This is a genomic window from Oleisolibacter albus, assembly GCF_003336875.1.
GTDB lineage: Bacteria > Pseudomonadota > Alphaproteobacteria > Azospirillales > Azospirillaceae > Niveispirillum > Niveispirillum album.
Genome location: NZ_QGNJ01000001.1, coordinates 563005 through 619447, shown reverse-complemented (window position 1 = coordinate 619447; position 56443 = coordinate 563005). Strand labels below are relative to the sequence as shown.

The 56443-nt window shown below is 68.0% G+C and carries 54 protein-coding genes and 1 pseudogene (2 of these 55 running past the window's edge); 29 read left to right on the top strand and 26 right to left on the bottom strand.

Features of this window, described 5'->3' with window-relative positions; genetic code table 11:
• On the top strand, positions 1-2692 hold the 3' portion of the coding sequence (locus tag DK368_RS02940; protein ID WP_114392031.1) for a tetratricopeptide repeat protein. It extends 629 nt beyond the left edge of the window; 2692 of the gene's 3321 nt are visible here — the last part of the coding sequence; its start codon lies off the left edge, out of view; the stop codon is at positions 2690-2692.
• Positions 2693-2771: 79 nt separating this feature from the next.
• On the opposite strand, the gene fliP is transcribed toward DK368_RS02940, so the two are convergent.
• The 4 genes from fliP to DK368_RS21895 are packed head-to-tail and all read right to left on the bottom strand — an operon-like array spanning position 2772 to position 4585.
• The gene (gene fliP / locus DK368_RS02935) at positions 2772-3584 is read right to left on the bottom strand and encodes a flagellar type III secretion system pore protein FliP (protein ID WP_114392030.1); all 813 of its coding nucleotides are present in this window, start codon (positions 3582-3584) and stop codon (positions 2772-2774) included.
• A complete protein-coding gene (locus DK368_RS02930; RefSeq protein WP_114392100.1) occupies positions 3581-3904 on the bottom strand; it encodes a flagellar biosynthetic protein FliO in 324 nt (107 codons plus the stop codon). Before DK368_RS02930 ends, fliP begins: the two co-directional genes overlap by 4 nt.
• A 49-nt stretch (positions 3905-3953) precedes the next feature.
• Complete coding sequence (locus DK368_RS02925; protein WP_114392029.1) at positions 3954-4331, bottom strand: hypothetical protein; 378 nt, start codon at positions 4329-4331, stop codon at positions 3954-3956.
• Positions 4328-4585, bottom strand: a complete 258-nt coding sequence (locus DK368_RS21895) for an EscU/YscU/HrcU family type III secretion system export apparatus switch protein (RefSeq protein ID WP_240002304.1) — start codon at positions 4583-4585, stop codon at positions 4328-4330. The genes DK368_RS02925 and DK368_RS21895 overlap by 4 nt, the downstream gene beginning before the upstream one ends.
• Before the next feature lie 379 nt (positions 4586-4964).
• Between DK368_RS21895 and flgB the strand changes: the two genes are divergently transcribed.
• The 7 genes from flgB to DK368_RS02885 all read left to right on the top strand — a co-directional run bounded on the left by flgB (position 4965) and on the right by DK368_RS02885 (position 10805).
• On the top strand, positions 4965-5372 hold the full coding sequence (gene flgB, locus DK368_RS02915) for a flagellar basal body rod protein FlgB (RefSeq protein ID WP_114392027.1): 408 nt from the start codon (positions 4965-4967) through the stop codon (positions 5370-5372).
• Between the two features lie 27 nt (positions 5373-5399).
• On the top strand, positions 5400-5810 hold the full coding sequence (gene flgC / locus DK368_RS02910; RefSeq protein ID WP_114392026.1) for a flagellar basal body rod protein FlgC: 411 nt from the start codon (positions 5400-5402) through the stop codon (positions 5808-5810).
• A gap of 27 nt (positions 5811-5837) precedes the next feature.
• On the top strand, positions 5838-6143 hold the full coding sequence (gene fliE, locus DK368_RS02905; protein ID WP_114392025.1) for a flagellar hook-basal body complex protein FliE: 306 nt from the start codon (positions 5838-5840) through the stop codon (positions 6141-6143).
• Between the two features lie 24 nt (positions 6144-6167).
• Positions 6168-6446 carry a flagellar biosynthesis protein FliQ gene (gene fliQ / locus DK368_RS02900; RefSeq protein WP_114392024.1) on the top strand — a complete coding sequence of 93 codons (279 nt, stop codon included), beginning with the start codon at positions 6168-6170 and terminating at the stop codon, positions 6444-6446.
• The gene (gene fliR, locus DK368_RS02895) at positions 6443-7210 is read left to right on the top strand and encodes a flagellar biosynthetic protein FliR (RefSeq protein WP_193552238.1); all 768 of its coding nucleotides are present in this window, start codon (positions 6443-6445) and stop codon (positions 7208-7210) included. Before fliQ ends, fliR begins: the two co-directional genes overlap by 4 nt.
• 13 nt (positions 7211-7223) lie before the next feature.
• Positions 7224-8303: a flagellar biosynthesis protein FlhB gene (gene flhB / locus DK368_RS02890; RefSeq protein ID WP_114392023.1), complete on the top strand. Its 1080-nt coding sequence runs from the start codon at positions 7224-7226 to the stop codon at positions 8301-8303.
• Between the two features lie 99 nt (positions 8304-8402).
• Complete coding sequence (locus DK368_RS02885; RefSeq protein WP_114392022.1) at positions 8403-10805, top strand: ATP-binding response regulator; 2403 nt, start codon at positions 8403-8405, stop codon at positions 10803-10805.
• A gap of 109 nt (positions 10806-10914) precedes the next feature.
• Here the strand turns inward: DK368_RS02885 and DK368_RS02880 are convergent, their stop codons facing one another.
• Entirely contained in the window at positions 10915-12630 is a 1716-nt protein-coding gene (locus tag DK368_RS02880) for a methyl-accepting chemotaxis protein (protein ID WP_114392021.1), read from the bottom strand.
• Positions 12631-13038: 408 nt separating this feature from the next.
• Positions 13039-14757, bottom strand: coding sequence for a methyl-accepting chemotaxis protein (locus DK368_RS02875; protein ID WP_114392020.1), 1719 nt, complete (start codon positions 14755-14757; stop codon positions 13039-13041).
• Between the two features lie 467 nt (positions 14758-15224).
• On the opposite strand from DK368_RS02875, the gene recA reads away from it, so the two are divergent.
• Positions 15225-16301, top strand: coding sequence for a recombinase RecA (gene recA / locus DK368_RS02870; protein ID WP_114392019.1), 1077 nt, complete (start codon positions 15225-15227; stop codon positions 16299-16301).
• A 327-nt stretch (positions 16302-16628) separates the two neighbouring features.
• A complete protein-coding gene (gene alaS, locus DK368_RS02865; protein WP_114392018.1) occupies positions 16629-19325 on the top strand; it encodes an alanine--tRNA ligase in 2697 nt (898 codons plus the stop codon).
• A gap of 55 nt (positions 19326-19380) precedes the next feature.
• Here alaS and DK368_RS02860 read toward each other — a convergent pair whose 3' ends face one another.
• A complete protein-coding gene (locus DK368_RS02860; RefSeq protein ID WP_114392017.1) occupies positions 19381-20346 on the bottom strand; it encodes a hypothetical protein in 966 nt (321 codons plus the stop codon).
• 250 nt (positions 20347-20596) lie between these two features.
• Between DK368_RS02860 and DK368_RS02855 the strand changes: the two genes are divergently transcribed.
• The 7 genes from DK368_RS02855 (at position 20597) to opgC (ending at position 28975) form a co-directional block, all read left to right on the top strand.
• Positions 20597-21442 (top strand): AAA family ATPase, encoded by an 846-nt coding sequence (locus DK368_RS02855; RefSeq protein WP_162305837.1) that lies wholly within the window; start codon positions 20597-20599, stop codon positions 21440-21442.
• A gap of 90 nt (positions 21443-21532) precedes the next feature.
• Positions 21533-22798, top strand: a complete 1266-nt coding sequence (gene egtB, locus DK368_RS02850) for an ergothioneine biosynthesis protein EgtB (protein WP_114392015.1) — start codon at positions 21533-21535, stop codon at positions 22796-22798.
• A 33-nt stretch (positions 22799-22831) separates the two neighbouring features.
• Positions 22832-23818: an L-histidine N(alpha)-methyltransferase gene (gene egtD / locus DK368_RS02845; RefSeq protein WP_114392014.1), complete on the top strand. Its 987-nt coding sequence runs from the start codon at positions 22832-22834 to the stop codon at positions 23816-23818.
• A gap of 79 nt (positions 23819-23897) precedes the next feature.
• Positions 23898-25277 carry an adenylate/guanylate cyclase domain-containing protein gene (locus tag DK368_RS02840; protein WP_114392013.1) on the top strand — a complete coding sequence of 460 codons (1380 nt, stop codon included), beginning with the start codon at positions 23898-23900 and terminating at the stop codon, positions 25275-25277.
• Positions 25278-25377: 100 nt separating this feature from the next.
• A complete protein-coding gene (locus DK368_RS02835; RefSeq protein WP_205028004.1) occupies positions 25378-26409 on the top strand; it encodes an alpha/beta hydrolase family protein in 1032 nt (343 codons plus the stop codon).
• A gap of 92 nt (positions 26410-26501) precedes the next feature.
• Positions 26502-27689, top strand: a complete 1188-nt coding sequence (locus DK368_RS02830; protein ID WP_114392012.1) for a vWA domain-containing protein — start codon at positions 26502-26504, stop codon at positions 27687-27689.
• A gap of 110 nt (positions 27690-27799) precedes the next feature.
• On the top strand, positions 27800-28975 hold the full coding sequence (gene opgC, locus DK368_RS02825) for an OpgC domain-containing protein (protein ID WP_114392011.1): 1176 nt from the start codon (positions 27800-27802) through the stop codon (positions 28973-28975).
• A 100-nt stretch (positions 28976-29075) separates the two neighbouring features.
• On the opposite strand, the gene DK368_RS02820 is transcribed toward opgC, so the two are convergent.
• Together DK368_RS02820 and DK368_RS02815 are read right to left on the bottom strand one after the other, a co-directional pair.
• Positions 29076-29870: an anti-sigma factor family protein gene (locus DK368_RS02820; protein ID WP_114392010.1), complete on the bottom strand. Its 795-nt coding sequence runs from the start codon at positions 29868-29870 to the stop codon at positions 29076-29078.
• Positions 29867-30382 (bottom strand): sigma-70 family RNA polymerase sigma factor, encoded by a 516-nt coding sequence (locus tag DK368_RS02815; RefSeq protein ID WP_114392009.1) that lies wholly within the window; start codon positions 30380-30382, stop codon positions 29867-29869. The genes DK368_RS02820 and DK368_RS02815 overlap by 4 nt, the downstream gene beginning before the upstream one ends.
• A 255-nt stretch (positions 30383-30637) precedes the next feature.
• On the opposite strand from DK368_RS02815, the gene DK368_RS02810 reads away from it, so the two are divergent.
• The 3 genes from DK368_RS02810 to DK368_RS02800 all read left to right on the top strand — a co-directional run bounded on the left by DK368_RS02810 (position 30638) and on the right by DK368_RS02800 (position 35258).
• The gene (locus DK368_RS02810; protein ID WP_114392008.1) at positions 30638-32095 is read left to right on the top strand and encodes an NADP-dependent isocitrate dehydrogenase; all 1458 of its coding nucleotides are present in this window, start codon (positions 30638-30640) and stop codon (positions 32093-32095) included.
• Positions 32096-32345: 250 nt separating this feature from the next.
• Complete coding sequence (locus DK368_RS02805; protein ID WP_114392007.1) at positions 32346-32720, top strand: GcrA family cell cycle regulator; 375 nt, start codon at positions 32346-32348, stop codon at positions 32718-32720.
• Positions 32721-33194: 474 nt separating this feature from the next.
• Complete coding sequence (locus DK368_RS02800; protein WP_162305833.1) at positions 33195-35258, top strand: methyl-accepting chemotaxis protein; 2064 nt, start codon at positions 33195-33197, stop codon at positions 35256-35258.
• A 141-nt stretch (positions 35259-35399) separates the two neighbouring features.
• Here DK368_RS02800 and DK368_RS02795 read toward each other — a convergent pair whose 3' ends face one another.
• The gene (locus tag DK368_RS02795) at positions 35400-36617 is read right to left on the bottom strand and encodes an NADP-dependent isocitrate dehydrogenase (protein WP_114392005.1); all 1218 of its coding nucleotides are present in this window, start codon (positions 36615-36617) and stop codon (positions 35400-35402) included.
• A gap of 149 nt (positions 36618-36766) precedes the next feature.
• The gene (locus DK368_RS02790; protein ID WP_114392004.1) at positions 36767-37366 is read right to left on the bottom strand and encodes an LOG family protein; all 600 of its coding nucleotides are present in this window, start codon (positions 37364-37366) and stop codon (positions 36767-36769) included.
• 168 nt (positions 37367-37534) lie between these two features.
• On the opposite strand from DK368_RS02790, the gene DK368_RS02785 reads away from it, so the two are divergent.
• From DK368_RS02785 to DK368_RS02775, 3 genes are all read left to right on the top strand, one after another.
• On the top strand, positions 37535-37984 hold the full coding sequence (locus DK368_RS02785) for a c-type cytochrome (protein ID WP_162305832.1): 450 nt from the start codon (positions 37535-37537) through the stop codon (positions 37982-37984).
• A gap of 15 nt (positions 37985-37999) precedes the next feature.
• Positions 38000-38665 (top strand): cytochrome b/b6 domain-containing protein, encoded by a 666-nt coding sequence (locus DK368_RS02780; protein WP_114392002.1) that lies wholly within the window; start codon positions 38000-38002, stop codon positions 38663-38665.
• A gap of 143 nt (positions 38666-38808) precedes the next feature.
• A complete protein-coding gene (locus tag DK368_RS02775; RefSeq protein WP_114392001.1) occupies positions 38809-39768 on the top strand; it encodes a LysM peptidoglycan-binding domain-containing protein in 960 nt (319 codons plus the stop codon).
• Between the two features lie 36 nt (positions 39769-39804).
• Here DK368_RS02775 and DK368_RS02770 read toward each other — a convergent pair whose 3' ends face one another.
• A complete protein-coding gene (locus DK368_RS02770; protein WP_114392000.1) occupies positions 39805-40272 on the bottom strand; it encodes a hypothetical protein in 468 nt (155 codons plus the stop codon).
• Between the two features lie 141 nt (positions 40273-40413).
• Between DK368_RS02770 and DK368_RS02765 the strand changes: the two genes are divergently transcribed.
• A complete protein-coding gene (locus DK368_RS02765) occupies positions 40414-40710 on the top strand; it encodes a hypothetical protein (RefSeq protein WP_114391999.1) in 297 nt (98 codons plus the stop codon).
• Positions 40711-40788: 78 nt separating this feature from the next.
• On the opposite strand, the gene DK368_RS02760 is transcribed toward DK368_RS02765, so the two are convergent.
• The 13 genes and pseudogenes from DK368_RS02760 to DK368_RS02730 all read right to left on the bottom strand — a co-directional run bounded on the left by DK368_RS02760 (position 40789) and on the right by DK368_RS02730 (position 50797).
• Positions 40789-41049: a hypothetical protein gene (locus DK368_RS02760; RefSeq protein ID WP_114391998.1), complete on the bottom strand. Its 261-nt coding sequence runs from the start codon at positions 41047-41049 to the stop codon at positions 40789-40791.
• 144 nt (positions 41050-41193) lie between these two features.
• Complete coding sequence (locus tag DK368_RS02755) at positions 41194-41448, bottom strand: hypothetical protein (RefSeq protein WP_114391997.1); 255 nt, start codon at positions 41446-41448, stop codon at positions 41194-41196.
• A 125-nt stretch (positions 41449-41573) separates the two neighbouring features.
• Positions 41574-41867 carry a translation initiation factor IF-1 gene (gene infA / locus DK368_RS02750; RefSeq protein ID WP_114391996.1) on the bottom strand — a complete coding sequence of 98 codons (294 nt, stop codon included), beginning with the start codon at positions 41865-41867 and terminating at the stop codon, positions 41574-41576.
• Between the two features lie 103 nt (positions 41868-41970).
• The gene (locus tag DK368_RS02745; RefSeq protein WP_114391995.1) at positions 41971-42180 is read right to left on the bottom strand and encodes a cold-shock protein; all 210 of its coding nucleotides are present in this window, start codon (positions 42178-42180) and stop codon (positions 41971-41973) included.
• Positions 42181-42406: 226 nt separating this feature from the next.
• Positions 42407-43801, bottom strand: coding sequence for an MBOAT family O-acyltransferase (locus DK368_RS02740; protein WP_114391994.1), 1395 nt, complete (start codon positions 43799-43801; stop codon positions 42407-42409).
• A 3-nt stretch (positions 43802-43804) separates the two neighbouring features.
• Positions 43805-44806, bottom strand: a complete 1002-nt coding sequence (locus DK368_RS02735; protein ID WP_155524450.1) for an SGNH/GDSL hydrolase family protein — start codon at positions 44804-44806, stop codon at positions 43805-43807.
• Positions 44807-44998: 192 nt separating this feature from the next.
• Complete coding sequence (locus tag DK368_RS21225; RefSeq protein ID WP_155524449.1) at positions 44999-45154, bottom strand: hypothetical protein; 156 nt, start codon at positions 45152-45154, stop codon at positions 44999-45001.
• A 316-nt stretch (positions 45155-45470) separates the two neighbouring features.
• The gene (locus DK368_RS22215; protein ID WP_275668461.1) at positions 45471-45605 is read right to left on the bottom strand and encodes a hypothetical protein; all 135 of its coding nucleotides are present in this window, start codon (positions 45603-45605) and stop codon (positions 45471-45473) included.
• A gap of 106 nt (positions 45606-45711) precedes the next feature.
• On the bottom strand, positions 45712-45867 hold the full coding sequence (locus DK368_RS21220) for a hypothetical protein (protein WP_155524448.1): 156 nt from the start codon (positions 45865-45867) through the stop codon (positions 45712-45714).
• A 316-nt stretch (positions 45868-46183) separates the two neighbouring features.
• Positions 46184-46318, bottom strand: a pseudogene (locus DK368_RS22210) (hypothetical protein); the annotation flags it as partial.
• Positions 46319-46425: 107 nt separating this feature from the next.
• A complete protein-coding gene (locus DK368_RS21215; protein ID WP_155524447.1) occupies positions 46426-46581 on the bottom strand; it encodes a hypothetical protein in 156 nt (51 codons plus the stop codon).
• Between the two features lie 159 nt (positions 46582-46740).
• Positions 46741-46896, bottom strand: a complete 156-nt coding sequence (locus tag DK368_RS21210; RefSeq protein WP_155524446.1) for a hypothetical protein — start codon at positions 46894-46896, stop codon at positions 46741-46743.
• Positions 46897-47011: 115 nt separating this feature from the next.
• Positions 47012-50797 (bottom strand): vitamin B12-dependent ribonucleotide reductase, encoded by a 3786-nt coding sequence (locus tag DK368_RS02730; RefSeq protein ID WP_114391992.1) that lies wholly within the window; start codon positions 50795-50797, stop codon positions 47012-47014.
• 450 nt (positions 50798-51247) lie between these two features.
• Here DK368_RS02730 and DK368_RS02725 point away from each other — a divergent pair, with 450 nt between their 5' ends.
• Positions 51248-52297, top strand: a complete 1050-nt coding sequence (locus DK368_RS02725) for a lysylphosphatidylglycerol synthase domain-containing protein (RefSeq protein WP_114391991.1) — start codon at positions 51248-51250, stop codon at positions 52295-52297.
• Between the two features lie 49 nt (positions 52298-52346).
• On the opposite strand, the gene DK368_RS21205 is transcribed toward DK368_RS02725, so the two are convergent.
• Positions 52347-53252 carry a hypothetical protein gene (locus DK368_RS21205; RefSeq protein ID WP_162305831.1) on the bottom strand — a complete coding sequence of 302 codons (906 nt, stop codon included), beginning with the start codon at positions 53250-53252 and terminating at the stop codon, positions 52347-52349.
• Between the two features lie 112 nt (positions 53253-53364).
• Here DK368_RS21205 and DK368_RS02715 point away from each other — a divergent pair, with 112 nt between their 5' ends.
• The 4 genes from DK368_RS02715 to DK368_RS02700 form a co-directional block, all read left to right on the top strand.
• A complete protein-coding gene (locus DK368_RS02715; protein ID WP_114391989.1) occupies positions 53365-54576 on the top strand; it encodes a hypothetical protein in 1212 nt (403 codons plus the stop codon).
• Positions 54577-54796: 220 nt separating this feature from the next.
• Positions 54797-55189, top strand: a complete 393-nt coding sequence (locus tag DK368_RS02710; RefSeq protein ID WP_114391988.1) for an NADH:ubiquinone oxidoreductase subunit NDUFA12 — start codon at positions 54797-54799, stop codon at positions 55187-55189.
• A gap of 170 nt (positions 55190-55359) precedes the next feature.
• On the top strand, positions 55360-55905 hold the full coding sequence (gene mlaD / locus DK368_RS02705) for an outer membrane lipid asymmetry maintenance protein MlaD (protein ID WP_114391987.1): 546 nt from the start codon (positions 55360-55362) through the stop codon (positions 55903-55905).
• Between the two features lies 1 nt (position 55906).
• A protein-coding gene (locus tag DK368_RS02700) for a class I SAM-dependent methyltransferase (protein WP_114392097.1) crosses the window boundary here: on the top strand, positions 55907-56443 show its 5' portion. The gene runs 249 nt beyond the window's last position; 537 of the gene's 786 nt are visible here — the first part of the coding sequence; the start codon lies at positions 55907-55909; the stop codon falls past the right edge of the window.

Genomic DNA, 56443 nt, shown 5'->3' with positions numbered 1-56443 from the left:
CACGGCGCCAGCAGGAGGGGCGCCGGCAGGGGGGGCACCAGCAGGGCCGGCCGCGGCGGGAGCGCCGACCCCTCTGGCGCCCGAGACCCAGGCTTCCGCCAATACGGCGCCGGCCAATGCGGCACCGGCCAATGCGCCGGCGAGGACTGCGGCGGGAAAGACGGCGCCGGGCAAGGAGGCGGCATCCAAGGTACCGCCGCCATCCGCCGTCCGTGTGGCCCCGCCCCCGGCGGCGACGCCGGCCCCCGCCGCCGCTGTCGAGGCGGCGCCGGTCGATCCGGGTCTGGCGCTGCCGTTCCAGCCGCCAGGGCCGGCCGCGGCCGCCGTGTTCGAGCGGGCGGGGTGGCTCTATGTCCTGTTCGACCAGCCGGTTCCCCCCGCGACCGCGCCGGCGGCCGGCTCGGTTCCTGGATTCAGCGGGACCATCGAGCCGGTGGCGGTGGAGGGCGGCGCGGGCTTCCGCTTGCTGATGCCGGCCATGCAGGCCGCCGGGGTGACGCGGACCGGCACGCTCTGGACCGTGACCCTGCGCCGCCCGGGGGATGCCCCCGGGCCGGCCGCTGGCGATCTGACGGTGACGCCGGACCCGGCTTTCGCCCTGGGCGCGCGCCTGGTGGTGCAGGCGGACGAGGCGGAAAAGGTCCTGACCTTCACCGATCCGGTGGTGGGGGACAGGCTGCGGGTGGTGCCGCTGCCGGTGGCGGGCCAGCGCATGGAATATCCGCGGCGTTATGCCGAGGCCCAGTTCCTGCCGACATTGCAGGGTGTCGTCGTCCGGCCCCTGGATGACGCGCTGCTGGTGCAGCCGGTGCGCGAGGGGGTGGAACTGACCGTTCCCGGCGGCCTCCACCTGTCGTCGGCGGCGGATGCGGCCATCGCCAATCCACCGCCCCCGGTGAACGCGCCCGACCGGCTGTGGGACTATGCCCGCTGGGGGCAGGTGCCGCCGGCGGATTACATGAAGACGCGGCAGGCGCGCTGGGATGCGCTGATCGCCCAGCCCGAGCAGGACCGCACCCGCGGCCGGCTGGAGGTGGCGCGCTTCTATCTGGCCAACGGGCTGGGGTACGAAGCCTTGGGCATGCTGTCGCTGGTGCAGGAGGCACAGCCCGACATGGACCGCCGGCCCGAGTTCCTGGCCGTGCGCGGTGCCGCCCGTGCGCTGACCGGCAATTATGTGGGCGCGCTGGGGGATCTGGGCACGCCATTGCTGGCGGCCGAGCCGGATACCGGTCTGTGGCAGGCCGTGGCCTCGGCTGCCCTGGGCGACTGGGACACGGCCGAGACGCTGTTCACCAAGTATAAGGATCTGCTGGCCCGCTATCCCGAGCCATTCTTCACCCGTTTCGCCCTGACCGCCGCCGAAACCGCCTTGCAGAAGGGCAAGAGCGAGGAAGCCGCGCTGCTGGTGGATGCCATGATGCGCCGCGGGGCCGCCGACGGGCCGCGGGCCGCGGCGGTGCAGTACATGCGTGGTCTGGTCTTCCGCAATCTGGGCGACGAGGCCAAGGCCGAGCAGGCCTTCACCGCCGCCATCGACAGCCGCGACCAGCTCTATTGGGCCAAGGCCAAATGGGCGCTGACCGACATGCAGCTGGCTGCGGGCAAGATCACGCCCAAGGACGCCGCGGCCACCATGGAAAGCCTGCGCTTCGCCTGGGCCAAGGACCGGCTGGAGTTGGCCATCAACCGCCGTATCGGCGAGGTGCATGCCCTGGCGGGCAACTATGTCCAGGCCTTCGAGACCATGAAGCGCACGGTCCGCCTGTTCCCGGACACGCCGGAGGCCAAGCAGATCAGCCAGGAGATGATCGACACCTTCGTCGATCTGTTCGCCAAGGACGGGGCGGCCAAGATGCCGGCCCTGGAGGCGCTGGCCCTGTATGAGCAATATCGCGAACTGACGCCGCCGGGACCGGATGGCGACCGCATCATCCGCAAGCTGGCCGAGCGGCTGGTGGAGATCGATCTGCTGGACCGGGCCGCGGCCCTGCTGGAGTATCAGGTGGACAACCGCCTGTCCGGCCTGGACAAGTCCCAGGTGGGGACGCGGCTGGCCGGCATCCGCCTGCTGGACAGCCGGCCGCAGGAGGCGCTGTCGGCCCTCGACCGGACCGAGGCGGCCGATCTGCCGCCCGCCCTGATGGCCGAGCGCCGGCTGCTGCGCGCCCGCGCCCTGTCCCAGACCGGGAAGGGGGGCGAGGCGCTGCAACTGCTGGCCAACGACACGTCACGGCCGGCCAATCTGCTGCGCATCGACATCGCCATGCGGGAGAAGCAATGGCCGGTGGCCGCCGCCGCCCTGGGCGATGTCATCGGTCCGCCGCCCGCCGCCGGGCAGGAACTGCCGGCGGAAACGGCGGGGCTGGTGCTGAACCGCACCGTGGCCCTGTCCTTGGCCCGCGACACCGCCGGCCTGGACAAGCTGCGCCAGACCTTCGGTCCGGCCATGGAGAAATCCCGCGACGCCACGGCCTTCCGCGTGCTGACCCGGCCCGAGGAGGCCGCCGGTCTGGCCGATGTCGCCACCATCCGCTCCCGTATGGCCGAGATCGACCTGTTCCGCAGTTTCCTCGACACCTACCGGACCAAGACGCCGGATGGGCCGGGCGCGCCTGGGGCGGCCACACCAGCGTCCACGCCGGCCGCGCCGGCGGCCAGCGGCCAGGCGGCCCAGGCCCAGCCGGGGTGAGCGGGGGCGGTGGCTGTCTGCAACGGGTGTCGGGGCCTGCTGGCGCTCACCCCGATACAGGATCCGATACAGGGACAGTCTAGCCGAAGCTCTGCACCAGACTGCCGACCACCAGATACCAGCCGTCGATCAGCACGAAGAAGATCAGCTTGAACGGCAGCGACACCATGGCCGGGGGCAGCATCATCATGCCCATGGCCATCAGCACGCTCGACACCACCATGTCGATGACGAGGAAGGGAATGAAGATCAGGAAGCCGATCTCGAACGAGCGCTTCAGCTCCGACAGCATGAAGGCCGGGATCAGCACCTGAAGGGGCACGTCCTTGGCCTCGGCCACCGGCGGGGTCTTGCTGATGTCCATGAACAGCTGCAGGTCGCGCTCGCGCACATGGGCCGACATGAAGCTGTGGAACGGCGCCGCAGTGCGCTGGAACGCCGCCATCTCGTCGATGTCCTCGTTCACCAGCGGGCGGATGCCCTGCTCATAGGCGGCCTGGAAGGTGGGGGCCATGATGAACAGGGTCAGGAACAGGGCCAAGCTGACCAGCACCTGGTTCGGCGGCACCTGGCCGGTGCCGATGGCGCTGCGCAGGAAGCTCAGCACGATGGTGATGCGCACGAAGCAGGTTGTCATGATCAGGATGCTGGGCGCCAGCGACAGCACCGTCAGCAGCGCCACCAGCTGGATGATGCGGCCGGTGTTGGTGCCGCCCTGGTCGCCCAGGTCCAGCGACAGGCTCTGGGCCGCCGCGGGTCCGGCCCAGCCCAGCAGGGTCAGGGCCAGCAGTGCCAGCACGGCCAGCGAGGCGGCCGGCAGCCGGCGGCGGGGCGCCCGCGGGAGGGAGAGGGCGGGGGGAGGGGCGGCGGGGAGGGGGGGGGCGGTGGTCATGGCTGCTCCTGCCGGGCCTCGGCCATGGCCTGATCGAAACCGGGGCTCGTATCGGCGATGATGCGGCTTTCCACCACCTGATCGCCGGTCTGCCCCAGCAGCAGCAGATGCTCCACCCCGTCGCGGCGCACCAGCACCAGCCGGCGGCGGGCATCCAGGGACAGCACCTCGACCACGCCGAGGCGCCGCTGCTGGCCGGGGCGGCGCAGGGCCAGCCCGGCGCCGGGGCCGAAGCGGCGCAGCAGCAGGCCGAAGATGCCGATCAGCCCCAGCACGAAGGCCAGGGCCAGGACGAAGCGGAGATAATCGGGTGTGGTCATCGCGGGCCGCAGCAACGGGAGAGGAGAGGGGACGGGGCGGACGCGGCGGTCATGGTTCCTCCCGGGGGCGGTAGGCGGCAGCGGCGCGCAGGCGGGCCGTCTGCGCGGCGGCCCCGTCGCGGACGGCCTGGGCCGCGCTCAGGGCGGCGGCCAGGGCATCCAGGGCGGTCAGCATGGAGTCCAGCGCCGGCAGCAGCCCCCGCGCCTGGGAACCGGGCAGGGCCAGCAGACTGTCCAGCACCTCCCGCGCTTCCTGCTCCAGCCCGGCGAGATCGACCATCTCCCCCTTGGCGACCAGGGCCGTGCTGCCGGCCAGCACCTGATGCAGGCTGTCCAGGGTGGCGGCGACGGTCCCGGCGTCGGGGCCGGGGGCATCCGTAGCGGGGCTGTCCGGGCCGCTGGCGGCAGGACGTCCAGGGCGCGTCATTGTCCCGCCTCCGTGGCGGCGCGCAGCCGGCCATTGGCCCGGTAGACATAGGCAAGAATTTCCGCCACGGCGGCGATGGCTTCCACCGGGATCTCGCTGTCGATCTCGATGGCGGCAAGAATTTCCGCCAGATCGGCATCCTCGCGGACCTTCACGCCATTGGCGAAGGCCAGTTCCAGGATCTGGTCGGCCACGGCGCCGCGCCCGCTGGCGACGATGCGCGGCAGCGCCCCGGACTGGTGGCTGATGGCCACGGCAACCGATTTCCTGGTTGCTGGGGATTGTTCCCCGAGGGCGGCAGTCTCTGGCTCGGTCACGCGCGAAGATCCTGGGTTCCTGGTTCGTACCGGCGACCCGCCGGTTCTACGCCGGTGCAGATTAACAAATCCCTCCCGCCGGCGCACCCCGGACGGGGTACGATTTTTCTGCGGGAGCAACCGGTTTTGCGGTAGGGTCAACCATGTTTTCGGTTGCCGTAGGGTTGCCGGGAGTTCGGTCGGGCCGGATGCCCGTCCGGTGGAGCTACCCTGTATGCGCCGTTCTGGCGCGGTTCTTGCTTGGGTTTTTGAGGGCTGCCGGTGGGATTTGGTTAAGGTTTGTGCGGCAGGCTGGTGGTAAGGAAAGGCGGGAGCCATGGATCTCAACAAGATCGGCCTGTTCCGGCTGATGTCGGACAAGATGGCCTGGCACAACCAGCGGCAGGAAGTGCTGTCGCAGAACGTGGCCAATGCCGATACGCCCGGCTATGCCGCCCGTGAGATCGCCGCCTTCGACTTCAAGAAGCAACTGCGCGCCAGCTCGCAGCTGATGCCGGTGGCCGACCGGTCCGGCCACCTGTCCGGCACCCTGTCCAAGGGCGGTACCTTCCAGGAGCAGCGCGAGCGCCAGCCCTATGAGACCGCGCCCGACGGCAACGATGTGGTGCTGGAGGAGCAGATGATGAAGGTCGGCCAGAACAGCATGGAGTACCAGACCGTCACCAACCTGTACCGCAAGCAGGTGGGCCTGCTGAAGACCGCGCTCGGCAGCGGCCGCCAGTAAGACACGGCAGGCAGGAGGACCCGACCCATGGATCTGATGAATTCCCTGGCCGTCTCGGCCGCCGGCATGAAGGTGCAGGGCACCCGCCTGCGCGTCATCGCCGAGAATCTGGCCAATGCCAATTCCACCGCCGCCAGCCCCGGCGACCTGCCCTATCGGCGCAAGGTCGTGCTGTTCGCCAACGAGCTGAACCGGGAGATGGGCGTCGCCAACGTCAAGGTGAAGAAGATCGACGTGGACCGCGGCGACTTCCAGCGCCGCTACGATCCCGGCCATCCCAGCGCCGACGCCGAGGGCTATGTGCTGCTGCCCAATGTCAACACCCTGGTCGAGACCATGGACATGCGCGAGGCCCAGCGCTCCTACGAGGCCAATCTCAATGCCATCGACGCCACGCGCCAGATGATCCTGCGCACCGTCGACCTGCTGCGCAGCTGACCGGCCCGATCCAGCGAGTAAGCCATCATGAGCATCCCCTTCGCCAACGCCGCCGCCGCCTATGCCAACACCGCCACCCAGGGGCTGAAGGCGGGCAAATCCGCCGAGACCGAGGGGCCGTCCTTCGGCGACATGCTGAAGGACGCGGCGGAGGGCGCCATCGGCACCCTGCACCAGGGCGAGCAGATGACGGCCAAGGGTGTGGTCGGCAAGGCCGATCTGGCCGATGTGGTCAATGCCGTCACCAATGCCGAGGTGACCTTGCAGGCCGTGGTCAATGTGCGCGACCGCGTCATCAGCGCCTATCAGGAAATCCTGCGCATGCCGATGTGAGGCCATGCCGGGGGAGCGCAAGCCATGACCGAAGCCGACGCCATCGATGTGGCGCGCGAGGCGCTGATGATCACGCTGGTGGTCAGCGGGCCATTGCTGCTGATCGGCATGGTGGTCGGCGTGGTGATCTCGCTGTTCCAGGCGCTGACGCAGTTGCAGGAACAGACGCTGACCTTCGTGCCGAAGATCGTGGCCATGTTCGCGGCCCTGATCTTCCTGCTGCCCTTCATGCTGGGGCATATGAAGACCTTCACGGAAACCCTGATGGACCGCATCGTCGCCGTCGGGACGGGCGACCCATGATCGCGCTGGACGCGCTGGTCGGCGGCTCGATCTTCGCGTTCCTGCTGGTGTTCGTGCGGCTGGGCAGCGCCTTCCTGATCATGCCGGTGTTCGGGGAGCAGTTCGTCTCCGCCCGCATCCGCCTGCTGTTCGCGCTGGCCACGGCCTTCGTGCTGATGCCGGTGCTGCGGCCCATGCTGCCGCTGCGGCCGGCGGTGCCGGCCGATCTGGCCGCCCTGGTCGTGGCCGAGGCGCTGGTGGGCCTGTTCCTCGGCACGCTGGCGCGGGTGCTGGTGTCGGCGCTGGAGGTGGCGGGCATGCTGATCGCCCACCAGCTCGGCCTGTCGGCGGCCCAGACCTTCAATCCCGCCCTGGCCAGCCCCAGCAACTCCATCAGCAGCCTGCTGGGCCTGCTGGCCCTGGTGCTGATCTTTGCGACCGATCTGCACCACATGCTGATCCTGGCCGTGGTGGACAGCTACACCCTGTTCGCGCCGGGCCAGTGGCTGCCGGTCAGCGACGCCGCCGATCACATGGCCCGCACGGTGGCGCAGAGTTTCCTCATCGGCATGCAGATGGCGGCGCCCTTCGTCGTCATCGGCCTGCTGTTCTTCCTGGGCATGGGGCTGGTGTCGCGGCTGGTGCCGCAGATCCAGGTGTTCTTTGTCAGCATGCCCATCCAGATCCTGTTCGGTGTGCTTCTGCTCGGCCTCAGCCTGTCGGCGCTCATGCTGTACTGGCTCGGTGCCTTCGAAGCACAGCTGATCGGCATCCTGCAACCCTGAGCCGGAGACGCCCGTGGCCGAGGACCAGGATCCGGACAGCAAAACCGAAGACCCGACCGGAAAACGGCTGGAGGATGCCCGCGGCAAGGGCCAGGTGCCCAAGACCCAGGAGCTGAACCACCTGTTCATCCTGGCCGCCGGCCTGATCCTGGTCACGGCGGTGCTGCCCTGGTCCTTCGCCATCATCAGCCGGTCGCTGCGGCCCTTCATCGAGCAGGCCCACGCCATGGACGTGGAGGGCAGCGGCCTGGGCCGGCTGCTGCTGGACCTGCTGGCCGCTGTGGGGCTGGCGCTCAGCGTGCCCTTCGCCATCCTGGTGGTGGCCGTGTTCGCCGCCTCCTATGTGCAGGTCGGCTGGATGTGGACGCCGGAGAATGCCTTCAAGTTCAGCTTCGAGCGGCTGAACCCCCTGTCGGCGCTACAGCACAAATTCTCCATGAAGAACCTCGTGGAGTTCCTGAAGGCGCTGGCCAAGCTGACCGTGGTCAGCGTGGTGGTGGCCTGGCTGCTGCGCCCGCTCTGGGGATCGGTGGACCATTTCATCGCCATGCCGCTGGTCGATGTGGTGCTGGAAACCAAGGCGCTGGCGGCGCGCCTGCTGTTCGGCGTGGTCGTGGTGCTGCTGCTGCTGGCCGGGGGCGATTATCTCTACCAGCGCTTCGCCTTCCTGAAGCAGATGCGCATGACCAAGCAGGAGGTGAAGGACGAGTTCAAGCAGCAGGAAGGCGACCCGCTGATCAAGGGCAAGATCCGGCAATTGCGCATGGAGCGGGCCAAGAACCGCATGATGCAGGCCGTGCCCACGGCGGATGTGGTGGTCACCAACCCGACCCACTATGCCGTGGCGCTGAAATATGACGGCTCGGCCATGTCGGCCCCGGTCGTGGTCGCCATGGGCGTGGACAATGTGGCCTTCCGCATCCGCGAGATCGCGGAGGAGAACGATGTGCCCATCGTCGAGAACCCGCCGCTGGCCCGCGCCCTGTACGCCACGGCCGAGATCAACGAGGAAATCCCCGCCGACCAGTACAAGGCGGTGGCGCAGGTGATTTCCTATGTGTTCAAGCTGAAGCGGAAGCCCTTCTCCTCCTGATGTCCTGTCCGCGGCCGGGGCTGGGCTGCTACAGTCGCCCCCTCCGCCGTTCCCAGGGGAAAGAGGACTGTGCCGTTCGTTTCCTTCCGACCAGATCCGTTGTCCGGGCCCGTCCGGCTGGCCAGTGTCGGCGTGACTGTGCTGACGCTGCTGGCGCTGGCCGGTCTTTTCGCCCTGGACCGGCTGGAATGGGTCGATTTCGGCCCGATGCTCGGACTGATGGCCTGCGGCATCATCCTGGGGGCGGTGATGCTGGTGCGCCTGATCCGCCGGACCGTGCGGCAGGTCGAGAATGGTCGCCGGCACCTGGCTCTGGTTCTCGACGGGCTGTCGACGCCGCTGCTGGTCACCGGAGCGGATGGCGCCCTGGTCCAGGCCAATCCGGCCTTCCGCACGCTGGCGCAGTACGGCACCGGCAATCCGCTGGAGGCGCTGGCCGCCGTCAGCCGTGGACGGGACACGCTGAAGCAGCTGCGGCGGCTCGACCGTCTGGCCCGCGACGGCGAGGAGGCGTCGGCCGAACTGGTGGTCGGCACGGCGACCTGGACCCTGCGCGTGGCGCTGCTGGCCGGCTGGCCGGATCATCTGGTCTGGCAGCTGGACCCCGCCATCGCCGGGCTGGGCGGGGGCGGGCGCGGGATCGTGCTGCAGGATGACCTGCCCGAGGGGTTGGTGCTGGTCGACCGCAGTGACCGGGTGGTGGCGATCAACGCCCCGTTGGCGCACTGGGCGGGGCGGCCTCCGGCCGAACTGCTGGACGGGCGCCAATCGCTGGACCAGCTGCTGCAGCCGGGACAGCCCTCCACCGGTCCCGGCCATCTGCTGGCGCGGGCCGGGGCCGATCCCCTGCCGGTGACGGCGCGGCCGGCGGCCAGCGATGCCGGCGGACGCTGGACCCTGCATCTGGTCCGCCGCCATGGCGGGCAGGAGGCGGCCCTGCGCGAGGCGCTGGAGCAGGCCGAACGCCGCTTCCAGCGTTTCTTCGAGTTCGCCCCCATCGGCATCGTGCTGCTGGATGCGGGCCTGCGGGTGGTGGAGTGCAACGCCACGGTGCTGTCTCTGGCCGCCGCCCCTCTGGCCGAGGTGCAGGGCCGCTCCTTCGGGCAGCTGGTGCAGCGCGACCACCGGGCCGGGCTGGTGTCCCGTCTGTCGGCCGTGCTGGACGGGGCCGACAGCGCCACCCCGATGGAGGTGCGCCTGCGCGGCGGCAATGCCCCGGTGGTGCATGTCTATGCCCGCAAGCTGGCCGCCGCGGATACGGCCGGGCAGGGCGGCGTCATCCTGCATCTGGTGGACATGACGGCGCAGAAGAGCCTGGAGGTGCAGTTCGTCCAGTCGCAGAAGATGCAGGCCATCGGCCAGCTGGCCGGCGGCGTCGCCCACGATTTCAACAATCTGCTGACGGCCATGATCGGCTTTTGCGATCTGCTGCTGCTGAAGCACAAGCCGGGGGACGCCAGCTTCACCGACATCATGCAGATCAAGCAGAATGCCAACCGGGCGGCTAATCTGGTGCGGCAGCTGCTGGCCTTTTCGCGGCAGCAGACCTTGCAGCCGCGGGTGCTCAGCGTGACCGATGTGCTGGCGGAGCTGTCGAACCTGCTGCGCCGGCTGATCGGCGAGAATATCGAGCTGCGCATGGTGCATGGCCGCGATCTGGGGCTGGTCAAGGGCGACCAGGGCCAGCTGGAGCAGGTCATCATCAATCTGGTGGTCAATGCCCGCGATGCCATGACGGGGGGCGGGCGGCTGACGGTGGTGACCTCGAACTTCTCCACGCCGCTGCCGGTGCGGCGTGACACCGAGGAGATGCCGGCCGGCGACTATGTGGTGATCGAGGTCATCGATACCGGCCACGGTATTCCCAAGGAAAACCTCCAGCGCATCTTCGAGCCGTTCTTCAGCACCAAGGAGGTCGGGTCCGGCACCGGGCTCGGCCTGTCGACGGTCTATGGCATCGTGCGCCAGACCGGCGGGTTCGTCTTCGTCGACAGTGCGCCGGGGGAGGGCGCTAAGTTCTCCATCTATCTGCCGCGCCTGCAGGAGGAGGCTGCCGCCGAGGCCGCCGCCGCCGAGCGGGTGGAGAAGGTGGCCGATCTCACCGGCATCGGCACCATCCTGCTGGTGGAGGATGAGGATGCGGTGCGCGTGTTCAGCGCCCGTGCCCTGCGCAACAAGGGCTATCAGGTGCTGGAGGCCAACAGTGGCGACGTTGCCCTGGAGATCCTGCGCAAGGAGGGCGGGCCGACGGTGGATCTGGTCATCACCGACGTGGTGATGCCGCAGATGGACGGGCCGACCATGATCCGGCAGGTGCAGGAATTCCGCCCCGATCTCAAGGTCATCTTCATTTCCGGCTATGCCGAGGAGCGCTTCCGTTCCCAGGTGGGTGGCGGCATGCGGGTGGAGTTCCTGCCCAAGCCCTTCAGCCTGAAGCAACTGGCCAGCAAGGTGAAGGAAGTCATGGCCAGCGGGGCTGTCACCGAACGGCCGGAGGGCTGACCCCCCCGTCTTTGGTCAGGGCCGGCGAACGTGTCACCGGCCCGTGCCGGCGGCTCGTTCCCGAGGGGAGGTGGCTCGAGCGTGCGGATGTGGGGGCGCCGGGCCGTGCTCAGGCGCGGCGCACGGTGTCGAGGAAGTTGCCGACCTCGCCGCGCAGGTTGCTGGCCTGTCTGGCCAGATTGCCGGCGGCGGACAGCATTTCTGCGGCGGCGGCGCCGGTCTCGCCGGCGGCCTGGGTGACGCCGGCGATGTTGCTGGACACCTCCTGGGTGCCGGCGGCGGCCTGCTGCACATTGCCGGAAATTTCCCGCGTGGCGGCGCTCTGCTGCTCCACCGCCGCGGCAACTGCAGTGGTGATGCCGTTGATGCGGGCCACGGTCGCTGCCACCTCCTGGATGGCCTTGGCGGCATCGCCGCTGGCGCCGCGGATCTCGGCCACCTTGATCTGGATCTCGTCGGTGGCGCGGGCGGTCTGGGTCGCCAGGGCCTTGACCTCGCTGGCGACCACGGCGAAGCCCTTGCCGGCCTCACCGGCGCGGGCCGCCTCGATGGTGGCGTTCAGCGCCAGCAGGTTGGTCTGACCGGCGATGGCGTTGATCAGGTCCACCACCTGGCCGATCTGCTGCGCCGCCGTCTGCAGCGACGCCATGATGCCGTTGGTCTTCTCCACATCGTCCATGGCCTGGCCGGCGATGTGGGTCGAGGTTTCAACCTGCCGGCTGATCTCCTGGATGGAGGCGGACAGTTCCTCTGTGGCTGCCGCCACCATGTTGACATTGCTGGACGCACGGTCCGAGGCGGCGGCCACGGCCGCGGCCTGCCGGTTGGATTCCTCGGCCGTGGCGCTCATGGCGGCGGCGGAGGTCTCGGTCTCGGTGGCGGCGGCGGAGACGGCGTTGACGATCTCGCCGACGCTGGTCTCGAAATTGTCGGCCAGCCGCAGCAGGGCCGCCCGCTGCTCGGCCTCGGCCTTCGCCTTGGCCTCGACCTGTTCACGCTCCAGCCGCTGGCGTTCCAGGGCGTTGGTCTTGAACACCTCCACCGCGCGGCCCATGCGGCCGATCTCGTCCGTGCGGCGGGCCGCCTCCACGGTCACCGACAGGTTGCCATCGGCCAGCCGGCCCATGGTGTGTTCCAGCCCGGACAAGGGCCGGGTGATGCTGCGCGCCATACGCCAGACCACAGCCAGGGCACCGAGGATGATGACGGCGATCAGGGTCCCGTCGGAGGCCAGCTTGGCCTGGAACGCGTCGTCGACATCGTCGACATAGACGCCGGTGCCGATGAAGATATCCCAGGGCTTGAAGGCGCGGACATAGACGATCTTCGGCACGGGCGTGGTTGATCCGGCGCGCGGATAGGCATAGGTGACGACGCCGGCCCCGTCCGTCCGGGCCGTCTGCAGCATCTCCCGGATGATGTATTTGCCGTTGGGATCCTGCAGCCCGGTCCGGTCCTGGCCCTCCAGTTTGCGATCCGGCAGGACCAGGGCGACCCCCTTCATGTCGTAGACGAACATGTAGTCGCTGCCGTTGTTGTAGCGCATGGTCCGCGCCTGATCGCGGAAACGGGTCAGTGCCTCGTCCCGGCTCAGGCTGCCGGCCTGGACCTGCTGCTCCAGCGCGGCGGCCAGACTTTCCGTCGTATCGACAAGGTTCACCAGGGCGTCGATGCGGCCCTGCATCAGGTCGCGGCGCATCTGATAGAGGGCACTGCCCCCGACCAGGGCGATCAGCAGCAGCAGGGCGCCGGTGACGGCATAGAGCTTGACCGAAATGGCATGCGCCGCGATGCGGGCGCGAAGGGAAGTCGGCACACTGGACATGGTCTGATCGGACCCTGCATTCGCGCCAGCCAGGCCGCCGGCGATTGATAAAGGCCGGGGCAGGGTGCCTCCTGGATATCACATCCGTCGAGTGTGAATATGGAAGCTTGCCATGATTTTGGATGGCTGATAAATATAAAAGTTTTTCTAAGTTTTTGGCATGGGCCGCGTATGCAGGCCTTGGGCCGGGGCGGACTTTGGTCGTGCAGCCTATGGGATCGCAGCCGATCCCGGTTCGGAGCCGTGCGGGCTCCAGTGGCCGAAGAGGTCAGTCGCGTTCCGCTGGTATGTCAAAGGGGCCGGCGGGCGGTTCCGGCCGCGTAATTCCAGGGCCGACGGCAAAATCCGTGGTCACGGGACCTTGCCGTCGGCAGGGATGCCGATGAAGCCTCTCCGGCCGGGTCGTGGTCAGCCCTCCTGGCGCACGGTGCCGAGGAAGTGTTCGACTTCGCCGCGCAGGTTGCTGGCTTGCCTGGCCAGATTGCCGGCGGCGGACAGCATCTGGGTGGCGGCGGCGCCGGTCTCGCCGGCGGCCTGGGTGACGCCGGCGATGTTGCTGGACACCTCCTGGGTGCCGGCGGCGGCCTGCTGCACATTGCCGGCGATCTCGCGGGTGGCGGCGCTCTGCTGCTCCACCGCGGCGGCAACTGCAGTGGTGATGCCGTTGATGCGGGTCACCGTCTCCGCCACCTCCTGGATGGCCTTGGTGGCATCGCCGGTGGCGCCGCGGATCTCGGCCACCTTGATCTGGATCTCGTCGGTGGCGCGGGCAGTCTGGGTCGCCAGGGCCTTGACCTCGCTGGCGACCACGGCGAAGCCCTTGCCAGCCTCGCCGGCGCGCGCCGCCTCGATGGTGGCGTTCAGGGCCAGCAGGTTGGTCTGGCCGGCGATGGAGTTGATCAGGTCCACCACCTGGCCGATCTGCTGAGCTGCCGTCTGCAGCGACACCATGATGCTGCCGGTCTTTTCCATATCAGCCATGGCCTGGCCGGCGATGTGGGTCGAGGTGGCGACCTGCCGGCTGATCTCCTGGATGGAGGCGGACAGTTCCTCGGTGGCGCCGGCCACCATGTTGACGTTGGCGGAGGCCTGGTCCGAGGCGGCGGCCACGGCCGCGGCCTGCCGGCTGGACTGCTCGGCCGTGGCGCTCATGGCGGCGGCGGAGGTCTCGGTCTCGGTGGCGGCGGCGGAGACGGCATTGACGATCTCGCCGACGCTGGCCTCGAAATTGTCGGCCAGCCGCAGCAGGGCCGCCCGCTGCTCGGCCTCTGCCTTCGCCTTGGCCTCGACCTGTTCGCGCTCCAGCCGCTGGCGGTCCAGGGCGTTGGTCTTGAACACCTCCACCGCGCGGCCCATGCGGCCGATCTCGTCCGTGCGCCGGGCCGCTTCCACTGTCACCGACAGGTCGCCATCGGCCAACCGGCCCATGGTGTGTTCCAGGGCGAACAGCGGCCGGGTGATGCTGCGGGCAACGCGCCAGACCACGGCCAGGGCACCAAGGATGATGATGGCGATCATCAGCCCGTACGATGCCAGCTTGGCCTGGAATGCGTCTTCGACATCGTCGACATAGACGCCGGTCCCCATGAGGATGCCCCAGGGTTTGAAGGCGCGGACATAGGTCACCTTGGGCACGGGTTTTGTCGTTCCGGCCCGCGGATAGGCATAGGTGACGACGCCGGCCCCTTCCGTTCGGGCGATCTGCAGCATGTCGCGCACAAAGTACTTGCCGTTGGGGTCCTGCAGGCCGGTCCGGTCCTGGCCCTCCAGCTTGCGATCCGGCAGGACAAGGCCGATGCCATTCATGTCGTAGACGAACATGTAGTCGCTGCCGTCATTGTAGCGCATGGCCCGCACCTGATCGCGGAAGCGGGTCAGCGCCTCGTCCCGGGTCAGGCTGCCGGCCTGGACCAGCTGGTTCAGGGTACTGGCCTGGCTTTCCAGCGTATCGACCATATCCTCGATGGCGTCGATGCGGCCCTGCATCAGGTCGCGGCGCATCTGATAGAGGGCATCGCCCCCGACCAGGGCGATCAGCAGCAGCAACGCGCCGGTGACAGCATAGAGTTTGACCGAAATGGCATGCGCCGCGATGCGGGCGCGAAGAGAGGTCGGCACACTGGACATGGTCTGATGGGTCCCCGTGTTCGCTCCGGCCACGCCGCCGGGATGGTTAATAATTTCTGCGCACATGCTTACTCTGAAATACCTCTTTGGTCTAGAATAAATCGGCGACAGCATCGCTGAATAAACAAATCTTTAATTTATTGAACTTGCCATTAACCCGTTAAAGCCACCATTCACCCGCCCGGATGGAGTGGAAATCCGGTTGTTGATATTGCCGATAAACTATACAAAATCGAAGCGCCGCTCATGGTTTTCGATTTCTGGTTTGTCTATATTTTTTACGTGCGAATTTCTGTTTGTTTGTGGCCTATGCCCTGGGCGGCGGAGGTGGGGCGGCGCGGAAGAGGGGGGGCTTGGAATGAGAACATTGGCAGAACATTTTTCCTTGGCAGGCAGGAACGGAACGAGTACATTTCCCGCCAGTTGAACGCGCCTCCCCGCCGTGCGAGAAGGAAAGGGACAGTTCCATGTCGGCCGCTCCACTCCGTCTTGTTGAGACCCCAATGGATAAGCAGAAAGCCCTCGACGCGGCGCTCGGTCAGATTGAGCGCGCATTCGGCAAAGGCTCGATCATGAAGCTCGGTGCCCGCGAGGCTCTGGCGGAGACGGAGGTCGTCTCCACCGGCTCGCTCGGCCTGGACATCGCGCTCGGGATCGGTGGCCTGCCGCGCGGGCGCATCATCGAGATCTACGGGCCGGAAAGCTCGGGCAAGACCACGCTGGCCCTGCATGCCATCGCCCAGGCCCAGAAGAACGGCGGCGTCTGCGCCTTCGTCGATGCCGAGCACGCGCTCGACCCGTCCTATGCCCGCAAGCTGGGCGTGGATGTGGACGAGCTGCTGATCTCGCAGCCCGATGCCGGCGAGCAGGCGCTGGAGATCGCCGACACGCTGGTGCGCTCCGGCGCCATCGACGTGCTGGTGGTGGACTCGGTGGCGGCCCTGGTGCCGCGGGCCGAGCTGGAAGGCGAGATGGGCGACAGCCATGTGGGCCTGCATGCCCGGCTGATGAGCCAGGCCCTGCGCAAGCTGACCAGCTCCATCTCCAAGTCGCGCTGCCTGGTGATCTTCATCAACCAGATCCGCCTGAAGATCGGCGTCATGTTCGGCAATCCCGAGACGACGACCGGCGGCAACGCGCTGAAGTTCTATGCCTCCGTCCGCCTGGATATCCGCCGCATCGGTGCCATCAAGGACCGCGACACGGTGGTGGGCAACCAGACCCGGGTCAAGGTGGTGAAGAACAAGATGGCCCCGCCGTTCCGCGTGGTCGAGTTCGACATCATGTACGGCGAGGGTGTGTCCAAGGTGGGCGAGCTGCTCGACCTCGGCATCCAGGCCGGTGTGGTGGAGAAGTCGGGCGCCTGGTTCTCCTATGACGGCACCCGCATCGGCCAGGGCCGCGAGAATGCCAAGCAGTTCCTGCGCTCCAATCCGGCGGTCGCCGAGGCCATCGAGGCCAAGGTGCGCGCCAATGCCGGTCTGGTGGCCAGCGCCATGATGGGCACGCCGGAAAACGACGGCGACGCCAGCAGCCCGGACTGACCCGGTTTTTTCCGGCGGAATCGGCCGCGGTGGACCGTTGCGGCCGGCCCGCTGCGATGGCCTGCCGCGATGGCCCGCCTGTGATACGGCATGATTGCGGAAGGCGGCGCGCTCCCCCCGGAGGTGCCGCCTTTTCCGTTGGCTGCGCGGAGATTGCCGCGTGGATGTGATCGGGGCGGGGGTGTCCGGCGGTGATTAGACGCCGTGCCGGCATGTCACAGCCGGTCCTTGCGTGCAGATGCCCTTGTCGGCAGCCATGGACAGTGCCCACATCGCCACGGTACAACCCGTTCCCCATTGTCCCTGCTGAAACCGAGACGTCGGGCCATGTCCAAGAAGAGCATCTCCGAGATCCGTTCCACCTTCCTCGACTTCTTCAAGAAGAACGGCCATGCCGTGGTGGACAGCTCGCCCCTGGTCCCGCGCAACGACCCGACGCTGATGTTCACCAACGCGGGCATGGTCCAGTTCAAGAACGTCTTCACCGGCAGCGAGACGCGGCCCTACAGCCGCGCCACCACGGCGCAGAAATGCGTGCGCGCCGGCGGCAAGCACAATGACCTGGAGAATGTGGGCTACACGGCCCGGCACCACACCTTCTTCGAGATGCTGGGCAATTTCAGCTTCGGGGACTATTTCAAGGACGACGCCATCCATCTGGCCTGGACCCTGATCACCAAGGAGTTCGGGCTGTCGAAGGACCGGTTGTGCGTCACGGTCTATCACACCGACGACGAGGCGGCCTCGATCTGGAAGAAGGTCGCCGGCCTGTCCGACGACAAGATCATCCGCATCGATACGTCGGACAATTTCTGGATGATGGGCGACACCGGCCCCTGCGGCCCGTGCTCCGAGATCTTCTACGATCACGGCGCCCATATCCCCGGCGGCCCCCCCGGCAGCCCCGACCAGGATGGCGACCGTTTCATCGAGATCTGGAACCTGGTGTTCATGCAGTACGAGCAGCTGCACACCAAGGATGGCGGCTATGAACGCCTGGCGCTGCCGCGCCCCAGCATCGACACCGGCATGGGCATGGAGCGTCTGGCCGCCGTGCTGCAGGGTGTGCACGACAATTACGACACCGACCTGCTGCGCGCCCTGATCCTGGCCTCGGCCGAAGCCACCGGCACCAGCCCGGATGGCAGCCACGCCGTCAGCCACCGCGTCATCGCCGACCATCTGCGCGCCACCTCGTTCCTCATCGCCGACGGCGTCATGCCGGCCAATGAGGGCCGCGGCTATGTGCTGCGCCGCATCATGCGCCGGGCCATGCGCCATGCCCACATGCTGGGCGCCAAGGAGCCGGTGATGCACCGTCTGGTGCCGGCGCTGGTGCGCGAGATGGGCGGCCACTACACCGAGCTGCAGCGCGCCCAGGCCCTGATCACCGAGACGCTGCGGCTGGAGGAGACCCGGTTCAAGCAGACGCTGGACCGCGGCCTGAAGCTCCTCTCGGAGGAGGAGGCCCGCCTGGGCGAGGGCCAGCCGCTGCCGGGCGGCGTGGCCTTCACCCTGTACGATACCTTCGGCTTCCCGCTGGACCTGACGCAGGATGTGCTGCGCGGCCGCAAGCGCGGCGTCGATGTGGAGGGCTTCAACGCCGCCATGGACGAGCAGCGCCGCAAGGCGCGCGCCGCCTGGGCCGGTTCGGGCGAGGCCGCCACCGACCGCGTCTGGTTCGAACTGAAGGACGAGCTGGGCGCCACCGAGTTCCTGGGCTACGACGCCGAGGCGGCGGAAGGCACGGTCAAGGCCCTGCTGACCCCGGCCGGCCAGAGGCTGGAGACGGCGGCGGCCGGGCAGGAGGTCGTGGTCCTGGTCAACCAGACCCCCTTCTATGGCGAGTCCGGCGGCCAGGTCGGCGATACCGGCACCATGACCACCCCCGGCGGGGCCGAGATCGCCATCCGCGACACCCAGAAGAAGCTGGGCGCGGTCTGGGCCCATATCGGCAGCGTCGTCCGCGGCAGCGTCAAGCCGGGCGATGTGGTGGAGATGCGGGTCGATGCCGGCCGGCGTGGCGCCATCCGCGCCAACCACTCGGCCACCCACCTGCTGCACGAGGCCCTGCGCCGCCGCCTGGGCGAACATGTCACGCAGAAGGGCTCGCTGGTGGCGCCGGAGCGGCTGCGCTTCGACATCAGCCAGCCCACGCCGCTGTCCCATGCCGACATCCAGGCCGTGGAGGAGGAGGTCAACGCCCGCATCCGCCGCAACACCGACGTGGTCACCCGCGTCATGAGCCCGGAGTCGGCCATCGAGCTGGGCGCCATGGCCCTGTTCGGCGAGAAGTACGGCGAGGAGGTGCGCGTCGTCTCCATGGGCGGCGTGGACGAGGGCGGCAACAAGGACTTCTCCATCGAGCTGTGCGGCGGCATCCATGTGCGCCGCACCGGCGATATCGGCCTGTTCAAGATCGTCTCCGAAGGGGCCGTGGCCGCCGGCATCCGCCGTATCGAGGCGCTGACCGGCAAGGGCGCGCTGTCCTATCTGGAGGAGCAGGAGGGCCGTCTGCTGGAGACGGCGCAGGCGCTGAAGGTGCCCGCGGCCGAGGTGCCGGCCAAGGTCGCCGCCCTGGTCGATGAGCGCCGCAAGCTGGAGAAGGAGCTGGCCGATCTGCGCCGTCAGGTGGCACTGGGCGGCGGTGGCGCTGCCCAGGCCGATGGCGGGGCCAAGGAGGTGGGCGGCATCCGCTTCATCGGCCGTGTCATCCCCGACCTGCCGGCCAAGGATCTCAAGCCCCTGGCCGACGAGATGAAGAAGCAGGTGGGGTCCGGCGTCGTGGCCGTGATCGCCACGGCGGAGGGCAAGGCCTCCGTCGTCGTGGCCGTGACCGAGGATGTGCTGGCCAAGGTCAGCGCCGTCGATCTGGTCCGCGTCGCCGCCGGTGCCCTGGGCGGCAAGGGCGGCGGCGGTCGTCCCGACATGGCCCAGGCCGGCGGACCCGACGCTTCCAAGGCCGATGTCGCCATCCAGGAGCTGGAGGCCACGCTGGCGGAACTGGTCCAGATCACCGGCTGACCCGCCGGCGGCACCAGCGCTGGTGCGGCCGGCGCCGGCTTGCGATCATCCGGACTCAGTCATAGAGCCGGGTGAGTTGCCATGCGCGCTGGGGATGCTCCGTTTCCGGTTGCACCACCTCCAGCTGGAATCTCTTGTTCAGATAGGGGGCGATGGTATCCAGCGCGCCGGCCAGCAGGGTCTCCTGGCTGGGGCAGACGGCCGCGGGATTGGGATGCCATTGCGGCAGGATGGTGAAGTCCATGCCGTCCCAGTAATTGTCGCCCAGCCAGGTGCGGTCCACCTGGAAGTAGCCCAGCACCCTGGTCCCGGCCAGGGTGTCGGGGAAGATCACCTCGCGCGCGGCCTCGTTGAGCCGCAGGCGTTCCTCGGTCGAGCGGTAGCCGACGATCGGCACCTTGTAGTTGAGAATGGCTTCCTGCACGCGGCAGGTCATGTAGGGCGCGCCGGCCAGAAGATACAGGTAGGTTCCATCAATTGCCGGACGTTCCCCGCCGGCCTGGAGAGGGAACAGGGCGCCAAAGGGGGGCAGCAGCGAGGCGCAGGTGCCGCTATGGGCATCGACGTCCCCCTGGTTGCTTTTGAATTCCGGGGCGATGACGTCGCGCCGTGCCCGGAAGCCGTCACGGTAGATTTCCTCCGACCCGCGGTCATCCCCGCGGAAGGCGCAGATGGTCTCGGCCGGTGTGTAAATCTGTACCGTCCGGCCCCGCGCCGTGATGCGGTCGGGCAGGATCAGCCGCCGGTCGGTCCCTTCCTCCAGCGCTTCGCGCAGCTTCGTCATGAAGTTGTCGGCGTTGGTCAGCAGCGGCTGCTCTGTGGCGGCGCGCTCGATGTCGGCGCCGACCACATCCACGGCCAGCGCCCCCGCCGTCCGCACCGTATATTCCATCCGGGCATCCGGCGTTTCGGCCCGCCTCATCGGGGGTGTCCTGATCTGGGTCACCACGGCCATGCGGCCGCCCGTCACGGGAACGGGGGCGAGCAGCAGGACGGACTGGTTTTCCTTGTATTTCGGCATGGACAGTTCCCGGTTGCGGATGACACGGCCGGCGCCATCGGACCCCAGCCTCTGTTCCTTTGACTCTCCGGGAAGGGAATTGTGAAATCTCGCTGGCGGCGGCACGTGTCCCTGCTAGGATCGGGCGCCGCGATCCCTTGGCCTGCCGGCCTGCCGATCGCCGGCATGGTCGCATCGCCGTGTTCGGTCCGGACCGTCCGGGGGTCGGGAACAGGGTGGATTTCACGTCTTTGGTCAAGGATAGCCCATGATCCGCTTCGACGGCACCCAGGACTATGTCGCCACCGATGATCTCCGCGTCGCGGTCAACGCGGCCATCACCTTGCAGCGGCCGCTGCTGGTGAAGGGGGAGCCGGGGACCGGCAAGACGGTGCTGGCGCAGGAGGTGGCCCGGGCCGTGGGGCGGCCGCTGCTGTCCTGGCACATCAAATCCACCACCAAGGCCCAGCAGGGCCTGTACGAGTACGACGCCGTCAGCCGCCTGCGCGACAGCCAGCTGGGCGACCCGCGGGTGCATGACATCCGCAACTACATCCGCAAGGGCAAGCTGTGGGAGGCCTTCGAGGCCGAGCGGCCGCCGGTGCTGCTGATCGACGAGATCGACAAGGCCGATATCGAGTTCCCCAACGATCTGCTGCTGGAACTCGACCGCATGGAGTTCTTCGTCTACGAGACGGGCGAGACCATCAAGGCCCGGCAGCGGCCGGTGGTCATCATCACCAGCAACAATGAAAAGGAGCTGCCGGACGCCTTCCTGCGCCGCTGCTTCTTCCACTACATCCGCTTCCCCGACCCGGAGACGATGCAGAAGATCGTCGACGTGCATTTCCCCGATCTGAAGCAGGAGCTGCTGCGCGAGGCGCTGACCCTGTTCTATGAGGTGCGGGAGACGCCGGGCCTGAAGAAGAAGCCCAGCACCTCCGAGCTTCTCGACTGGATCCGGCTGTTGCTGGTGGAGGATGTGGCGGCGGAGACGCTGCGCGAGCGCGACCCGAAGAAGCTGATCCCGCCGCTGCATGGCGCCCTGCTGAAGAACGAGCAGGATGTGCATCTGTTCGAGCGGCTGGCCTTCCTGGCCCGCCGCCAGGGCGGCTGACCCCGGCGGCCCGGCTGCCGAAAGAGGGAAGGGAGCGAACAGGCCGGGAGCGGTGTTTATGTCCGGAGACCCCCAGTCCGGACCGGACCCATGCCCGACGCTTTTCCGCCCGACGCCTGCCCGTCCCCCGCCCGCGCCGCCCATCTGGCGGACCGCTTTGCCGCCATCCGTGCCGACAGCCTGCGCCTGACCGAGGGGCTGTCCGCCGAGGACATGGCGGTGCAGTCCATGCCCGATGCCAGCCCGGTGAAATGGCATCTGGCCCACACCACCTGGTTCTTCGAGACCTTCGTGCTGGTGCCCCGGGGCGGGCGGGCGCCCTGGCGCGACAGCTGGGGTTATCTGTTCAACAGTTATTACGATGCCATCGGCGCCCGTCATCCGCGGCCGCAACGGGGGCTGCTGACCCGGCCGGGCGTGGCGGAGGTGCTGGACTGGCGCCGGCATGTGGATGCGGCCATGGCCGGCCTGCTGGCCGGGTCACCGTCCGCCGCGGTGCTGGATCTGGTGGAGCTGGGCCTCAACCATGAGCAGCAGCATCAGGAGTTGATCCTCACCGACCTCAAGCATCTGTTGTCCCACAACCCGCTGCAACCGGCGGCCTCTGCGCATGACGGTCAGGTCCAGGGCAAGGACCTGCCGCCGCCCGGATGGATCGACCATCCCGGCGGGCTGGAGGAGATCGGCCGGGACGGCGCCGGCTTCGCCTTCGATCATGAGGGGGCGCGGCACCGGGTCTGGCTGGAACCGTTCCGGCTGGCCGACCGGCCGGTCAGCACCGGCGAATGGCTGGCCTTCATGGCCGACGGCGGCTATCGCACCCCGTCGCTGTGGCTGGCCGACGGCTGGGCCGCGGTGCAGACGGAAGGGTGGCAGGCGCCGGCCTACTGGCGTCCGGACCAGGACGGCGGCTGGACCGTCTTCACCCTGGCCGGGACCCGGCCGCCGGACCCGGCGGAACCGGTGATCCATGTCAGCCAGTACGAGGCCGATGCCTTTGCCCGCTGGGCCGCGGGATGCCGGGCCGGCGTCCGGCTGCCGACCGAGGCCGAGTGGGAGGCGGCGGCCCCGGATCTGCGGCACCGGCATGGGGTGCATCCCGCCGCCATGTCCGGCGCCTGCGCGCCGGGGGCGGTCTGGGAATGGACCGGCAGCGCCTATCTGCCCTATCCCGGCTATGCCCCCGCGTCCGGCGCCGTGGGCGAGTACAACGGCAAGTTCATGAGCGGGCAGATGGTGCTGCGCGGCGCCTCCTGCGCCACGCCGCCGGGCCATTCCCGGCGCAGCTACCGCAATTTCTTCCCGCCGGCCACGCGCTGGCAGGTCTCCGGCCTGCGCCTGGCGTGCAGTGCCTGATCCCCGTTTTCCGCCACAGACGGACGGCAGCCCATGTCACGATCCCCCGCCCGCAGCCGCTTCCTGGATCTGGAGCCGGCGCTGGAGAGCTTCGCCCAATCGGTGATCGCCGGCCTGTCCCGGCCGCGGAAGAGCCTGGACAGCGCCTTCTTCTATGACGGGGCGGGGTCGCGCCTGTTCGAGCGCATCACCGCCCTGCCGGACTATTATCCGACCCGGACGGAGATCGGCATCCTGGACCGGGCCGGGGCGGAGATCGCCACCGTGCTGGGGCCGGGCGTGCAGCTGGTCGAACTGGGCAGCGGCTCTTCGGTCAAGGTGCGGCTGCTGCTGGACCGGCTGGCGGACCCGGCGGGCTATGTGGGCATCGACATCAGCCGGGAGCATCTGCGCCAGGCCTGTGCCGCCCTGGCCGCCGACCATCCGGGGCTGGATGTGCTGGCGCTCTGCGCCGACTACATGCAGGAGGTGCCGGTGCCGCCGCCGGCCGACGGGCTGCCGCGCCGGCGCATCGGCTTCTTCCCCGGCTCCACCATCGGCAATCTCGAGCCGGAGGCCGCCGCCGCCTTCCTGGCCCGCTGGCGCAGGACCCTGCTGGAGGGCGGGCGGGAGCCGGGGGGCATGCTGGTCGGCGTCGATCTGAAGAAGGACCCGGCCCTGCTGCTCGCGGCCTACAACGACCCGACCGGAGTCACCGCGGCCTTCAACCGCAACATCCTGGCCCGCATCAACCGTGAGCTGGGCGGGACCTTCGATCCGCACGCCTTCGCGCACCGCGCCATCTATTGCGCCGAGCGGGGCCGAATCGAGATGCATCTGGTGTCCGGCCGTGACCAGATCGCCATGGCGGCCGGCCGCCGCTTCGCCTTCGCCGCCGGAGAGAGCATCCACACCGAGAACAGCTGCAAATACACCGTGCCCGAATTCCAGGCCCTGGCGCTGCGGGCCGGCTACCGGCCGGAGCGCGTCTGGACCGACGCCGACCGCTTGTTCAGCGTGCACTGGCTGTCGCTGCGATAGGACGCCACGCTTTCGCCGCGATTGTCGCCGACCCCTAAGTTACTGTACGGTGCAGTACGGTTCTTGGGGGGAATGGCAGATGACGGGCGTGGAGGAACTGACGGAGCGGCAGGCGGCCCGCCTGCATCGCGCCTTCCAGCGCGAACAGCGGCACGGCATCGTTCTGGCCACACGGGCCCGGCTGGTCGCCCTGGGGGTGCTGCTGGGCTGGGTGCTGTTCCTGGACGGGAAAGCCACCGATCCGCTGCCCTATATCACCTTGAGCCTGCTGGCCGCGATCGGGCTGGGCACCTGGGCGCTGAGCCGTACCCGCTGGTTCCGGCCCTGGATGCTGTTCGCCGCCGTGGTGCTGGACCATGCCATCATCACCGCCGTGATGGCGGCCCCGATCACCGTGGGGGACGAGGTGGTGCCGCAGGCTCTGGCCCTGCATACGGTCTGGTTCTCCTCCTTCTTCGTCTTCATCGCCGGCGCGGCCCTGGCGCAGATGCCGGGGCTGGTGGTGTTCAGCGGCGTTGCGGCGGCCCTGTGCTGGTCGGTGGCGGTCCTGTGGATTCTCAACCAGCCCGGCACCTATGCCATGAGCCAGCCCCCCCTGTGGGGGGACCGGCCGGCGGCCGAGGTGGTGCGGCTGATGACCGACCCCCATGCCGTGGATCTGTCCGGCTGGTTCAGCCAGGTATTGTTCCTGCTGCTGGTGTCGTTGACCCTGGCCGCGGCGGTCAAGCGCTCGCGCACACTGGTGGCCACTCAGGTGGCGACCGAGCGGGAACGGGCCAATCTGGCCCGCTATTTCTCGCCCGAGGTGGTGGACAAGCTGGCGGCCAAGGACAGTCCGCTGGCCCATCCGCAGACCCGGACCGTGGCCGTGCTGTTCGCCGATCTCACCGGCTTCACCCGTCTGTGCGAGAATGCGGCGCCGGAGCAGATCATTGATCTGCTGCGCGGATTCCGTCAGCGCATGGAGGAGGCGGTGTTCGCCCATAGCGGCACCGTGGACAAATATATCGGCGACTGTGTCATGGCCACCTTCGGCCTGCTGTCGCCCAGCGCGCGCGATCCGGCGGCGGCACTGGCCTGTGCCCGCGCCATGCAGGTGGCCATGCAGGACTGGAACCGGCTGCGCCGGGCGCAGGGGCTGACCCCGTTGGGTCTGGGCATCGGTGTGCATTACGGGCCGGTGGTGGCCGGTGATATCGGCGGCGACCGCCGACTGGAATTCACCGTGGTCGGCGATACGGTCAATGTGGCCAGCCGGCTGATGCACCTGACCCGCGAGTTGCGGGCCGACATCGTCATCAGCGGCGAGGTGGCGGAGGCGGCCCGTAGCGTCGACGGGGAAACGGCCCTGGCCGGATTCAGCCGGCTGGAGGCCATGTCGCTGCGCGGACGCGAAGGGCTTGTGGCTGTCTGGTCGCGCCGCCTGCCCGAAGCCGCCGCACCGACGGCTGCCGCGTGATCCCGGCTTTGCCGCGGACCGGTCGCCGGGATGCGGCACCGGTGCAGGGTTTCCCGGCGGGCGCCGTACAGGAACGGTGAAACGCGACGGGAGCGGGATCATGCGCAGAGGGGGTGGGCGGTGGCTGGTCATGCTGCTGCTGCTGGTGTTGCTGCCGAGCGTGGCCATGGCCATGCCGCCGGCGGCAGGCGGGGCCGGGTCTTACGATCCGCTGGCGGTCCCCGGCATCGAGGCCGTGCGCACCCTGGAATTGACGGTGCCGGACCCGGCACGCCAGCGCGACCTGCCGGTGCTGGTCTATCTGCCGCCCGTGGCGGCGGGACCGGCTCCGGTGATCCTGTTCAGCCACGGGCTGGGCGGCAGCCGGACCGGCTCGGCCTATCTCGGCCGGCACTGGGCCGCACGCGGGTTCGTGGTGGTGTTCCTGCAGCATCCCGGCAGCGATGTGGCGGTCTGGCAGGGCAAGGAGCGGGCCGAGGCCGTGCGCGCCCTGCGGCAGGCTGCCAACCTGGAGAATTTCCGTCTGCGGACCGGCGACGTGCCGGTGGTGCTGGACCAGCTCGGCGTCTGGAACGGCACGGCGGGCCATGCGCTGCGGGGGCTGCTGGATCTGGACCGGGTCGGCATGTCCGGCCATTCCTTCGGGGCCATCACCACCCAGGCCGTGTCGGGGGAGCACTTCGCCCGCTCCGGTGACCGCTTCACCGATCGCCGCATCCGCGCGGCGCTGGCCTTGAGCCCCAGCAGCCCCCGCCACGGTTCCGCCGCCAGCGCCTTCGGCACGGTCACCATTCCCTGGCTGCTGATGACGGGGACGGAGGACCGCTCCCCCATCGGGGATATCGGGGTCGAGGACCGGCTGGCCGTCTATCCGGCATTGCCGCCCGGCGGCAAGTACGAGCTGGTGCTGGACGGGGCGGCGCATTCCGCCTTCGGCGACCGGCCGCTGCCCGGCGACCGCGCCCCGCGCAACCCCAACCATCACCGCGCCATCCTGGCCATCAGCACGGCCTTCTGGGAGGCCATGCTGCGCGGGGATGCGGCGGCACGGGCCTGGCTGGACGGGACCGGTGCGGCCGGGGAGGGACCGCGGTCGGTGCTGGAGCCGCAGGACCGCTGGCAGCGGAAATAGCGGGCCGCGCGTTGACGCTGTGCCCGCGTGACGATAAGGGAACGGGGCGGGGCGCAGCGCCGGCGCCAGAAGTCCAAGCCGGGGAGGGCAGGATGTTTCCCACCTTGTTCTATGCGCTGCGCAGCGCCGGGGTGCCGGTCAGCCTCAAGGAATATCTGGCCCTGATGGAGGCCATGCAGGCCGGCATCGCCGGCTACAGCGTCGATGATTTTTATATCCTGGCCCGCACCGTGCTGGTGAAGGACGAGCGCAACCTGGACAAGTTCGACCGTGTGTTCGGGCAGGTGTTCAAGGGGCTGGAGAGCGGCGGGGCCGCCAGCCCGGAGGAGATCTTCGCCCGCATCCCCGAGGAATGGCTGCGCAAGCTGACGGAAAAGCTGCTGACCGAGGAGGAGAAGGCCAGGATCCAGGCCCTGGGCGGCTGGGACCGGCTGATGGAAACGCTGGCGCAGCGGCTGCGCGAGCAGACGGAGCGCCACCAGGGCGGCAGCAAATGGATCGGCACCGGCGGCACCAGCCCCTTCGGCGCCCATGGCTACAATCCCGAGGGCATCCGCATCGGCCAGAACGAGAGCCGGCACCGGCGGGCGGTCAAGGTCTGGGACCGGCGCGACTTCCGCAATCTCGACGACACGGTGGAATTGGGCACCCGCAACATCAAGGTGGCCCTGCGGCGCCTGCGCAAATTCGCCCGCCAGGGGGCGGCGGAGACGCTGGATCTGCCGGACACCATCCGTTCCACCGCCCGCAATGCCGGCTGGCTCGACCTCAAGCTGGTGCCGGAGCGGCGCAATGCCGTGAAGGTGCTGCTGTTCCTGGACGTGGGCGGCTCGATGGACGACCATATCCGCGTCTGCGAGGAGCTGTTCAGCGCCGCCCGCAGCGAGTTCAAGCATCTTGAGTATTTCTACTTCCACAACTGCGTCTATGAGGGCGTGTGGAAGGACAACCGCCGCCGCGACGAGCGCCTGTCCACGCTGGACGTCATCCACACCTACGGGCCGGATTACCGGCTGGTCTTCGTCGGCGATGCCAGCATGAGCCCTTATGAGATCGTGCAGCCCGGCGGCAGCGTCGAGCATTTCAACGCCGAGGCCGGCATGGTCTGGATGCGCCGGCTGCTGGACCAGTACAGCCGTGCCGTCTGGCTGAACCCGATGGCACAGGACAGCTGGGGCTATGTCCGCTCCGTCGGCATGCTGCGCGAGATCATGGGCGGGCGCATGTATCCGCTGACCCTGGAGGGGCTGGATGCCGGCATGCGGGCGCTGAACCATTGAGGTGCGGCGGGGAAAAAGGCAGGGCCGGCGGATGAGGATGGCCGCCGGGGCGTAAGTGGAGCAGTAAGGGCCGGTGCGCCGGCCTCCCGGAACCGGATGGCTGCCGCCGCATGCGTCGTATCGACATCCTGGATGGCCTGCGTGGCTATTTCCTTGTCTTCATGCTGTTCCATCACCTGCCGTTCGCCGGGGCGCAGAATCTGGCCATGGCCAGCCATGCCGGGTTGGGGTATGTGCAGGACGCCCAGGGCTTCGTCTTCCTGTCCGGGCTGGTGCTGGGGCTGATGGGCGCCCGGCAGGCAGCGAGGGGACAGGTTGATCGCTTCACCGCCCGCACCCGGGCGCGGGCCTGGGAGCTGTGGCAGCAATCCCTGCTGCTTCTGGCCGTGCTGGTCACAGCCGCAGTCGCGGCCCCGGCCGTGGGGCAGGCCTGGCAGGTCTATATCCCCGACCTCTGGAGCAACCCCGGAAGCGTCGTCACCGCGGCGGCGCTGATGCTGTACCAGCCCAGCCTGATGGACATATTGCCCCAGTATATCCTGTATCTGCTGGCGGCGCCCGCGCTGCTGCGGCTGATCCTGGCCGGGCATACAGCCGCGGTGCTGGCCGGGAGCCTGGGGGTGTGGGCGGCGGTTCAGCTCGGCTGGCATTTTCCGCTGATGACGGCGATGGATGCGCTTCTGGACGGTGTGCTGCCGGGCGCCTATCTCAAGGGCCACTTCAATCCCCTGGCCTGGCAGCTGCTGTTCGTCGCCGGTCTGGCGCTGGGGGCGCTCACCGGGGCCGGCCGTCTCGACTGGGGCCGGCTGCCGGAGCGGTCCCTGCCGCTGCGCCTCGCCCTCGGGGTGCTGGCGGTCTTTGCGCTCTACCGCCTGCTCTGGGGTATGGACTGGCTTGGTCCGGCCCAGGCCGACCGCTTCATCCGCCATGCCGACCGCACCGAGCTGGGATTGCTGCTGGTGGTGAACTTCCTGGCCCTGGCCTATGTGGTGACCTGGCTGTTCCTGGCCGGTCCGGTCAGCCGACATCGGCCGGTGCAGCGGCTGGCCGGCAGCCTGCGTGCCCTGTTCGGCTGGACGCCGCTGACATTGCTGGGGCGTCATTCCCTGCAGATCTATCTGGCCCATGTGCTGCTGGTCTATGCAGCGGCGGCCCTGGAAGGCTGGCGCGGGCCGCTTTCGGTTCCGGCCGGTGCCGTCGCCGCCCTGGGCGGGGTCGGGCTGCTGTTCGCCCTGGCCTGGCTGCGCGAGCGCCGCCAGGAGCGCCGCCGGGCGATGATGGCCTGAACCCGGGGCTGAACCGCCGGCCGGATGCCGGGCCCCCGGGCAGGCCAGCGGCCCACCGACCTGTCTGCCGACCGGTCTGTCTGTCTGCCTGCCGGGGCCGTCAGCGGCTGCGGGCCAGCATGGCCGAGGCGATGCGCTCCACCTGGGTCGGGGGGGAGACGGCAACCAGGGCGTAGGCGAAATGCTCGCCGCGCCAATAGGCGACCGACAGCCCGTCCACCGAGGCGGTCTCCACCCCGTCCGCCGGCACATCCTCCTCCGGCACGTCGGCCTCGGCCGCGATCAGCGACAGGGTGAGGCGCCGTCCTGCCCGGTCCTGGTAGAGCAACTGGGCCAGCGGTCCGTCCTCGCTGCCGGTCAGGCGCCCGCCGACCAGCTCCAGCCCCAGCAGCCGCAGGTCCGGTACCTCCACCGGGCGGCCCAGGCGCTCGGACAGCCAGGTCACCATTTCGGTGTTGCGCGAGGCCGGGATCTCCACCGGGCGGGTCGGGTCATGGGCGAACAGCTCGTGCTGCTGCACCGTCTCCAGCGCGTAGGGTGGCAGGCGGGGGCCAAGCAGCCGGTCTAATCCGGCATGGCCGGTCCAGCCGAGCCCCAGCAGCAGCATGGCCGCCAGTCCCCGCGGCAGCCACCGGCGCCAGCGCGGCGTGCCGGGGATATGGGCGCGCTGCTCCAGCAGATCGGCCAGACGGTGGGCCAGGGCGTGCGAGGACCCGCGGAAGGCCGGGGTCAGGCCCGACATCAGGGGCAGCTGCAGTTCGGCCTGCCGGCGCAGCCGGGCGCGCAGCGACGGATCGGTGTCCAGCCGCGCCAGGATCTGTGCCTCCTGCTCGGGCGACAGTTCGCCGTCGAGGAAGGCGTGCAGTTCCAGATCATCGGGATCCTGGGCACTCATGGCTTGTCAACCACCCTGAGGTCCGGCCGGCGGGTGCCGTCCATTACGGTGCGGAGAGCTTCGCGCCCGCGGGCCAGACGCGACATGAAGGTGCCCATGGGCAGGCCCAGGCGCTGGGCGGCCTCGTCATAGCGAAGCCCGTCCACCGCCACCAGCAGCACGGCCGCGCGCTGGGGTTCGGGCAGCCGCTCCAGGGCCGCCAATGTCTGCTCGACCTCGACCTTCAGCGCCTGGTCGGCTTCGGCGCTTTCTCCGCGCTGGGCCGCGCTGGCCCAGGCGCTGCGCACCCGCTGCCGGCGCAGATTGCTGATATGGACATTGTGCAGGATGCGGAACAGCCAGGGGCGCAACGGCGCATCCGGCCGCCAGGTGGCGGCGCCGGCGATGGCGCGGGCCAGGCATTCCTGCACCAGATCCTCCGCCTCGGTCTCGTCACGGGACAGGGCGAGGGCGAAGCGGCGCAGACTGGCGATATGCTGGGCCAGTTCGGCCCGGAACGGCGTCTCGGTCATCAGGGTTCCCAGGGGGGACCTTGCCCCTCCTTTGTCCAGAGTACGCGCCTGTCCGCGGTTTAATCCGGAAAAATCCGCACATCCCCCATTCCAGCCCATCGCGTCGGCGCCGGAATCGTGTCCGGCCTGCATCAAGTCGGCGGTCAACCGATCGATCGGGACAGCATTCCGTTGAATCCCGATGGCCCTGGCAGTAGTGTCGCGCCGCCCGGGAAACCCCGCTGAAGGGGACGGGACAGGAAAGGACGACACGGAATGACGGACACCGCTCCGACTCCGATCACCATCGCCCGCGGCGATGGCATCGGCCCCGAGATCATGGACGCCACCCTGGAAGTGCTCCAGGCCAGCGGTGCCAATCTCGCCTTCGAAGAGATCCAGATCGGCGAAAGCGTCTACAAGCGCGGCATCCTCAACGGGATGGAGCCCAGCGCCTGGGAAAGCCTGCGCCGGACCAAGGTGTTCCTGAAGGCCCCGATCACCACCCCGCAGGGCGGCGGCTACAAGTCGCTGAACGTGACCATCCGCGGCGCGCTGGGTCTGTTCGCCAATATCCGCCCCTGCGTCAGCTACCACCCGTTCGTCAGCACCAAGCATCCCAAGATGGATGTGGTCATCGTGCGCGAGAACGAGGAGGACCTCTATGCCGGCATCGAATACCGGCAGAGCCAGGAGGTCACGCAGGCGGTGAAGCTGATCTCCCGGCCGGGGTCGGAGAAGATCATCCGTTACGCCTTCGAATATGCCCGCGCCAACCACCGGCGCAAGGTCACGGCCTTCGTCAAGGACAACATCATGAAGATCAGCGATGGCCTGTTCCATCGCATCTTCGACGAGATCGCGGCCGAGTATCCCGAGATCGAACATGAGACCATGATCGTCGATATCGGCGCGGCCCGTCTGGCCGACACGCCGGAGCATTTCGACGTCATCGTCACGCTGAACCTGTACGGCGACATCATTTCCGACATCGCCGCCCAGATCACCGGCTCGGTCGGCCTGGCCGGATCGTCGAACATCGGCGACCAGTGCGCCATGTTCGAGGCCATCCACGGTTCCGCCCCCACCATCGCCGGCAAGGGCATCGCCAACCCGTCGGGCCTGATCCTGGCCTCGGTCATGATGCTGGTCCATATCGGCCAGGCCGCGGCGGCGGAGAAGATCCACAATGCCTGGCTGAAGATGATCGAGGACGGCATCCACACCGTCGACATCTTCAAGCGCGGCGTGTCCAAGGCCCGCGTCGGCACCCGCGACTTCGCGGTGAACCTGATCGACCGGCTGGGCGAGCGCCCCACCACCCTGACCCCGGCCAGCTATCAGGTCGGCGAGAAGTCCAGCTTCGCCGGAATCACGCTGAAAGAGGTGGCCCCGGTACGCAAGGTCCAGGTCGGCGTCGATCTGTTCCTGGACCACAAGGGGGGGACCGGTGACGAGATGGCCGCCCGCGTGCAGCCGCTGATCGGCAGCGGGCTGAAGCTGGTGATGATCTCCAACCGCGGCCAGAAGGTCTGGCCGGAGGGCGCGCCGGAGACCTTCTGCACCGACCATTGGCGCCTGCGCGTCATGGGCGATGGGCGCGACACCATCTCCGGCGCCGATGTGGGCGCCCTGGTCGGCCGTTTTGCCGCGGCCGGGCTGGATGTGGTCCAGACGGCGACGCTGTATACCTTCGATGGGGCTGCCGGCTTCTCGGTGGCAGCCGGTCAGTAAGCGGCAGGCCGCCGGTTTGTGTCCCGGCGGCCTACCCCTTTCGCATGGGCAGCAGAGTTACCCACAGGAATCATCGTTACGGCCCCTGGTCAAAACCGGGCAAGTTTGGTAGCGTTTGACCGCGTGGCCCACAACATTTTGTGCGGTTCGCGGTTGTTGTCTTTGCCAGCCTGGCCGAGCGTCGCTGTCGCCCTGCTGCAATGGCGAAAGAGATGAGGCGCGCGGCTCTTGCACGAAGGGGACAGGGAGCGTGGAAGCGACGGAAACCGGTTGGACCGACGAGCGGGTTGAGAAGCTTCGCCAGCTCTGGGGTCAGGGCATGAGCGCCAGTGAAATCGCCGATCTGCTGGGCGGTGTCACGCGCAACGCGGTGATCGGCAAGGCCCACCGCCTGGGATTGTCTGGGCGCCCATCCCCGATCAAGAAGAAGCCCAGCAAGGGTGCCACCATCCTGTCGCTGACCGAGCGCATGTGCAAATGGCCGGTGGGCGATCCCAAATCCCCTGATTTCCATTTCTGCGGCAAGTCCGCACTGCCCGGTCTGCCCTATTGCGCCGAGCATGCCGCCCTGGCCTATCAGCCGGCCAAGAAGCGCGACGACGAGCGCAAGCTGGGCGTGGCCTGAGACGGGTCTGGCGGCTGGCCCGAAGCGGTATCGGGGCACTGTGTCGAGACAAGGGGGGGATGCCTGGCGCATCTCCCCCTTTTGCATGCGCTTGCGCCCCTTTGACCGGCGGACCCTGCCGCGGCCGGCCCCGCCCTGAGCCGCCTGGCTCTGAGCCGTACTGCCCTGAACCGTACTGCCCTGAACCGTACTGCCCTGAACCGTACTGCCCTGAACCGTACTGCCGAGGTCCGCGGCGCACTGCTCAGGTTGTCTATCCCGGCGGATAGGCATTATAGGCCGAGTGCCTATGCTATACCCAAAAATGAGAGCGGTGAGGCCGTATCCCCGGGGCAGGCCGCTGGACGGGCTGGCGGCGGTCGCTGCTGCTGTTCATCCATGGCCCGGCTCCGGCGTCTGGTCCGGCGCCAGGCGCGGCGGCGCATCCGGGCGGGGATGCCAACAACGGCAACAACAGGGCAGGAGGACCAGGACGTGGCATGGTTCAACAAGGCGGAGCCACCGGTGCTCGGCAAGGGGCAGGATCTGGCCGGGCGCATGGCCGTGACCGCGCCCGCACGGGATCTCCCGGACAGGAAAGCGTCGCCGCTGATCCGCACCTTCCGCACCTCGCCCCAGGCCATCGAGCGCGAGGTATTGCCGGCGCTGACCACGCCCGAGGGCAAGCCGTCCCTGGTGCTGGGCTTCGTCTCGCCCCATGTGGATTTCGCCGGCGTGGCCACGCGCCTGCAGTCCGGGCTGCCGCGCGATACACGCACCATCCTGGTGTCCACCGCCGGTGAGCTGTGCAGCGCCGCCGGCAAGAGCGCCTATCTGCCGGCGGACGGCAGCTGGAACGATGTGGTGCTGCAAGCCTTCTCGCCCGAGCTGGTGGGGGCGATCAGCGTGCATACGGTGCGGCTGCATTGCGAGGACATCCGCTCCGGCCGTGTCAGCCTCAGCCACGACCAGCGCATCGCCGCCATCCAGAACGAGTTGGAGGGCATCACCCCGTCCTTTGCCCTGGATGCCCGCGATACGGTCGCCCTGACCTTCATCGACGGCCTGTCGGCCAGCGAGAACTATTTCATGGAGGCCGTGTACCGCTCGGCCCGCTTCCCCGTTCTGTTCATCGGCGGCTCGGCCGGCGGCAAGCTGGATTTCAAGGCCACCCACATCGCCGAGGGCGGGCGGACGCTGGAGAACCATGCCGTCGTCATCTTCCTGAAGCTGGCGCCCGGCAAGCGCTATGGCGTGTTCAAGACCCAGAATTTCCAGAAGACCGCCACGTCCATCACCGTCATCGACGCCAATCCGGCCACCCGGACCGTGGCCAGCGCCATCGATACCGACACGCTGGAGGTGACCGGCGTGGTCGAGGCCTTGTGCCGCAAGCTGCGCTGCCGGCCGGACGAATTGCAGGGCAAGCTGGCCCGCTACACCTTCGCCATCGAGATCGATGGTGCGCTGTTCGTCCGCTCGGTCTCCGGCATGGACCTCAAGGCCGGCACCATCTCCTTTTACTGCGACATCAATCCGGGCGACGAACTGATCCTGGTCGAGGCCACCGACTTCGTGCGCCAGACCGAGACGGATTATGCCGCCTTCCTGCGCGGAAAGCCGGCGCCGGTGGGGGCGCTGCTGAATGACTGTATCCTGCGGCGCCTGAACAACGGGGCCAGCCTGGATCGCATCCGCCTGTTCTCCGATGTGCCGGCCGCTGGCTTTTCCACCTTCGGCGAGCTGCTGGGCATCAATATCAACCAGACGCTTTCGGCCCTGTTCTTCTTCGACACGTCGAACGGTGAGGCTTTCAGCGACGAGTATGCTGACCGCTTCCCCATCCATTATGCCCGCTTCCAGAACTACTTCACCCATACCCGGCTGAACCGCGTCACGCTGCTGAACCGCATCCGTCAACGCCTGATTTCCACCCTGACCACGCAGTCGGACACGGTGGCCTCGCTCAGCGCCACGGTGCAGGAGATCACGACCTATGCCGACCGGGTGGGCGAGTACATGAATGCCATCCGCAACAGTCTCAGCCAGCATTCCCGCGCCTTCGAGGGGCAGGCGGAGCGCAAGCGCGAGCTGGATGCCGAGTTCAGCCGCCTGGACGATGTGCTGAAGAACGTGGAATCGGTGCTGGGCGTCATCGATGGCATCGCCGGCCAGACCAACCTGCTGGCCCTGAACGCCACCATCGAGGCGGCGCGGGCGGGGGAGGCCGGCAAGGGCTTCGCCGTGGTGGCCAGCGAGGTGCGCAAGCTGGCCAATGACACCAAGGCCACCCTGGGCAACACCCAGACGGCGCTGGGCCGCATCCGCAGCACGGCCATGGCCCTGGGCGACAAGATCAACGATACCGGCAGCCGGCTGGAGAGCATCGCCCACGGCAATGACGGGTTGCAGGAGCAGGTGGGCGCCGTTCTGGCCGAAGTGGCCAGCGTGCGCAGCCGCATCGACAACACCGTGGCCAGTTTCCGCAGCCACACCTCCAAGCTGGCCGAGACCCAGCGCTATCTGGAGCAGCTGAAGTCCCTGGACGCCGTGGGCTGACGCGGGGGATGCGCGGGGCGCCCGGTCCGGGTGCCTGATCCCCGAGGCGGGACAAGGAAAAGCCCCGGCCGTGCGGACGGCCGGGGCTTCTTCATGCCGATCCGCCGTAGCCGCCCTTGGCGGCCATGGCGGGGGCAGGCCTCAGAGGCCCATGGCGCTGCGCAGGTTCTCGTCCAGCTTGGCCAGGAAGTCCTCGGTGGTCAGCCACTTCTGCTCCGGTCCCACCAGCAGGGCCAGATCCTTGGTCATGAAGCCGGATTCCACCGTCTCCACGCAGACCTTCTCCAGGGTCTGGGCGAAGGTCGACACCGCGGGCGTGTTGTCGAACTTGCCGCGATAGGTCAGGCCCTGGGTCCAGGCGAAGATGCTGGCGATGGGGTTGGTCGAGGTGGGCTTGCCCTTCTGGTGCTCGCGGAAGTGACGGGTCACGGTGCCGTGGGCGGCCTCCGCCTCCACCGTCTTGCCGTCGGGGGTCAGCAGCACCGAGGTCATCAGCCCCAGCGAGCCGAAGCCCTGGGCCACCAGATCGGACTGCACGTCGCCGTCATAGTTCTTGGCGGCCCAGAGGAAATTGCCGTTCCACTTCAGGGCCGAGGCGACCATGTCGTCGATCAGCCGGTGTTCGTAGGTCAGGCCGGCGGCCTTGAACTTGTCGGCGAACTCGGTCTCGAACACCTCCTGGAACAGGTCCTTGAAGCGGCCGTCATAGGCCTTGAGGATGGTGTTCTTGGTGGACAGGTACACGGGATAGCCGCGCATCAGGCCGTAATTCATGCAGGCCCGGGCGAAACCGCGGATCGATTCATCCACGTTGTACATGCCCATGGCCACGCCCGGCCCGTCGAAATCGAACACGGTGTGGCGGATGTTGGAGGTGCCGTCCTTCGAGGTGAAGGTGATGGACAGGCGCCCGGCCGACGGGATGATGAAGTCGGTGGCCTTGTACTGGTCGCCGAAGGCGTGGCGGCCGATGACGATGGGCTGGGTCCAGTTCGGCACCAGACGCGGCACGTTGCGGCAGATGATCGGCTCGCGGAAGACGGTGCCGCCCAGGATGTTGCGGATGGTGCCGTTGGGCGACTTCCACATCTGCTTCAGGTTGAATTCCTTCACCCGCGCTTCGTCCGGGGTGATGGTGGCGCACTTCACGCCCACGCCGTAATGCTTGATGGCCTCGGCGGCTTCGACCGTCACCTTGTCGTCGGTGGCGTCACGGTGCTCGATGCCCAGATCGTAGTATTTCAGATCCACATCCAGGTACGGAAGGATCAGGCGGTCCTTGATGAACTGCCAGATCACGCGGGTCATCTCGTCGCCGTCGAGTTCAACGATGGGGGTGGCGACCTTGATCTTGGACATGGAAGCGCTCTCCCGATGGGATTTCGTTCTCTGGGGGGGCTGCCGTCCGGGGGCACCGGTGTCGGCGTGTGGTGAGGTAATAAAGCCCAATCAAACCGGTCCCGCAACCGCGCCCTGCATGCGGTTGCGCTTCCGGTTTGCTGTGGAAGTTACAGCCGGGCCTTCTTCAGCGGCCGGGCCGGGGCCGGCTGGCTGAGCAGGGTGGGCAGCACCTGCGCCACGCTGTCGACGATGGTGTAGAGCTGCTTCGAGGCGCCGGGCAGGTTCGGCTTGCGCATGAAGCCGGTGGCCTGGAGATGGTCCAGCAGTGCGATCAGCGGGTCCCAGAATCCGTCCACATTGCAGATGACGACCGGCTTGTCGTGCAGCTCCAGCTGCCGCCAGGTGATGATCTCGAACGCCTCGTCCAGGGTGCCGATGCCGCCGGGCAGGATGATGAAGGCGTCTGCCTGCTCGGCCATCATGGCCTTGCGCACATGCATTGTATCCACGACATGCAGCTCGGTCAGGCCGCTGTGGTCCACCTCGAAACGCTGGATATGCTCGGGGATGATGCCGATGACCTCGCCGCCGCCGGCCAGGGCCGCATCGGCCACGATGCCCATCAGGCCCACGCGGCCGCCGCCATAGACGAGTCGCAGCCCTTCGGCCGCCAGGGCGGTCCCCAGCTGGTGGGCGGCGTCCTTGTAACCCTGGGCGACGGTACCGGCGGAACCGCAATAGACACAGACGGAGCGAATGTTCGACATGAGAAATCCTTTGACCACCCAAACGATGCGGGTACCAGACTTGCGCAGGCTCCGGCTGCCGGGCACTCTGGCGCCGGCGATCCGGAGTAGGGCCGGTACACTATCGCAGCCGAGGTGACAAGGCGGCTACCGCCAAGCCGGGTCCAGGGAAACAAGGGAGAGATGCAAATGATGCGGTCTGTTCTGGCCGGTGCCGTCGGTGCCGTCCTGCTTGCCGGCTTTGTCGGCGGTGCCTTCGCGCAGGACCCGCTGGCGGTGGTCGATGCCCGCCGGGCGGCGCTGAAGCAGGCGGGCGGGGCCATGAAGACCCTGGCCGACCACCTCAAGGAAGGCAAGGGTACCGCGGCCGACGTGGAGAAGTCGGTGGCCGTGCTGCGCGACGTGGCCGGCAAGATCGACGGCTGGTGGCCCAAGGGCACGGCCGTGGGTGTCGGCAACAGCGAGGCGCTGCCGGCCATCTGGGAGAAGCCGGACGAGTTCAAGCAGAAGGCCGAGGCGTTCAAGACCGCCGTTGCCTCCCTGCCGGCCGATGCCAGCGACAAGGCCGCCTTCGGCAAGCAGCTGGGCGCCGTCGGAGCCAGCTGCAAGGGCTGCCACACCGCATTCCGTGAAGACTGACCGGAGGTGAGACCGATGGCGGAACGGCGCGCGACGATCTGGGACCTGCCGATCCGGCTGTTCCACTGGGGGCTGGTCCTCTGTCTGGCCGGATCCTGGTACACGGCCGAGAATGACATGCTGGACCAGCATGTGCTGTTCGGTTATGCGGCCCTGACCCTGCTGCTGTTCCGCCTGGTCTGGGGCCTTGTCGGCAGCGACACGGCCCGCTTCCGCAGCTTCGTGCGCGGGCCGGCCGAGGCGGTGGCGCATCTGCGCGCCCTGCTGCGGCCGGGGCCGCTGGACGCCCATGCGGGGCACAACCCGCTGGGCGGCTATGCCGTTCTGGGGCTGCTGGGGCTGCTGGCGGTGCAGGTGGGCACCGGCCTGTTCATCAGCGGCGGCGACATCTTCCTGGTGGCGGGGCCGCTCAACGGCTTCGTCTCCGGCACATTGGCCGACCGGCTGGCGACGGTGCATGAGATCAGCTTCGCCCTGTTGCAGGTGCTGGTGGTGGTGCATGTGCTTGCCATCGCCCTGTATGCGCTGGTCAAACGGCGCAATCTGGTGCGCCCGATGCTGACCGGCACCGGAGCGATCGGTGCCGATGATCCACAGCCACGGATCGTTTCGCCCCTGTGGGCGTTGATGATAGCAGCCCTCGCGGCCGGGTCGGTCTGGGCGCTCTCGCTGCTGGCCTGAGCGGCTCTGCCGCCACGAAATCCGGGATGATCCGGGGATGGTGACCTGCCGTCCCTTGACATCCCCCGGCAATGTGGGGACGGTGCGCCGGGCCGAACCAAGGATGCGGGCGGCATCGACCACGGGACAGTCATGGGGACAAGGTGAACCGGGGACTCCTGATCACGACGGTTGCTGGCGGCATCGTGCTTGCCGGTGCAGCGGCCTGGATGCTGACCCAGACGTCGCCGTCGGTTCCGGCACCGGCGCCGGTGCAGGCCGTGCCGCCGTCGGCGGTTTCGGCGGCCGGACCGGCGCGGCCGGCCTTCGACGTGGTGCGGGTGGAGCCGGATGGGCGGACCGTGCTGGCCGGCCGTGCCGCCCCCGGGGCGACTGTCACCATCCGCGATGGCGACAAGGATCTGGGCCAGGTAACGGCGGATAGCCGAGGCGAATGGGTGCTGATGCCGGATGAGCCGCTGGCGCCGGGCGCCCGCGATCTGCGCCTCAGTGCCGTCAACCCCGATGGCAGCCGCCAGGACGGGGCAGGCAGCGTCACCCTGGTGGTGCCTGAGGCCCGCACGTCCGGTGCGCTGGCCGTGCTGACTCCGGACGCGGGGGCCAGCCGCGTGCTACAGGCCCCGGCCGTGGTGGGCGGGGGCAAGGCGCCGCCCTCGGTGACGCTGGACACCATCGATTATGATCGCGATGGCCGTGTCAGCATCGGCGGTCAGGCCAGGCCGGGCAGCGATGTGCTGGTTTACCTTGATAACGGGCTGGTGGGGCGGACCCGGGCCGATCGGGAGGGCCGCTGGACACTGACGCCGGATCGGCTGTTCGGTCCCGGCCATTACGATTTGCGTGCCGATCAGGTGGGGGCGGATGGCAAGGTGTCGGGCCGTGCCGAGGTGGCATTCGACCGTGCCGCCATTGCGGAGACGGCCGCCGGCGGCAAGGCCGTGGTCGTGCTGCCCGGCAACAATCTCTGGACCATCGCCCGCCGCTCCTATGGCGAGGGGCCGCGCTACACGCTGATCTTCCAGGCCAACGAGGCGCAGATCCGCGACCCGAACCTGATCTATCCCGGCCAGATCTTCCTGCTGCCCAACGGCGAGCCGTCCTGAGGGACGGGGACCGGCAACAGTCCCGCGCTCGGCCGGTCAGAGATACTGGCCCAGCACCCGCAGATAGGGGCGGGCCTGCTGCATGAACTGCACGGTCTCATACATCATGTCGGACAGGGTCAGCACGCCCGGCAGCTTGCGCTGGCCCAGGACCAGGATCTTCTGGCTGTCATCCACGACGAAGCGGGCCTGATCGAGCCAGAGGGCCGAGCGCAGGACGGCCTGCAGCTGGGCCCGCTTGTCCGGCGATTCGATGGTGTAGGGCATCCAGCCGATCTCGGCCCAGATCTGGAACAGGGTTTCAGATTCGCCCGGCGTGATGGCAACGTGGAACAGCAGACCATCGAGGAAGAAATGATGGCGCGAGGGTTGTGGCGGGCGTTTGACGACCACATCACCGGTTTCGCTCAACCGCACGGCTCCGGGGCCGACCGGAAGCCCCAGTTCGACTTCCCGTGCCAGCTTCGCGACCGTTTCCAGCGCCTGGGTCAAGGTTACCCCCATCGATACCCGTACTCTGGTGGATATACAGGGTCGGGGGTTACGGTCCAGTGAATTTCACTACGGACAGGGCCTTGCAGCCGGTGCTTCCGGTCAGGGGCGCGATGCCGCACAGTGGAGCAGCCCCCTGGAGCCCCTGCCCGCGTGACAGAGAGCCTGCCTTATCCCGATCTGACCGGCCTGCCGCTCGACCTGGCGCGGGCCGTCAGCCGTCTCGTGCGGTTGATCAATGAGCTGCGCCGGCGCCGGCCGGACCTGGACCGGATCGCCATGTCGGTGGAGACCGACCTGGACCGCCGCGCCCTGCTGATCATCGACGCGCATGTGGAACGGCTGGGCCTGTCCTTCACCGTCCTGCCATCGCCCTGGGACGGGCGTGCCCTGCTGGAGGGGCGGGGCCGCGATGGTGAACCGCTGCCGCCCGACGACGGCAAGCCCTGAAATGCCGAAAGCCGTTCCCGGCGAAGGAACGGCTTTCGGTCAGGGCACGGCACCGGGCCGGGGGCGGACCGGGCGGGATCATTCCGCCTGGCCGGCGACCTCGTCCTCGGCCAGCTCGGCGGCCAGATCGGCGAAGAGATAGGCATCCACGGTCAGGCCCTGGGCTTCGCAGATGCGGACGAAGACGCGATAGGCGTGGGAAATGGCCACATCCATCACGGCGTTGTCGGCCTCTTCGCTGTGGCGATCCTTCACGCCCTGTTCCTCGAGCGTAGCGAGGACATCCATGTCAGCGGCCTTCAGTACCGCGTCCATGGCTTGCTTGTGGAGGGTCGACATCGGTTGCGGTCCTTCGAGTCCGTTGTGGCTCCCCGGATGGGAGCACACCTTTCGATCCGATGCCTCATAGCAGCATCCCCGGCCTGGACCCCACCGCAACCTCTGCAAGGCTGGGGTCCGTACCACGCCGGGGCCGCATGGGGATCACAGACCGGTCGGACTGCGGGCGCTGCTGGTCAGGGCGTAGGCACCGGGCGGCTGGCCGGGATTGAGGTCGCCCACGGGACGCAGCATGTTCTTGCGCACCAGACTGGCCGCCACTTCATCAACCGAACGCAGCGAGCCGGTGGCCTTCAGCGTCGCCGCCAGGCTGAGGCAGCTGAGCACACGGCCGCCATCGTTGGTGCGGCGGAACAACGACAACAGGGCGGATTCATCGGCGGACAGGGGCGTGCTCATGGTCGGGACTCCAGACAAAGGGACAGCCGCCGCGTCTGGACGTCGGCGGCTTCCGGGTAAACGGCGGGCAGGACGGATCGGCCCGCCCTTCGCCGGAATTGCCCCTGGACCGGCCCCCCCCCGCTTCAGCGGCGGCGGGGCGGACCGCCGGGACGGCGCACGCCGGCACCCGGTGCGCCCGGCGGCGGGCCGCTGCGCTCATCCTTGTGGCGGTAGGTGATGCGGCCCTTGGTCAGGTCATAGGGCGTCATCTCGACGGTGACACGGTCGCCCGCCAGGGTGCGGATGCGGCTCTTGCGCATCTTGCCGGCGGTATAGGCGATGATCTCGTGCCCGTTCTCCAGCGTCACCCGGAAACGACCGTCAGGCAGGGCCTCGGCCACGGTGCCGTCGAACTCGATGAATTCCTCTTTTGCCATCTTTCTTCTTCCCCCAATGACAAAAACGGCAGGCCCCAGGGGCGCTGCCGGTCCAAACGAACCAACGGGGCGGACCGTCACCGGCCCGCCCCGCACGGGGGTCTTACAAGGCGCGCAGATTGACCGCGGAGGTCTTGCCCTTGCGCGGGTCGCGCTCGGTATCGAAGCTCAGCTTCTGACCTTCGCGCAGATCGCTCAGGCCCGAGCGCTCCACAGCGCTGATATGGACGAACACGTCAGCCGTGCCGTCCTCCGGCTGGATGAAGCCGTAACCCTTGGTCGTATTGAACCACTTGACAGTACCGGTAGCCATCGTTCGGGCGTTCCCTACCTGGCGTTGCCCGGAGGCGCGTATGCCGGCCGGGCACCGAAGTCACCACGGGAGACGAACCGGCGCAAAGGCCGGCAGGAACCCGAAAGCAAGATCGACGGGACCAAGGTGGGCCTTCTTGCCTCCGCTTACAAGGCAGGAAAGGGAGGAGAGGGGCAGCCATGCGGAGGCGCGGCGTCCGGCCGCTGCCCCCTGGCCGCCGCCGGCCCTAGAAATCGAAATAGATGAACTGCGCCGTGGTCTCCGGCCCCAGGCTGGCGGCCAGGAGAACCGCCAGTGCCGCCAGCGCGATGACCACGGGTCCGCCCGCCCCGCGGGCCCAGCCGGCCAGCCGGCGATGATCGTCCCAGGCGTGCGCGGCCAGATAGAACGGGACCAGCAGGCATTCGAACGGCATATGTGCGACCAGCGACGGCAGGTCACCCCAGCCATTGCCGCCCAGCAATGCCCGGAACAGGCCAACGGCGGTGTCCAGGTCGGGGGCGCGGAACAGGATGAAGGTCAGCAGAAGCAGGTGAAAGGTCAGCACGATCCGGATCGCCCGGCGCCAGCCGCGCGCCGGATGGCGCCGCTTGGTCCAGATTTCCGGCAGCGTGGCCAGCCCGTTGACCAGGCCGAACAGCAGGAAGGTCCAGCCGGCGCCGTGCCACAGTCCGCTGAGTGTCATGGTGATGACGATGTTGCGGGCCAGCGTCAGGGGCGAGGCGCGACGGCTTCCCAGCGGGAAGAAGACATAGTCGCGGAACCAGTGCGACAGCGTGATATGCCAGCGCCGCCAGAAGTCCCCGACGGACTGGGCGGCATAGGGATGATTGAAATTGACCGGGAGGCGCACCCCGAAGAGCAGGGCCAGTCCGATGGCCATGTCGGTGTAGCCGCTGAAGTCGCAGTAGATCTGCCCGGCGAAGGCATAATAGGCGAGCAGGCTGCTGGCCGCGGTCGCCGACGCCGGGTCGGCATAGACGGGGTTCACCAGCAGGGCCAGATTGTCGGCGATGACCACCTTCTTCACCAGCCCCAGACAGAACACCAGCACGGCCGGCCGCAGGGCGGCGGCGGTGACCGCCAGTCCCTGCCCCAGCTGGGGGATCAGCTCATGCGGGCGCAGGATGGGGCCGGCGATGAGGTGCGGGAAGAACAGCACATACCCGGCCAGCCGTGACAGGGGCGCCGCCGGGGAGCGCCGCCGGGCGACATCGACGAGATAGGCGATCAGGGTGAAGGTGATGAAGGAGATCCCAAGCGGCAGCAGGATCGAGACGTCCGTGGCCGGTGGGGTCAGCCCCAGGCCCCGCAGCAAAGGCGCCAGAAGCCCTGTCAGCAGGAAATGGGTGTATTTGAAGAAGATCAGGGGCAGCAGCAGCAGGACCACCCCCAGACGCAGTCGCCAGCGGGCGTCGGGTGCCGCCGCCACCCAGAGGGTCAGCAGATGGGTGGCTCCGCACAGCAGCAGGGGCAGGGGCGCGTAGGCCCAGTTCCAATAGCCGTAGAAGACGGCGCTGCCGACGATCATCACCCCCAGGCGCCAGCCGGCAGGCACGGCGAGATGGACCGTGAGATAAAGGGCGAGGAAAACCGCGAACGGCCAGGTGTGGAACAGCACAGCCTAGTCCTGTGCGGCCAGGGCGGGATAGAGCAGGTCCATGATGCGCCGGACGGCGCCCGCATTGGGATGGGGGTCGGTCGGGCTGAGCAGCATCTGGACCGCATCCCCCCCGGCGAAGGCGGGATAGAGGGGGATGAACCGGAACCCATGATCCTCGGCCAGCCGGCGGAACTGGTCGTCGACGAAGAGCATCTCCGGATAGGCCGCCAGATTGATCAGGTCCGGGACCAGGGCCACCGTGACGGACACGCCGTTGCTGCGGGCATAGGTGGCCAGCCGGTCAAATTCCTGCGCCAGAACCCGCGTGCCGGGCGCATCCGGGCCATCGTAAAGGACGTGCCTGGCTGCGAGAACCTCGTCCCGGCCTTGTGGTTCGGTCAGACGGGCGATCCGGCCATAAATCTTTCCGGCCAGGCGGCTGTTGTGCAGAATCCAGCTGGTGATGGGCGTGTCCAAGGGACGTCCGTCCAGTGGCGTGGCCAGAACAAGGATGTCGGTGGGCGCCAGCGGGGCCAGCTTCGCCAGGAAATATTCGATGCTGGCCTGGGCGGTGAAGCCGGGCACCCCGGCATTGAGAACCTCCACCGCGGCACCGGCGGAGGCTGTCCTGTCGGCGGCGAAGCGCCGGGTCAGTCCGGCGGAGAGGGTGTCGTCCTCGGCAAGGCCCAGGCCCTGCGCGATGGAATTGCCGATGAGAAGGATCCGGCGTTGGCCCGGAGCCGGCCTGGGCTGCACCGGTCCGCCGCGCAGGGCCCATTCATTGGTCCGGTAGGCGATCGATCGAAAGACAAAAGACCGATCCGGGGCGTGGGCACGTCCCCACAGCGGAGAGAAGCCGGTCTCCATCATGGCGTCGGCATAGACGTTGAAATCCTGCTGGCCTCTCAGCTTCAGCCGCAGCAGCCCCTCCGCCAGCAGAGCGACGGCCAGCAAGAGCAGGGTGGTGAGGAGGACGGCGCGGCCCGCCCTCCAAACCGTGTTGGACGGAAGTGTTGCGGTCATCGGTGACGAACCTGGGGCGGAGTCTGTCCGCGGCATCATGAAGAGGCTCCGCATTGTCCGAAGCCGGATAGAAACCTTCGCCGGATGCCGATCATGTGGAATCGGCGCGCCCCATGCGGTGTGCCGCCTCCCGGCGACACGGCCCGCACAGTCCTGACCGTCCGGGCCGGAGCAGCCTGGCTGCCAGCCTGATCAGCTGAGAGTCGACCCGTCGTTGAGGGTGGCCATCTGCATCGCGGTTTCGCTGATGTCAACGGTGCGCAGGACCGGTGCGCGCCAGTCCGGGCGTGCCGGGGACACGGTTTCTGCGGCGGCTTCCACCATCACGTCGCTGGATTCATCAACCATCGGGGATCGTCCTCATGTCGCGTCGAAAAGCGTGCCGTGTTGAAACGGCAGGACAGACGATACGGCAAAAAGAGATACCTCCAAAAGGCATATTTCTGCGTTGGTGAAGAGAATCCCGGTCGGACTGTCGCTTCGCCGCGGCCCGGCGTCCTGACGGGGACCCCGCCGGAAAGCCGGAGCGCAGACACCATAGGTCGGGGTCAGGCGACGCCGCACCCCGACGACATGGATCCCCGGCCGTGTTTTGTCGGGCTTCGCTGCGCTCAGCGCCGCCCGACGGATCCCCAACCCTATAGCGGTTCAGCGAACTGCTGCCTCAACTGCAGCCTGTCGTCGACCCGCAGGTGCCGCACTTCAGGCAGGTGCCGTTGCGGACCAGGGTCATGGTCTGGCATTTGGGGCAGGGGTCGCCCTCATAGCCCTTGGCCCGCGCCTCGCGGATCTTGTCCATCCGCTGGCCGGCCCGGTGGTCGTGGCGGTGATGCCCAGGCCCCACCGCTGCACCATACCCCTCTCCCTGATGCTGGACCATCGTTCGCGGCCGGGTACTGAACCGGTCAGCTCATAATACCATTATCCGGGGCAGGGTTCAGACCATCGGCGGTTTCGCTGATGTCAACGGTGCGCAGGACCGGTGCGCGCCAGTCCGGGCGTGCCGGGGACACGGTTTCTGCGGCGGCTTCCACCATCACGTCGCTGGATTCATCAACCATCGGGGATCGTCCTCATGTCGCGTCGAAAAGCGTGCCGTGTTGAAACGGCAGGACAGACGATACGGCAAAAAGAGATACCTCCAAAAGGCATATTTCTGCGTTGGTGAAGAGAATCCCGGTCGGACTGTCGCTTCGCCGCGGCCCGGCGTCCTGACGGGGACCCCGCCGGAAAGCCGGAGCGCAGACACCATAGGTCGGGGTCAGGCGACGCCGCACCCCGACGACATGGATCCCCGGCCGTGTTTTGTCGGGCTTCGCTGCGCTCAGCGCCGCCCGACGGATCCCCAACCCTATAGCGGTTCAGCGAACTGCTGCCTCAACTGCAGCCTGTCGTCGACCCGCAGGTGCCGCACTTCAGGCAGGTGCCGTTGCGGACCAGGGTCATGGTCTGGCATTCGGGGCAGGGGTCGCCCTCATAGCCCTTGGCCCGCGCCTCGCGGATCTTGTCCATCCGCTGGCCGGCCCGGTGGTCGTGGCGGTGATGCCCAGGCCCCACCGCTGCACCATATCCCTATCCCTGATGCTGGACCATCGTTCAGCGGCCGGGTACTGAACCGGTCAGCTCGTAACCAAAGCATCCAAGGCAGGGTCCGGACCTATGGCGGTTTCGCTGATGTCAACGGTGCGCAGGACCGGTGCGCGCCAGTCCGGGCGTGCCGGGGACACGGTTTCTGCGGCGGCTTCCACCATCACGTCGCTGGATTCATCAACCATCGGGGGTCGTCCTCATGTCGCGTCGAAAAGCGTGCCGTGTTGAAGCGGCAGGACGGACGATACGGCAAAAAGAGGTACACCCAAAAGGCATATTTCTGCGCTGGTGAAGAGAATCCCGCCGGGAAGCCGGATCGCAGCAGCATTACCGCGAGAGGGCGATCAGCTGGCCAGACCCCCGTCCGGACCGGAGCCGGGGTTGGCGGCGGTTTCGCTGATGTCAACGATGCGCAGGACTGGCATACGCCAGTCCCGGCGTGCCGGGGACACGGTTTCCGTGGCGGCTTCCACCATCGCGTCGCTGGATTCATAAACCATCGGGGATCGTCCTCATGACTTGTGGAAAAGAGCGCCCTGTTCGAGCCGGCTGAACGGACGATACAGGAAGGAGAGCTACCCACAAAGGTGTATTGCTGCGCTGCGGCAGCCCTCCTCAACTGCAGCCTGTCGTCGACCCGCAGGTGTCGCACTTCAGGCAGGTGCCGTTGCGGACCAGGGTCATGTTCTGGCATTCGGGGCAGGGGTCGCCCTCATAGCCCTTGGCCCGCGCCTCGCGGATCTTGTCCATCCGCTGGCCGGCCCGGTGGTCGTGGCGGTGATGCCCGCCGCCGCCCTGCGTCGTCACCGTGGTGGCGGCCCCGGCGGCGAAGGCGACGCCATGGTCGGTGCCGGTGGCGGCGAAGGCCGTCGTCGTCGTGGTCTGCACGCCGCCGGCCGCGCTGCGGCTGGCCCCGCTGCTGGCCCCGCTGCTGGTGGACTGGCCGCCCGGCAGCACCCGCAGGTTGGAGCGGACATAGCCGGTGGAGGCGATGCGGGCCACGGCGGCCAGCGTTTCCTGGCTGACCTGCATGGCCATCTCGGGCAGCTGCTGCTGGCTGGAGATGGCGGCCTGGTGCTCGCCCCGGCCCATGGCGTCGGGCACCATGTCGTCCGGCGTGGCGTGGGCCAGGTCGGTGCGGCCGAGATAGGAGATGGCCAGTTCGCGGAACACATAGTCCAGGATCGAGGTCGCCATCTTGATGGCGTCGTTGCCCTGGACCATGCCGCTGGGCTCGAAGCGGGTGAAGGTGAAGGCCTCCACATACTCCTCCAGCGGCACGCCGTACTGCAGGCCCAGCGACACGGCGATGGCGAAGTTGTTCATCATCGAGCGGAAGGCGGCGCCTTCCTTGTGCATGTCGATGAAGATCTCGCCGATGCGGCCATCCTCATACTCGCCGGTGCGCAGATAGACCTTGTGACCGCCGACCGAGGCCTTCTGCGTATAGCCCTTGCGCCGGTGCGGCAGCTTCTCGCGCTCGTGGCTGCGCACCACCTTCTCGACCACGCGCTCGACGATGCGCTCGGTCACCTGCACGGCGCGGGCGGCGGCCGGGGCCTCGATGATGCGCTCCAGCGCTGTCGCCTCCTCGTCGGTCAGCTCCTCCTCGTCCTCCTCCAGAACCTGGGCGTTGAGGGGCTGGGACAGCTTGGACCCGTCACGGTAGAGGGCGTTGGCCTTGGTGCCCAGCTTCCAGGACAGCAGATAGGCGTCCTTGCACGCCTCGACGCTGGCATGGTTGGGCATGTTGATGGTCTTGGAGATGGCGCCGGAGATGAAGGGCTGCGCCGCCGCCATCATGCGGATATGCGCCTCGGTGGAAAGGTAGCGCTTGCCGGTCTTGCCGCAGGGGCTGGCGCAGTCGAACACCGGCAGATGTTCGTCCTTCAGGCCCGGCGCGCCCTCAAGGGTCATGGCGCCGCAGACATGGGTGTTGGCGGCCTCGATCTCGGCCTTGCTGAAGCCCAGGAAGGCCAGCAGGTCGAAGCTGTAATCGTCCAGCATCGGGGCGGGGACGCCCAGCGTCCCGGTGCAGAACGACTCGCCCAGCGTCCATTTGTTGAAGGCGAACTTGATATCGAAGGCGCTGGCGAGGCCGGCCTCCAGGGCGGTGATCTGCGCGTCGCCGAAGCCCTTGGCCCGCAGGCTGTCATGGTTGACGCCCGGCGCGCCGGCCAGGGTGCCGTGGCCCACGGCATAGCGCTCGATGCGGGCGATCTGCGCGTCGCTGTAGCCCAGGCGGCTCAGCGCCTCCGGCACAACGCGGTTGATGATCTTGAAATAGCCGCCGCCGGCCAGCTTCTTGAACTTCACCAGGGCGAAGTCCGGCTCGATGCCGGTGGTGTCGCAATCCATGACCAGGCCGATGGTGCCGGTGGGGGCGACCACGGTGGCCTGGGCGTTGCGGAAGCCGTGCTGCTCGCCCAGGCTCAAGGCCCGGTCCCAGGCCCGGCGGGCCGCAGCGATCAGGGCCGGATCGGGGCAGTCGGCTGCCTTCAGGGCCACCGGGGTCACCGACAGGGCCTCGTAGCCCGCGGTTTCGCCATAGGCGGCGCGGCGGTGGTTGCGGATGACCCGCAGCATGGGCTCGCGGTTGGGAGCGAAGCCGGGGAACGGCCCCAGCTCCTCCGCCATCTCGGCCGAGGTGGCATAGGCGACACCGGTCATGATGGCGCTGATGGCGCCACAGATGGAACGGCCCGTGTCGCTGTCATAGGGGATGCCCGCCGCCATCAGCAGACCGCCGATATTGGCGAAGCCCAGGCCCAGCGTGCGGTACTGGTAGGAGAGCTGCGCGATCTCCCGCGAGGGGAACTGCGCCATCAGCACGCTGACCTCCAGCACCACCGTCCACAGGCGGCAGGCATGCTCGAAGGCCTCGGTGTCGACGCTGCCGTCGGCGCGGCGGAACTCCATGAGGTTCAGGGACGCCAGATTGCAGGCCGTGTCGTCCAGGAACATGTATTCCGAGCACGGGTTGCTGGCGTTGATGCGGCCGGAGGCCGGGCAGGTGTGCCAGTCATTGACGGTCGTGTCGAACTGCACGCCGGGATCGGCCGACTGCCAGGCGGCATAGGCGATCTTGTCCCACAGGGCGCGGGCCTTCAGTGTCTTGTACACCTTGCCGTCGGTGCGGCGGATCAGGGGCCAGTCGCCATCCTGCTCCACGGCCTTCAGGAAGGCGTCGGGCACGCGCACGGAATTGTTGGAGTTCTGGCCGGAGACGGTCAGATAGGCTTCCGAATCCCAGTCGGTGTCGAAGACCCTGACGTCGAACTCGGTATAGCCCTGGCCGGCCAGCTGGATGGCGCGCTGGACATAATTCTCCGGCACCATGGCCTTGCGGGCGGCCAGGATGGCGCGCTTCAGGGCGCGGTTCTTGGCCGGGTCCAGCCGGTCGGCGTCGGGACCGAAGCCCTCGGTACAGGCGGCGATGATCTGGCCCAGATGCTTGCGCACCGTCTTCGAGCCGGTGACCAGGGCGGCGACCTTCTGTTCCTCGGTCACCTTCCAGTCGATATAGGCCTCGATATCGGGGTGGTCGAGATCGACCGTCACCATCTTGGCGGCGCGGCGGGTGGTGCCACCGGACTTGATGGCGCCGGCGGCGCGGTCGCCGATCTTCAGGAACGACATCAGGCCGGAGGACTTGCCGCCGCCGGATAGCTTCTCGCCCTCGCCGCGCAGGCGGGAGAAGTTGGTTCCGGTGCCGGAGCCGTACTTGAACAGGCGCGCCTCGCGCACCCACAGATCCATGATCCCGCCCTCATTGACCAGATCGTCGCTGACGGACTGGATGAAGCAGGCATGGGGCTGGGGATGTTCATAGGCCGAGTCGGACTTCACCAGCGTGCCGGTCTTGAAGTCCACATAGAAATGGCCCTGGCTGGGGCCGTCGATGCCATAGGCCCAGTGGATGCCGGTGTTGAACCATTGCGGGCTGTTCGGCGCCGCCATCTGGCGGGCCAGCATGAAGCGCAGCTCGTCGTAATAGGCGCGGGCGTCCGACTCGCGGTCGAAATAGCCACCCTTCCAGCCCCAATAGGCCCAGGTCCCGGCCAGCCGGTCGAACACCTGCCGGGCCGAGGTCTCGGCGCCGTAACGCTGTTCCGCGGGCAGGGCGGCCAGCGCCGCCTCGTCCGCCACATGGCGCCAGAGGAAGGAGGGGACCGTATTCTCTTCCACCGGCGTCAGCACGGCGGGCACGCCGGCCTTGCGGAAGTATTTCTGGGCCAGGATATCGCAGGCCACCTGCGACCAGTCGGCGGGCACCTCCACATCCTTGGCCTGGAACACCACGGACCCATCGGGATTGCGGATCTCGCTGGACGTGGTCCGGAAGGCGATCCCGCTGTAGGCGTCCTGACCCTCGGTCGTGAAACGGCGCTCGATCCGCATGGTCCCCTCTGCATGGCCTGGAATCTGGCGGCCGTGCCGGCAGAGCGCCGGGACAACGGCCGAGGGGGCAGTCCGGCGCACCCGCCGATGGCGGGGGCAATGCCTGCCTCCCTAGATGCTGTGGAGAACAGAGGCTAGGCCACCGCGTTACGGGCAGCAACGAGATTTTGTTGTCGCATCCTTCCGACATACGAGGGCTAGTAGGTGCCCGCGGTCCGAGTCGCGGCAGGAGTCACGCCGGGTCCAGCGGTTGCTCCCCGCCGCCGGGGTCGGGGGCCGCAAAACCGGGGAAGCGGAATCTTCGGCGCCGGTCGCTGGAGCCGTCATCGGCGGACGTATCCGCCGACCGGCCGGAGCGGGCGGGCCGTCACATGCGGGGTTTTCAAGTCCGGGGAACGATGGCAGGGTGCGCGGGCCGGGCGTCCGCGCCCTTCGAGTGCCGAACGGTCCATGCATTCCCCTCTTGATTCCCTGCCCACGCCTCCCGAGTCCTGCCCACCGCCGGAGGCCGGGCCGGAGGGGAAGTCCCCCCGTCTGCGCACCTGGTCGAGTCTGGGAACCGTGCTGTTCCTGGTGCTGCTGCTGGCTGTCGCCGTCAACCACATCATGCAGGAGGTGGATTTCGGTGATGTCTGGGCCTATCTGGACGCGCTGCCCCTCTATAAGGTGCTGGAGGCGCTGGGCCTGACGGCGTTGGGCTATGTGGTGCTGACGCTCTACGACGTGTCGGCCCTGCGCTATCTCAAGATCCGGGTTCCCTATCCCACCACGGCCCTGGCCAGCTTCGCCGGCTATGCCATCTCCAACAATGTCGGGTTTGCCGTCATCAGCGGTGCCGGCGTGCGGTTCCGCATCTATACCGAAGCCGGGCTGACGGCGGCGGACATCGCCAAGGTGGTAGTGTTCTCCACCACCACCTTCACCCTGGGCATCGGCTTCACCGGTTCCATCGGCGTGCTGCTGGGGCCGCATCCGGTGGCGGCGGTGCTGGCGCTGCCGGACACGCTGGTGCAGCTGGTGGCCGGGGCCACGCTGGCCGGTCTCAGCCTCGTCTGCCTGCTGACCGCCATCACCCACCGCCCGGTGAAGCTGTGGCGCTGGTCGTTCCAGACCCCCTCCGGCCGCATCGTCCTGGCCCAGATCATCATCGCCTCGGTGGAGATCCTGATCTCCGGCAGTGCCCTCTGGCTGCTGCTGCCGCAGAACCACGGGGCCAGCTTCTTCGAGTTCATCGGCATCTATTGCGCCGCCCTGTCGCTGGGCATCCTCAGCCATGTGCCCGGCGGCATCGGCGTGTTCGAGACCATCATGCTGCTGGGCCTGTCGGCCCAGGGGTCGGCCGGCGGCGTGCTGGGCGCCCTGCTGGCCTTCCGCGTGGTCTATTATGTTCTGCCGCTGTTCGTGGCCGGCGGCATGCTGGCCCTGTACGAGATCCGCATGCACAAGGGCCGTGTCGGCCGGCTGTGGGACCGGCTGACGGGCCGGGGGCCGGGCCCCTGAGCATCATGATGGCGCCTGTCCGGGCGCCTGTGCGCCAGCCCCTGTGCCATCATTTTCCGTCCGGAGCGGGATCATCCGGGGCGGGGTCATACGGGGCGCGGATGGCGGGCAGGGTGGTATGGGACGAGGAGCGCTCGGGCAATTCCTTGATCGCCCATTTGCCCCACCCCTTCACCATGACGTAAGACAGGCTCTGGTCGGAGGCTTGGCGGACCTGGAGGACCGCTTCTTGGGTCCGTGCGGTCCGGGCCGGAACGGTGACGCCTCCGAACACCCGAAGGGGAAAGGTCATCGGCTCGGCCGGCGGTCCGCCCGATGCGCTCAGGGCGGAATAGAAGCTGCGCCGGTAGAGGGGATCCTCGCCATCATAGCCGATGGTCTGGTCGATCCGGACATAGCCATCCTGGACACCGGCGAAGACCAGTTCAACCGCTGTCGGCGCCGAACTCAGCGCGACCTTCTGGGGGGTGTAAGGCAGCGGCACGCGCAGCTTCGTTTCCGGGCCGAGTTGGACCACGATCGCGGTCCGGTAATCCTCCGGGGCCGCATAATAGGTTTCAAACCGCCTGTCATTATCGGCATCCCGGAAGCAGGCCGCCTTCGGCATTCTCCCGACGAGAGGGTCCTCGAAAGCCGATGACTCCGTGCAGTAATACTGATTGCCGGACTGGATTGCGGACACCAGCTTTGTGCCTTGCGGCACCTGCACCTTCAGGACAAGGCCCCCCCCTTCTTCAAGGTCTGCATTTGTCAGTGCCCCATCCTCCGTGCCCGGCGAGGTTTCCCGGTAGAGCACGGCTCCCTTGGCTGCCCGATATTCCGTGTTGAGGGCATGTGAGGTTGTGATGTCAAGGTCGGGGATGACACTCATGGGCGCCATCGGGGGAATGTTGGCGCAGGCTGTGGCCAGCAGCGCGGCGGTGAGCGAGGGCAGGCGGCGGAACGCGGACATCATCGACTCGCACGGGAAGAACCGGGGATGGATTGCCCCAGTTTGGTTGCAGTGGTCGGAGTATCCGCATAGACTTGCGGCCGATCAAGCATATCTCCCTGGAGTTTTTTCAATCGTGCGTGTCCGCCATTCCTTTCTCCGCTGGATTGCTCTGGTCTGGTTGTCTCTGTTTCTTTGCCGTCCCGCCGCAGCAGAGGAGATTCCGCCGCCGTTTGAGCCGGAGGATGAGGCGACCTGGTTCGCCTGCGATGGCATTGAGCGTCCCGCGGACCGGGCGCTGATGGCGGGCCTGAAGCTGGCCATCCTGCCGCTCACGGCCCTCAATGGCGACCGGCCGCCGCAGCTTGACACCGTCAAGGGAATCGCACGCGGGGATCGCGGCATCGAAGCCTGCCACGCCGCACTGCAGGACCCCCGCTCACGCCAGTACCCGGACCGGCGCACGATCCAGTTCGTCGCTCTCGCCGCCCACACGCTGGAAAGCGCCCTGTCCGGCGATGCGGGCTTCACGGAGGTCGCCGAGGTCGTGGCCGCCTGGGAGGCCGACAATGCCGATGTTCCCCGCAAGGCGGGGCTGGAGTGGATGGCGCGGCCCCTGATGGACATCCTGTCAGGTGTCGCTCTGGCGGAGGCGGGCGACCCGCGCGGCTCGGCGCGTCTGGCCGCGGCCGCGGCATCCCGTCCCGCAAACCGGGATCTTGTCGGCTTTGCTGCCCTGGCCAGCCTGTCGAAGCGCGTGGACCCGGAGGTCCGCCGGCAGATCTGGTGGTCCTATGCGCGCATGAACCGGACGGTCATGCCACACGCCCGCGGCCTGCAGCAGGCGACGACTTTCCCTTTCCTGCCTGATCGCCGCCGCTTCGCGGGAATCCTGCTCCCCGGCCTTTATTTTCATCTTCCCATGCTGGTCCGTGCGGATCAGGTCTCGCCCTATGGTGCCAAGGCGCCCTTGTCCGATGAGGGGTATGAGGCGACCACCACCGGCGACCGCATCCAGATCGTCTATATGACCGATTCCGGGATGCCGACCTGGAGCCTGGAAATGGCGGTGTTCCGCGCCGCGGAATTGGCCGGGCAGGCTGGGGCGAGCCATATTGTCATCGAGTCGGTCAGACAGACGCAGAAGGTGCGCTCAACCCCGACAACGTCGGTCATAACGGCTTATGCCACGCACGTCGTGATCCGGCTGCTTCCGGGCGGTCCGCCCGCGGACTCGGCGGATCTGACGGAGCGGGCCATTGCGGTGGGGCCGATTCTCGAGGTTCTGTCCGCCGCCTTTCCCGCGGCGCTCAAGAAGCCCGCCAAGGAGAAACCGGCACGGGGCTGACCGGGACGCAATCCCAACACACCGGCCCCACGCACCGGCCCCACGCACCGGCCCCACACACCGGCCCCACACACCGGCAAGGCAGTGGACGGAAGCCCACCGGCAATGCCATAGTCCCGTCGCTCGCCGGATCGGATTGCCGATCCGGTTCCGCTCATTTCGTGTTCACAGCAGGGGTGGTTTCGGCCGCCCCGCCGGAAACGGTCCAGAACGGACGGTCATGAAGCAAAAGATCTCCTTCGTCACCTGGATGGCGAACCTGCACATCAACTTCTTCACCCTGCGCAACGGCGTGCTGGTGGGGACGGACAAGGCCGGCAACCGGTACTATACGGAGAAGTCGCCGCGGAAGGGTGCCAAGCGCGTCCGCCGCTGGGTCATCTACAATGGTGAGCCCGAGGCGTCGAAGGTGCCGCCGGAATGGCATGGCTGGCTGCACCACACGGTGAACGAGCCGCTGCCGGAGAACAGCCCGTTCCACAGGCCGTGGCAGAAGGAACATCAGCCGAACCTGACGGGTACGCTGCAGGCCTACCGGCCCTCCGGCCATGTGTTCGAAGGCAGCCAGCGCGCCCGTGCCACCGGCGATTACGAGCCCTGGACTCCCTCCTGAGCCAGGGCTGGCAGCAGGCCATGCCGGACGGTATGCGCCGGCCTCCGGGTCGGCCTCCGTGCCGGGGCCGCTTCCGCGGTGTCCCGCTGTGATGGCCCCCCTTGCGCTGGGCGGTTGCGCCCGCCATTTCCGTTTCCAGTTCCCGACCGTTACCGATTGGATCTTTTGAGATGCGCAGGAATGTGATCGAAACCGTCCTCGGCGCCGTTGTGCTGGCGGTGGCTGGCCTGTTCCTGTTCTTCGCCTACACCACCAGCCATGTGCGCGCGGTGAGCGGCTATACGGTCGAGGCGCGGTTCAGCAGCACCGGCGGGCTCAATGCCGGATCGGACGTGCGCATCAGCGGCGTCAAGGTCGGCACGGTGACCCAGCAGTTCCTGGACCCGCAGAGCTTCCAGGCCGTCATCCGCATGCAGATCGACCAGTCGGTGCAGCTGCCGGTCGATACCTCGGCCTCCATCGCCAGCGAGAGCCTGCTGGGCGGCCGCTTCGTGGCGTTGCAGCCCGGCGGCGAGGAGGAAAAGCTGAAGGACGGCGGCCGCATCGAATACACCCAGTCCGCCGTCAATCTCGAAGACCTTCTGGGCCGCTTCATCTTCAACGCGAGCAGCGGCGGCAGTGCCTCCGGCGGCCAGCAGGGGGCGCCGCAGCAGGGATCTGCCCCGGCGGCGGGACAGACCGGTGCCGCGCCCGGCGGCCTGCTGGGAGGCCAGTGACATGGGGGCCGGCGGCGCGGACCCGCGGCCGGCGCAGAGCTGGGACGCGGCCCGCTACGCCCGCGACTGCGGCTTCGTGGCCGACCATGGCCGCGCCGTGCTGGACTGGCTCGACGTCCAGGCCGGTGAACGCATCCTCGATCTCGGCTGCGGCGACGGAACCCTGACGGCGGAACTCGCCGCCCGCGGCGCCCAGGTCCTGGGTGTCGATGCCGATGCCAGCATGGTCGAGGCCACCCGTGCCCGCGGGCTGGAGGCGCGCCAGGCCAGTGGCGAGGCGCTGCCGCTGGAGCTGAGCTACAATGGCGGCTTCGATGCCGTCTTTTCCAACGCCGCCCTGCACTGGATGCCCGATGCCGATCTGGTGGCGGCGGGTGTGTACCGGACCCTGCGACCCGGCGGACGCTTCGTCGCGGAAATGGGCGGACAGGGCAATGTGGAGGCCGTGCGCCACGCCCTGATCGACGGGCTCGACCGGCGCGGGCTGGACGGGGCCGCCGCCGACCCCTGGTTCTTTCCCAGCATCGGCGATTATGCC

What these genes read in the sequence shown, in the direction of transcription:
- fliP (WP_114392030.1), bottom strand. Translation starts at nt 3,584, where the DNA reads ATGACCACCGCCCCCCCCCTCCCCGCCGCCCCTCCCCCCGCCCTCTCC.
- DK368_RS02930 (WP_114392100.1), bottom strand. Translation starts at nt 3,904, where the DNA reads ATGACCACACCCGATTATCTCCGCTTCGTCCTGGCCCTGGCCTTCGTG.
- DK368_RS02925 (WP_114392029.1), bottom strand. Translation starts at nt 4,331, where the DNA reads ATGACGCGCCCTGGACGTCCTGCCGCCAGCGGCCCGGACAGCCCCGCT.
- flgB (WP_114392027.1), top strand. Translation starts at nt 4,965, where the DNA reads ATGGATCTCAACAAGATCGGCCTGTTCCGGCTGATGTCGGACAAGATG.
- flgC (WP_114392026.1), top strand. Translation starts at nt 5,400, where the DNA reads ATGGATCTGATGAATTCCCTGGCCGTCTCGGCCGCCGGCATGAAGGTG.
- fliE (WP_114392025.1), top strand. Translation starts at nt 5,838, where the DNA reads ATGAGCATCCCCTTCGCCAACGCCGCCGCCGCCTATGCCAACACCGCC.
- fliQ (WP_114392024.1), top strand. Translation starts at nt 6,168, where the DNA reads ATGACCGAAGCCGACGCCATCGATGTGGCGCGCGAGGCGCTGATGATC.
- fliR (WP_193552238.1), top strand. Translation starts at nt 6,443, where the DNA reads ATGATCGCGCTGGACGCGCTGGTCGGCGGCTCGATCTTCGCGTTCCTG.
- DK368_RS02880 (WP_114392021.1), bottom strand. Translation starts at nt 12,630, where the DNA reads ATGTCCAGTGTGCCGACTTCCCTTCGCGCCCGCATCGCGGCGCATGCC.
- DK368_RS02875 (WP_114392020.1), bottom strand. Translation starts at nt 14,757, where the DNA reads ATGTCCAGTGTGCCGACCTCTCTTCGCGCCCGCATCGCGGCGCATGCC.
- recA (WP_114392019.1), top strand. Translation starts at nt 15,225, where the DNA reads ATGTCGGCCGCTCCACTCCGTCTTGTTGAGACCCCAATGGATAAGCAG.
- alaS (WP_114392018.1), top strand. Translation starts at nt 16,629, where the DNA reads ATGTCCAAGAAGAGCATCTCCGAGATCCGTTCCACCTTCCTCGACTTC.
- DK368_RS02860 (WP_114392017.1), bottom strand. Translation starts at nt 20,346, where the DNA reads ATGCCGAAATACAAGGAAAACCAGTCCGTCCTGCTGCTCGCCCCCGTT.
- egtB (WP_114392015.1), top strand. Translation starts at nt 21,533, where the DNA reads ATGCCCGACGCTTTTCCGCCCGACGCCTGCCCGTCCCCCGCCCGCGCC.
- egtD (WP_114392014.1), top strand. Translation starts at nt 22,832, where the DNA reads ATGTCACGATCCCCCGCCCGCAGCCGCTTCCTGGATCTGGAGCCGGCG.
- DK368_RS02840 (WP_114392013.1), top strand. Translation starts at nt 23,898, where the DNA reads ATGACGGGCGTGGAGGAACTGACGGAGCGGCAGGCGGCCCGCCTGCAT.
- DK368_RS02835 (WP_205028004.1), top strand. Translation starts at nt 25,378, where the DNA reads ATGCGCAGAGGGGGTGGGCGGTGGCTGGTCATGCTGCTGCTGCTGGTG.
- DK368_RS02830 (WP_114392012.1), top strand. Translation starts at nt 26,502, where the DNA reads ATGTTTCCCACCTTGTTCTATGCGCTGCGCAGCGCCGGGGTGCCGGTC.
- opgC (WP_114392011.1), top strand. Translation starts at nt 27,800, where the DNA reads ATGCGTCGTATCGACATCCTGGATGGCCTGCGTGGCTATTTCCTTGTC.
- DK368_RS02820 (WP_114392010.1), bottom strand. Translation starts at nt 29,870, where the DNA reads ATGAGTGCCCAGGATCCCGATGATCTGGAACTGCACGCCTTCCTCGAC.
- DK368_RS02815 (WP_114392009.1), bottom strand. Translation starts at nt 30,382, where the DNA reads ATGACCGAGACGCCGTTCCGGGCCGAACTGGCCCAGCATATCGCCAGT.
- DK368_RS02810 (WP_114392008.1), top strand. Translation starts at nt 30,638, where the DNA reads ATGACGGACACCGCTCCGACTCCGATCACCATCGCCCGCGGCGATGGC.
- DK368_RS02795 (WP_114392005.1), bottom strand. Translation starts at nt 36,617, where the DNA reads ATGTCCAAGATCAAGGTCGCCACCCCCATCGTTGAACTCGACGGCGAC.
- DK368_RS02790 (WP_114392004.1), bottom strand. Translation starts at nt 37,366, where the DNA reads ATGTCGAACATTCGCTCCGTCTGTGTCTATTGCGGTTCCGCCGGTACC.
- DK368_RS02785 (WP_162305832.1), top strand. Translation starts at nt 37,535, where the DNA reads ATGATGCGGTCTGTTCTGGCCGGTGCCGTCGGTGCCGTCCTGCTTGCC.
- DK368_RS02780 (WP_114392002.1), top strand. Translation starts at nt 38,000, where the DNA reads ATGGCGGAACGGCGCGCGACGATCTGGGACCTGCCGATCCGGCTGTTC.
- DK368_RS02770 (WP_114392000.1), bottom strand. Translation starts at nt 40,272, where the DNA reads ATGGGGGTAACCTTGACCCAGGCGCTGGAAACGGTCGCGAAGCTGGCA.
- DK368_RS02760 (WP_114391998.1), bottom strand. Translation starts at nt 41,049, where the DNA reads ATGTCGACCCTCCACAAGCAAGCCATGGACGCGGTACTGAAGGCCGCT.
- DK368_RS02755 (WP_114391997.1), bottom strand. Translation starts at nt 41,448, where the DNA reads ATGAGCACGCCCCTGTCCGCCGATGAATCCGCCCTGTTGTCGTTGTTC.
- infA (WP_114391996.1), bottom strand. Translation starts at nt 41,867, where the DNA reads ATGGCAAAAGAGGAATTCATCGAGTTCGACGGCACCGTGGCCGAGGCC.
- DK368_RS02745 (WP_114391995.1), bottom strand. Translation starts at nt 42,180, where the DNA reads ATGGCTACCGGTACTGTCAAGTGGTTCAATACGACCAAGGGTTACGGC.
- DK368_RS02735 (WP_155524450.1), bottom strand. Translation starts at nt 44,806, where the DNA reads ATGACCGCAACACTTCCGTCCAACACGGTTTGGAGGGCGGGCCGCGCC.
- DK368_RS21225 (WP_155524449.1), bottom strand. Translation starts at nt 45,154, where the DNA reads ATGGTTGATGAATCCAGCGACGTGATGGTGGAAGCCGCCGCAGAAACC.
- DK368_RS22215 (WP_275668461.1), bottom strand. Translation starts at nt 45,605, where the DNA reads ATGGACAAGATCCGCGAGGCGCGGGCCAAGGGCTATGAGGGCGACCCC.
- DK368_RS21220 (WP_155524448.1), bottom strand. Translation starts at nt 45,867, where the DNA reads ATGGTTGATGAATCCAGCGACGTGATGGTGGAAGCCGCCGCAGAAACC.
- DK368_RS21215 (WP_155524447.1), bottom strand. Translation starts at nt 46,581, where the DNA reads ATGGTTGATGAATCCAGCGACGTGATGGTGGAAGCCGCCGCAGAAACC.
- DK368_RS21210 (WP_155524446.1), bottom strand. Translation starts at nt 46,896, where the DNA reads ATGGTTTATGAATCCAGCGACGCGATGGTGGAAGCCGCCACGGAAACC.
- DK368_RS02730 (WP_114391992.1), bottom strand. Translation starts at nt 50,797, where the DNA reads ATGCGGATCGAGCGCCGTTTCACGACCGAGGGTCAGGACGCCTACAGC.
- DK368_RS02725 (WP_114391991.1), top strand. Translation starts at nt 51,248, where the DNA reads ATGCATTCCCCTCTTGATTCCCTGCCCACGCCTCCCGAGTCCTGCCCA.
- DK368_RS21205 (WP_162305831.1), bottom strand. Translation starts at nt 53,252, where the DNA reads ATGATGTCCGCGTTCCGCCGCCTGCCCTCGCTCACCGCCGCGCTGCTG.
- DK368_RS02710 (WP_114391988.1), top strand. Translation starts at nt 54,797, where the DNA reads ATGAAGCAAAAGATCTCCTTCGTCACCTGGATGGCGAACCTGCACATC.
- mlaD (WP_114391987.1), top strand. Translation starts at nt 55,360, where the DNA reads ATGCGCAGGAATGTGATCGAAACCGTCCTCGGCGCCGTTGTGCTGGCG.